The sequence below is a fragment of the Brachybacterium muris genome (assembly GCF_016907455.1).
In the GTDB taxonomy this organism is placed as follows: Bacteria; Actinomycetota; Actinomycetes; order Actinomycetales; family Dermabacteraceae; genus Brachybacterium; species Brachybacterium muris.
Window position 1 is genome coordinate 457,230 of record NZ_JAFBCB010000001.1, and the last position, 56,220, is coordinate 513,449.

52 protein-coding genes, 1 tRNA gene and 2 pseudogenes (1 of these 55 cut by a window edge) are annotated in these 56,220 nt (G+C 69.2%); 28 read left to right on the forward strand and 27 right to left on the reverse strand.

The annotated features are described in order from the left end of the window. The 9 genes from JOD52_RS02070 to idi form a co-directional block, all read left to right on the forward strand. Positions 1-1,652, forward strand: partial view of a serine/threonine-protein kinase gene (locus JOD52_RS02070; RefSeq protein WP_204408642.1) — the 3' portion only. Its footprint begins 475 nt before the window's first position; the window shows 1,652 of its 2,127 coding nt (coding positions 476-2,127); the start codon falls outside the window, past its left edge; the stop codon is at positions 1,650-1,652. 116 nt (positions 1,653-1,768) lie between these two features. Further along, complete coding sequence (locus JOD52_RS02075; protein WP_204408643.1) at positions 1,769-2,581, forward strand: DsbA family protein; 813 nt, start codon at positions 1,769-1,771, stop codon at positions 2,579-2,581. A 51-nt stretch (positions 2,582-2,632) separates the two neighbouring features. Beyond that, positions 2,633-2,704 (forward strand) — tRNA-Thr (locus tag JOD52_RS02080). Positions 2,705-2,744: 40 nt separating this feature from the next. Then, positions 2,745-2,978: a YlcI/YnfO family protein gene (locus JOD52_RS17405; RefSeq protein ID WP_017825003.1), complete on the forward strand. Its 234-nt coding sequence runs from the start codon at positions 2,745-2,747 to the stop codon at positions 2,976-2,978. A 6-nt stretch (positions 2,979-2,984) separates the two neighbouring features. After that, positions 2,985-3,302: a type II toxin-antitoxin system PemK/MazF family toxin gene (locus JOD52_RS02090; RefSeq protein WP_204408644.1), complete on the forward strand. Its 318-nt coding sequence runs from the start codon at positions 2,985-2,987 to the stop codon at positions 3,300-3,302. A 122-nt stretch (positions 3,303-3,424) separates the two neighbouring features. Next, a complete protein-coding gene (locus JOD52_RS02095) occupies positions 3,425-3,568 on the forward strand; it encodes a hypothetical protein (RefSeq protein ID WP_239551729.1) in 144 nt (47 codons plus the stop codon). Positions 3,569-3,701: 133 nt separating this feature from the next. Next, on the forward strand, positions 3,702-5,264 hold the full coding sequence (gene istA / locus JOD52_RS02100) for an IS21 family transposase (protein ID WP_204408388.1): 1,563 nt from the start codon (positions 3,702-3,704) through the stop codon (positions 5,262-5,264). Continuing rightward, positions 5,261-6,007 carry an ATP-binding protein gene (locus tag JOD52_RS02105; RefSeq protein ID WP_338124028.1) on the forward strand — a complete coding sequence of 249 codons (747 nt, stop codon included), beginning with the start codon at positions 5,261-5,263 and terminating at the stop codon, positions 6,005-6,007. Before istA (JOD52_RS02100) ends, JOD52_RS02105 begins: the two co-directional genes overlap by 4 nt. A 129-nt stretch (positions 6,008-6,136) precedes the next feature. Then, positions 6,137-6,637, forward strand: a complete 501-nt coding sequence (gene idi, locus JOD52_RS02110; protein ID WP_420887411.1) for an isopentenyl-diphosphate Delta-isomerase — start codon at positions 6,137-6,139, stop codon at positions 6,635-6,637. A gap of 50 nt (positions 6,638-6,687) precedes the next feature. Here idi and JOD52_RS02115 read toward each other — a convergent pair whose 3' ends face one another. The 7 genes from JOD52_RS02115 to treS all read right to left on the reverse strand — a co-directional run bounded on the left by JOD52_RS02115 (position 6,688) and on the right by treS (position 13,873). Further along, entirely contained in the window at positions 6,688-7,581 is an 894-nt protein-coding gene (locus JOD52_RS02115; protein WP_017825006.1) for a prenyltransferase, read from the reverse strand. Continuing rightward, complete coding sequence (locus JOD52_RS02120; protein WP_017825007.1) at positions 7,578-7,910, reverse strand: lycopene cyclase domain-containing protein; 333 nt, start codon at positions 7,908-7,910, stop codon at positions 7,578-7,580. The genes JOD52_RS02115 and JOD52_RS02120 overlap by 4 nt, the downstream gene beginning before the upstream one ends. Continuing rightward, a complete protein-coding gene (locus tag JOD52_RS02125; protein WP_376983475.1) occupies positions 7,907-8,245 on the reverse strand; it encodes a lycopene cyclase domain-containing protein in 339 nt (112 codons plus the stop codon). The genes JOD52_RS02120 and JOD52_RS02125 overlap by 4 nt, the downstream gene beginning before the upstream one ends. 8 nt (positions 8,246-8,253) lie before the next feature. Beyond that, entirely contained in the window at positions 8,254-9,891 is a 1,638-nt protein-coding gene (locus tag JOD52_RS02130; protein ID WP_204408646.1) for an oleate hydratase, read from the reverse strand. Next, positions 9,888-10,811, reverse strand: coding sequence for a phytoene/squalene synthase family protein (locus JOD52_RS02135; protein ID WP_204408647.1), 924 nt, complete (start codon positions 10,809-10,811; stop codon positions 9,888-9,890). Before JOD52_RS02135 ends, JOD52_RS02130 begins: the two co-directional genes overlap by 4 nt. Further along, positions 10,808-11,911, reverse strand: a complete 1,104-nt coding sequence (locus JOD52_RS02140; RefSeq protein WP_204408648.1) for a polyprenyl synthetase family protein — start codon at positions 11,909-11,911, stop codon at positions 10,808-10,810. Before JOD52_RS02140 ends, JOD52_RS02135 begins: the two co-directional genes overlap by 4 nt. A gap of 147 nt (positions 11,912-12,058) precedes the next feature. Beyond that, complete coding sequence (gene treS / locus JOD52_RS02145; protein WP_204408649.1) at positions 12,059-13,873, reverse strand: maltose alpha-D-glucosyltransferase; 1,815 nt, start codon at positions 13,871-13,873, stop codon at positions 12,059-12,061. 185 nt (positions 13,874-14,058) lie between these two features. Here treS and JOD52_RS02150 point away from each other — a divergent pair, with 185 nt between their 5' ends. Both JOD52_RS02150 and JOD52_RS02155 read left to right on the forward strand, forming a co-directional pair. Further along, entirely contained in the window at positions 14,059-15,303 is a 1,245-nt protein-coding gene (locus JOD52_RS02150) for a TrkH family potassium uptake protein (protein WP_239551731.1), read from the forward strand. A 64-nt stretch (positions 15,304-15,367) separates the two neighbouring features. Next, positions 15,368-16,015, forward strand: a complete 648-nt coding sequence (locus JOD52_RS02155) for a potassium channel family protein (RefSeq protein ID WP_017825014.1) — start codon at positions 15,368-15,370, stop codon at positions 16,013-16,015. Here JOD52_RS02155 and JOD52_RS02160 read toward each other — a convergent pair. After that, a complete protein-coding gene (locus JOD52_RS02160; protein ID WP_204408650.1) occupies positions 15,945-16,724 on the reverse strand; it encodes a uracil-DNA glycosylase in 780 nt (259 codons plus the stop codon). The genes JOD52_RS02155 and JOD52_RS02160 overlap by 71 nt on opposite strands. A 111-nt stretch (positions 16,725-16,835) precedes the next feature. On the opposite strand from JOD52_RS02160, the gene JOD52_RS02165 reads away from it, so the two are divergent. From JOD52_RS02165 to groL, 3 genes are all read left to right on the forward strand, one after another. Further along, entirely contained in the window at positions 16,836-17,141 is a 306-nt protein-coding gene (locus tag JOD52_RS02165; RefSeq protein ID WP_017825016.1) for a DUF3263 domain-containing protein, read from the forward strand. Between the two features lie 50 nt (positions 17,142-17,191). Beyond that, positions 17,192-17,806: a LytR C-terminal domain-containing protein gene (locus JOD52_RS02170; protein WP_204408651.1), complete on the forward strand. Its 615-nt coding sequence runs from the start codon at positions 17,192-17,194 to the stop codon at positions 17,804-17,806. A gap of 371 nt (positions 17,807-18,177) precedes the next feature. Further along, the gene (groL, locus tag JOD52_RS02175; RefSeq protein ID WP_017825018.1) at positions 18,178-19,815 is read left to right on the forward strand and encodes a chaperonin GroEL; all 1,638 of its coding nucleotides are present in this window, start codon (positions 18,178-18,180) and stop codon (positions 19,813-19,815) included. 307 nt (positions 19,816-20,122) lie between these two features. On the opposite strand, the gene JOD52_RS02180 is transcribed toward groL, so the two are convergent. Further along, the gene (locus tag JOD52_RS02180) at positions 20,123-20,857 is read right to left on the reverse strand and encodes an NYN domain-containing protein (RefSeq protein ID WP_017825019.1); all 735 of its coding nucleotides are present in this window, start codon (positions 20,855-20,857) and stop codon (positions 20,123-20,125) included. Then, entirely contained in the window at positions 20,854-22,266 is a 1,413-nt protein-coding gene (locus JOD52_RS02185; RefSeq protein WP_239551734.1) for a type I restriction enzyme subunit R domain-containing protein, read from the reverse strand. The genes JOD52_RS02180 and JOD52_RS02185 overlap by 4 nt, the downstream gene beginning before the upstream one ends. 79 nt (positions 22,267-22,345) lie before the next feature. On the opposite strand from JOD52_RS02185, the pseudogene JOD52_RS02190 reads away from it, so the two are divergent. Next, positions 22,346-22,939 (forward strand): annotated as a pseudogene (locus JOD52_RS02190) (transposase); the annotation flags it as partial. A gap of 115 nt (positions 22,940-23,054) precedes the next feature. Here the strand turns inward: JOD52_RS02190 and JOD52_RS02195 are convergent. Beyond that, the gene (locus tag JOD52_RS02195; protein ID WP_338124028.1) at positions 23,055-23,801 is read right to left on the reverse strand and encodes an ATP-binding protein; all 747 of its coding nucleotides are present in this window, start codon (positions 23,799-23,801) and stop codon (positions 23,055-23,057) included. Then, positions 23,798-25,360, reverse strand: a complete 1,563-nt coding sequence (gene istA / locus JOD52_RS02200; protein ID WP_204408388.1) for an IS21 family transposase — start codon at positions 25,358-25,360, stop codon at positions 23,798-23,800. Before istA (JOD52_RS02200) ends, JOD52_RS02195 begins: the two co-directional genes overlap by 4 nt. Positions 25,361-25,516: 156 nt before the next feature. Here istA (JOD52_RS02200) and JOD52_RS02205 point away from each other — a divergent pair. Together JOD52_RS02205 and JOD52_RS02210 are read left to right on the forward strand one after the other, a co-directional pair. Further along, a pseudogene (locus JOD52_RS02205) lies at positions 25,517-26,488 on the forward strand (Mu transposase domain-containing protein); the annotation flags it as partial. Continuing rightward, entirely contained in the window at positions 26,485-27,231 is a 747-nt protein-coding gene (locus tag JOD52_RS02210) for an ATP-binding protein (RefSeq protein ID WP_338124028.1), read from the forward strand. The pseudogene JOD52_RS02205 and the gene JOD52_RS02210, both read left to right, overlap by 4 nt. 39 nt (positions 27,232-27,270) lie before the next feature. On the opposite strand, the gene JOD52_RS02215 is transcribed toward JOD52_RS02210, so the two are convergent. The 12 genes from JOD52_RS02215 to JOD52_RS02270 all read right to left on the reverse strand — a co-directional run bounded on the left by JOD52_RS02215 (position 27,271) and on the right by JOD52_RS02270 (position 41,735). Beyond that, positions 27,271-29,139: a type I restriction endonuclease gene (locus JOD52_RS02215; protein ID WP_239551736.1), complete on the reverse strand. Its 1,869-nt coding sequence runs from the start codon at positions 29,137-29,139 to the stop codon at positions 27,271-27,273. Next, positions 29,136-30,338: a restriction endonuclease subunit S domain-containing protein gene (locus JOD52_RS02220; protein ID WP_204408652.1), complete on the reverse strand. Its 1,203-nt coding sequence runs from the start codon at positions 30,336-30,338 to the stop codon at positions 29,136-29,138. Before JOD52_RS02220 ends, JOD52_RS02215 begins: the two co-directional genes overlap by 4 nt. Further along, on the reverse strand, positions 30,335-32,317 hold the full coding sequence (locus JOD52_RS02225) for an N-6 DNA methylase (RefSeq protein WP_204408653.1): 1,983 nt from the start codon (positions 32,315-32,317) through the stop codon (positions 30,335-30,337). The genes JOD52_RS02220 and JOD52_RS02225 overlap by 4 nt, the downstream gene beginning before the upstream one ends. 201 nt (positions 32,318-32,518) lie before the next feature. Beyond that, positions 32,519-33,262, reverse strand: a complete 744-nt coding sequence (locus JOD52_RS02230; RefSeq protein WP_204408654.1) for a hypothetical protein — start codon at positions 33,260-33,262, stop codon at positions 32,519-32,521. A 120-nt stretch (positions 33,263-33,382) separates the two neighbouring features. Then, positions 33,383-34,213, reverse strand: coding sequence for an energy-coupling factor transporter transmembrane component T family protein (locus JOD52_RS02235; protein WP_204408655.1), 831 nt, complete (start codon positions 34,211-34,213; stop codon positions 33,383-33,385). Beyond that, a complete protein-coding gene (locus JOD52_RS17675; protein WP_204408656.1) occupies positions 34,210-35,955 on the reverse strand; it encodes an energy-coupling factor transporter ATPase in 1,746 nt (581 codons plus the stop codon). The genes JOD52_RS02235 and JOD52_RS17675 overlap by 4 nt, the downstream gene beginning before the upstream one ends. Beyond that, positions 35,952-36,506 (reverse strand): ECF-type riboflavin transporter substrate-binding protein, encoded by a 555-nt coding sequence (locus tag JOD52_RS02245; RefSeq protein WP_204408657.1) that lies wholly within the window; start codon positions 36,504-36,506, stop codon positions 35,952-35,954. Before JOD52_RS02245 ends, JOD52_RS17675 begins: the two co-directional genes overlap by 4 nt. Before the next feature lie 120 nt (positions 36,507-36,626). Further along, complete coding sequence (locus JOD52_RS02250; protein WP_204408658.1) at positions 36,627-37,466, reverse strand: SAM hydrolase/SAM-dependent halogenase family protein; 840 nt, start codon at positions 37,464-37,466, stop codon at positions 36,627-36,629. A 112-nt stretch (positions 37,467-37,578) separates the two neighbouring features. Continuing rightward, positions 37,579-38,628, reverse strand: coding sequence for an LLM class flavin-dependent oxidoreductase (locus JOD52_RS02255; RefSeq protein ID WP_204408659.1), 1,050 nt, complete (start codon positions 38,626-38,628; stop codon positions 37,579-37,581). Between the two features lie 42 nt (positions 38,629-38,670). After that, positions 38,671-39,696, reverse strand: coding sequence for a cation diffusion facilitator family transporter (locus tag JOD52_RS02260; RefSeq protein ID WP_446680596.1), 1,026 nt, complete (start codon positions 39,694-39,696; stop codon positions 38,671-38,673). A gap of 93 nt (positions 39,697-39,789) precedes the next feature. Continuing rightward, on the reverse strand, positions 39,790-40,200 hold the full coding sequence (locus JOD52_RS02265; RefSeq protein WP_204408660.1) for a rhodanese-like domain-containing protein: 411 nt from the start codon (positions 40,198-40,200) through the stop codon (positions 39,790-39,792). After that, complete coding sequence (locus JOD52_RS02270; RefSeq protein ID WP_204408661.1) at positions 40,197-41,735, reverse strand: DEAD/DEAH box helicase; 1,539 nt, start codon at positions 41,733-41,735, stop codon at positions 40,197-40,199. The genes JOD52_RS02265 and JOD52_RS02270 overlap by 4 nt, the downstream gene beginning before the upstream one ends. Before the next feature lie 679 nt (positions 41,736-42,414). On the opposite strand from JOD52_RS02270, the gene JOD52_RS02275 reads away from it, so the two are divergent. From JOD52_RS02275 to JOD52_RS02290, 4 genes are all read left to right on the forward strand, one after another. Continuing rightward, complete coding sequence (locus JOD52_RS02275; protein WP_204408662.1) at positions 42,415-44,418, forward strand: sugar-binding domain-containing protein; 2,004 nt, start codon at positions 42,415-42,417, stop codon at positions 44,416-44,418. 85 nt (positions 44,419-44,503) lie between these two features. After that, positions 44,504-45,253, forward strand: a complete 750-nt coding sequence (locus JOD52_RS02280) for a class I SAM-dependent methyltransferase (RefSeq protein ID WP_204408663.1) — start codon at positions 44,504-44,506, stop codon at positions 45,251-45,253. Positions 45,254-45,449: 196 nt separating this feature from the next. Continuing rightward, positions 45,450-46,940 (forward strand): SulP family inorganic anion transporter, encoded by a 1,491-nt coding sequence (locus tag JOD52_RS02285; RefSeq protein WP_204408664.1) that lies wholly within the window; start codon positions 45,450-45,452, stop codon positions 46,938-46,940. Positions 46,941-46,975: 35 nt separating this feature from the next. Beyond that, positions 46,976-48,010, forward strand: coding sequence for an alcohol dehydrogenase catalytic domain-containing protein (locus tag JOD52_RS02290; RefSeq protein WP_204408665.1), 1,035 nt, complete (start codon positions 46,976-46,978; stop codon positions 48,008-48,010). A 12-nt stretch (positions 48,011-48,022) separates the two neighbouring features. On the opposite strand, the gene JOD52_RS02295 is transcribed toward JOD52_RS02290, so the two are convergent. Next, positions 48,023-49,069, reverse strand: a complete 1,047-nt coding sequence (locus JOD52_RS02295) for a GNAT family N-acetyltransferase (RefSeq protein ID WP_204408666.1) — start codon at positions 49,067-49,069, stop codon at positions 48,023-48,025. Between the two features lie 58 nt (positions 49,070-49,127). Between JOD52_RS02295 and JOD52_RS02300 the strand changes: the two genes are divergently transcribed. The 7 genes from JOD52_RS02300 (at position 49,128) to JOD52_RS02330 (ending at position 53,951) form a co-directional block, all read left to right on the forward strand. Then, a complete protein-coding gene (locus JOD52_RS02300) occupies positions 49,128-50,156 on the forward strand; it encodes a ribonuclease HI family protein (RefSeq protein WP_204408667.1) in 1,029 nt (342 codons plus the stop codon). 130 nt (positions 50,157-50,286) lie between these two features. Next, positions 50,287-50,700, forward strand: coding sequence for a GntR family transcriptional regulator (locus JOD52_RS02305; RefSeq protein ID WP_204408668.1), 414 nt, complete (start codon positions 50,287-50,289; stop codon positions 50,698-50,700). Beyond that, positions 50,700-51,122 (forward strand): ATP-binding cassette domain-containing protein, encoded by a 423-nt coding sequence (locus tag JOD52_RS02310; RefSeq protein ID WP_204408669.1) that lies wholly within the window; start codon positions 50,700-50,702, stop codon positions 51,120-51,122. Before JOD52_RS02305 ends, JOD52_RS02310 begins: the two co-directional genes overlap by 1 nt. Positions 51,123-51,152: 30 nt before the next feature. Then, positions 51,153-51,611 (forward strand): ATP-binding cassette domain-containing protein, encoded by a 459-nt coding sequence (locus JOD52_RS02315; RefSeq protein ID WP_204408670.1) that lies wholly within the window; start codon positions 51,153-51,155, stop codon positions 51,609-51,611. Next, complete coding sequence (locus JOD52_RS02320; RefSeq protein WP_204408671.1) at positions 51,608-51,964, forward strand: hypothetical protein; 357 nt, start codon at positions 51,608-51,610, stop codon at positions 51,962-51,964. The genes JOD52_RS02315 and JOD52_RS02320 overlap by 4 nt, the downstream gene beginning before the upstream one ends. A gap of 35 nt (positions 51,965-51,999) precedes the next feature. Further along, complete coding sequence (locus JOD52_RS02325) at positions 52,000-53,382, forward strand: DUF418 domain-containing protein (RefSeq protein WP_239551739.1); 1,383 nt, start codon at positions 52,000-52,002, stop codon at positions 53,380-53,382. Continuing rightward, entirely contained in the window at positions 53,379-53,951 is a 573-nt protein-coding gene (locus JOD52_RS02330) for a DUF4031 domain-containing protein (RefSeq protein WP_204408672.1), read from the forward strand. The genes JOD52_RS02325 and JOD52_RS02330 overlap by 4 nt, the downstream gene beginning before the upstream one ends. On the opposite strand, the gene JOD52_RS02335 is transcribed toward JOD52_RS02330, so the two are convergent. Then, positions 53,920-55,485 carry an ATP-binding protein gene (locus JOD52_RS02335; protein WP_204408673.1) on the reverse strand — a complete coding sequence of 522 codons (1,566 nt, stop codon included), beginning with the start codon at positions 55,483-55,485 and terminating at the stop codon, positions 53,920-53,922. The two genes, JOD52_RS02330 and JOD52_RS02335, sit on opposite strands and share 32 nt — an antisense overlap. 4 nt (positions 55,486-55,489) lie before the next feature. Continuing rightward, a complete protein-coding gene (locus JOD52_RS02340; protein WP_204408674.1) occupies positions 55,490-56,200 on the reverse strand; it encodes a response regulator transcription factor in 711 nt (236 codons plus the stop codon). Positions 56,201-56,220 lie beyond the last annotated feature (20 nt).

Genomic DNA, 56,220 nt, shown 5'->3' on the forward strand with positions numbered 1-56,220 from the left:
GTGGGGCCACCGAGGGCGACCTGGCCGTGTTCGATCCGGACGGGGACCGCCTGGACCCGGTGATCATCGACTTCGGCATCGCCATCGCCGCCGAGGAATCCCGCCTGACCTCCACCGGCCTGGTGATGGGCACCGCCGCGTACTTGGACCCGGAGGTGGTGCGCACCAACCACACCGGCGAGGCCGGCGACTGGTGGGCATGGGCTGCGCTGCTGGCCTTCGCCGCCACCGGCCGGGAGCCCTACGGGGGTGGCCGGGCCGACCTGGTGTTCCTGCGGGCCGAGCGCGGGGAGATCGACGTGGACGGCACGCCGACGGAACTGGCCCAGTGGCTGCGCTCCGCTCTGCAGGCCGATCCCGAGCAGCGACCCCTACCCGAGGAGATGATCGAGGGACTCGCTGCCCTTGACCTCAGCTACTACGACGACCCCGGCCCCACCGAGGCGATATCGGCTGGGACCCGCACAGCGGCACTGCCCCTGGCCGACGGAGCCGGCGCGGTCACGCCCGCCGACGCCCGAGGACGCGAGGCGGAGCAGGGGCAGCAGGGCAGTCACGAGGCGGGGCAGGGGCAGCAGGGCAGTCACGAGGCGGGGCAGGACGATACCCAGGTGATCGAACCGGTCGAGGCGCCCACCGCGGCGCTTCCCGTGATCGACGAGGCCGGTGCGACCCAGCGCCTGCCCATCGTCCCGGAGTCACCCGGCGCGGACCAGCCGACGCAGCGCATCGACCTGCAGGGCCCCGCCACCGAAGCCCTGCCGGTGATGGGGACCCCCACCAGGCAGATGCCTGCCGTGCGCCCGGAGGGCGGACAGCCTTACCGCAGCAGTGGCGGGTACCCGGTCCAGCGGGCACCTCAGGGTGATCCCTACCGGCAGCAGCCCGTGCAGGCGCAGGCGCCGCCGGTGCAGATGCCGCCGCGGCAGGCAACGCCGATGCAAATGCCGCCGGGACACACGGCGCCAGGCCACACGGCACCGGGACACATGCCGCCGGGCCAGATGGCGCCGGGCCAGATGGCCCCGTACGGGCCCTGGCAGCCGCCGGTCCCGCCGCCCCCGCGCCGCCCGCTGCTGGTGTGGACCGGGCACCTGCTGCTGATCGGCCTGGCCGCGGTGGCGCCGTACGTGTCCCTGATGCTGCTGCTGGTGCTGGGCACCCTGGCCCGCACCTGGGAGCGCTCGCACCAGGCGCTGGCTCAACGGCGCCTCCGCGGCGCCACCGGATCCGGAGCGTCCTTCGCGGTCGGCGCCGCTGCTCCGCTGCGGCTACTGCTGTCCCTGGTGGAGATCGCGCTGCAGGTGCTGCTGCCCCTGCTGCTCGGCCTGCTGGTGGGTATCGCCGTGGACGCGGCCTGGACCGTGCTGCGCACCGCACCACCGCCGGACGGCATCGCGTTCGCCGTGGCCATGGCTGTGACCCTGCTCATCACCTGGGTGGGGATCGGCAGTCGCACCACCCGAGCCGGAGCCCACCGGATGGTGGATGCAGCCGCGCCGGACCGGGTGTGGACAGTGGTCGTGGCAGTTCTCCTGCTGCTGCTGGTGATCGCCGTGGCCACCACGATCGTGGCCCGCGGCGGGGTGGTGGACTACTTCCCCTTCGGGGCCGGGCCCCGGCTGGACGACATAGCGATCTGGCGGCGCTGACCCGAAGCCGCCCACGCCCTGCCGCTCCTTCACCCTCCCTGAACGTTGACTTATGGGCGTTACACTCGCCCCCGTCCCATCCATCCGCAGTGCCCCACAGGGGGTGAGGAGAGTCCATGGCCTCGTCGTCGAAGTCAGCGCAGAGCCGCCGTGAGGCGCAGCGTGAAGCCATCCGCCAACAGCGGCAGGCCGAGCTGCGTCGCCAACGTACCGTGCGCAACGTCGTGATCGCCGTGGTCACCGTGGCCGCACTCGTGCTCCTGGCAGGTGCCGGCTACCTCATCTACCGCTCCCTGCAGCCCGAAGGGCCCGTGGCCACCCCGGAGGGCGTGGCCGAGGACCAGGGCTACCTGACGCTGGGCGCCCCGGCCGATTCCGGCAAGCCTGTCCTGGAGATCCACCTCGACTTCATGTGCCCCCACTGCGGCACCTTCGAGGAGATCAACAGCGCCGACGTGCAGACCATCGTGGACAACGAGGAGGCCACTGTGCAGATCGTGCCGCGCAGGATCCTGGACAGGTCCTCCACCTCGGGCGACTTCTCCACCCGTGCCGCCAACGCCCTGGTGTGCGTGTACGAGGACGACCCGGCCAACACGATGGAGTTCCAGGCGGCCATGTTCGCCGATCAGCCCACCCAGGGCACCGCCGGCCTCAGCAACGAGGAGATCTGGGCCCACGCCCAGGCCGCCGGTGCCTCCGAGAGCGTGCAGAGCTGCATCGACAACCGCACCTACCAGGGCTGGGTGCGAGGACCCGTGGACGCGTACGCCCAGGAGAAGACCACCGTCACCCCGTACGTCGAGATCGCCGGCGAGGAGTTCCAGGACTGGGCCACCCCCGGGGCCTTGCGTGAGGCCGTGCTGGCTGCGGGCGGCGGCGCTGCTCCGTCCGACGGCGGCGGTGCCTCCGACGCCGGGCAGGGCTGATCCGGCTCCGATAGCATGTCGGGGCCGGTCGCTGATCGACCGGCCCCATCCGCTGGAGTGGCGCAACGGTAGCGCACCTGTCTTGTAAACAGGTGGTTGCGGGTTCGATTCCCGTCTCCAGCTCTGAATCCCACTATGGGATGCGTGGCGGTATTCTGGTCCCATGACCACACAGATCGCAGTGCGCCTTCCCGACGAGATGGTCGCCTTCCTCGACGATTCCGTCGCCGCCGGGAAGGCATCCAGCCGTGCAGCGCTGGTGGCCGCAGCGCTCGAGCGTGAGATGCGAACGCGTGCCGCCGAGGCCGATGTCCTGCTCCTTGACCGCATGGGCGCGGCTGATGACCTCGACGATCTTGTCGCCTGGTCGGTCGGTCGTTCCTCCCTCGAGGACTGAGCGCTCGTGCGGGAGATCTGCCTGGCCAGGTTGGACAAGACTCGTCCGGTTCTCGTGCTCACTCGTGAAGCGGCCCGCCCTGCGATGGCCAAGGTGACCGTCGCGCCCATCGCCTCCACCGCCAAGGGACTCAGCAGCGAAGTGCCAGTAGGGGTTGCCAACGGCCTCGATCACGAGGGAGCGATCTCGATCGACAACGTCGTCACCATTCCTGCTGAGCTCCTGGGCCGTACGGTCGGTTTCCTGAGGCCCGACCAGGAGCGGCAGTTGGCCCGCGCTGTGGTTCTCGCCTACGACCTGGACATCCCCCTGCTCGATCACTAGCGAGTCCCACCGGCCCCGAGGGTGGCTGCGAAGCCGTGGATGAACAAGGCCGTCGATGACGCGGCCTCCCAGGGACGTGGCATAGGGTTCTGCTAACTAAGTTAGCCAGATATGGAGGAGCCATGACGTCAATCAACGCCGAGGTCGCAGCCTCCGATATCTTCCGCGCCAGCGCCCGACCCGCCGACCAGGAGCGTGTGGTGCTCCTCGAGGACGACGGCACGCCTCGCGGCACGGTGAATATTCGCCTCGCTGGGGTCCGCTGATCGAGGGTTCGGGTGCCACGTCGCTGCCGTAGCGGTGGCGTCGTTCGGGACCACCAGTGGTGTCGTTGGGGCCGCTCTGTCTACGCTCCTTCCGCCGTGTGTATAGGGCACGCGGCGGAAGGAGCAATCTGGAATGGTACGGAAGATCAGGGCGAAGCTGGTGCTCCAGCTGCGCGCAGAAGGTCTGTCGGGGCGAGCGATTTCGTCCTCGCAGGGCATGTCCCGCAAGTCCGTGAGGGCGGTGTTCGAGGCCGCTGACGCTGCAGGGATCGGGTGGGGCGATATCGCGGACGTCGCCGATGAGCAGGTGTATGCCCGGTTGTTCCCGGGCCGGGGCGAGCACGAGAGCGTGTTCGCACAGCCGGACTGGGAACAGGTCCATCGAGAGATGGCCAGGGTCGGCGTGACGCTGAAGCTGTTGCACGGCGAGTACTTCGACGCGACCACGGCGGCTGGGGATCCGGCGATGGGGTATGACCGGTTTTGCCGCACCTACCAGCACCACGTCATGGTCACCGGTGCCGCTTCGAGAGTCGGTCACAAGGCCGGCCAGAGCGTGGAGGTCGACTGGTCCGGCCCCACGATGGAGCTGGCCGATCCGGTCACCGGCGAGGTCTCGAAGGTGTTCTTGTTCGTTGCCTGCCTGCCTTTTTCTCGTTACGCGTTCTGCTTCCCGGCGCTGGATATGCGCCAGGAGTCCTGGCTGCGAGCGCACGTAGCGATGTTCGAGGCGCTGGGCGGGACGGTCCCGAGGATCGTTCCGGACAACCTCAAGACCGGTGTGGTGAAGCACCCCCGCGAGGGCGAGATCGTCCTGAACGATGCGTATCGCGAGATGGCAGCGCATTACTCGGCGGCGGTGCTCCCGGGGAGGGTGCGGAAACCGAAAGACAAGGCGAGCGTGGAGAACACCGTCGCGCACGTCGCGACCTGGGTCATCGCCGGGCTGCGGGATCAGCGATTCACGTCCCTGCCCGAACTTGCAGCCGCCATCGGGCAGCGGATGGAGGCCTATAACGCGGAGCCGTTCCAGAAGCGGCCCGGATCCCGCGCCAGCGTGTTCGACGCGGAGGAGCGGCCGCTGCTGACGCCGCTGCCGGCGGTGCCCTACGAGATCTCGACATGGCACTACGGACGACGAGTGGGCAGGAACGGGCACGTCACGTTCGCGCGGAACTTCTACTCCGCGCCGTTCGCGCACATCGGCGCGAAGGTCGATCTGCGCATCACGGCCCGGACGCTGGAGATCTATCAGGGCAGCCAGCGACTGACCAGTCACCTGCTGCTCCCGGAGACCGCGAGCAATGAGTACCGCACCAACGACGCGGACCTACCTGCGGGCGAGCGTTTCCAGGCCTGGGACGCGCAGAGGGTGCGGGCGTGGGCAGATCGGGTCGGGCCGGCCACGGTGATCGTGATCCAGCGGATCTTCGAGTCCGTGCCGATCGTGGAACAGGGCCTGGATCCCGCGTTGGCGGTGCTACGGCTCTCTCGCCGCTTCTCCGTAGATCGGGTCGAGGCGGCCTGCGCACTCGCGCTGACGGGACGGGTCCGTTCACCGCGCTATGCGCATCTGCACCCGATCTTGGCCACCGGGCAGGACAAGGTCGCCGCCCTGCGTCCACCCCGCGAGGAACCCGCGGAAGACGGCGGATACGTCCGTGGCGCCGACTACTACGCCGGAGGTGTCCGGTGAGCGTGATCGATAACGACACGAAGCGGAAGCTGCGCGAGATGGGCGCGACCGCGCTGCTGGACGCGATCGATGCCCAGGATGAGGCTCACGTGCTGGGGATGTCGTTCCAGGAACGGCTCCAGCTGATCGTGGACGAGGCGCATTCCATCTTCAATCATGGAAAGGTCGAGGGTCTGATCCGCCGGGCGGGGCTGCGTTATCCCGGAGCGGACCTGCGGCGGCTGGATCTGGTCGAGGAACGGGGACTGAACCGGAACGTGATCGCGCAACTGGCAACCTGCTCCTTCATCCAGCGGCAACAGAACGTGGTCTTCCAGGGCTTCACCGGCTCAGGGAAGTCCTACCTCGGCTGCGCGCTGGCGAAGCAGGCCTGCCAGCACCGGCTCCGAGCCCACTACATCCGAATGCCCGACCTCGAAGAGGCCTGGGCCCTGGCAAAGGACAAGCCGCAGGGCCAGACGAAGTTCCTGCGGAAGTACTCCACGTTCTCGCTGCTGGTGATCGACGAGTGGCTGCTGGACCATCCTGACGAGGGAATGCGTTCGATGCTGCTGGAACTGCTCGAGCGCCGCTATGACACCGGCTCGACCGTGTTCTGCACCCAGTACCCGAAGAAGGACTGGCACGCCCGGCTCGGTGGAGCAGTCCACGCCGATGCGATCATGGACCGCATCGTGCACAACACAATCTGGATCGACACCGGCGACAGGAACATGCGAGAACACACCGCACTGCCCCAGTGACCCGATGCCGGCGGGAGCCAGTGGTCCCCACCGCGGCGGCTACTGGCCCCCGTCGGCACGATCGGCGGTCCCCAAGAGCAAGATTCGGTGGCTCCCACGACTACGAATACTCACACGGAGCTCAAGTCCGTGGTGCACACCGAGGACACCCCGCTGCACCTGGCGTTCTCCGTGCACCTGATGGCAGCCGACGGTCGAGTGCTGATGACCCGTCGGGCGTTGTCCAAGAAGACGTGGCCGGGTGTGTGGACCAACTCCCTGTGCGGTCACCCCGCCCCGGGGGAGGCCACCGCCGATGCCATCCGACGGCGCGCCCAGCAGGAGCTGAACCTAGACCCGGCGTGGCTCAGTGACCCGGAGCCCCTGCTGCCCCAGTTCCGCTACCGCGCCGTGGATGCCAGCGGCGTGGTGGAGAACGAGATCTGCCCGGTGTTCGTGGTGCAGCTGCTGGTGGACCCCGATCAGCTGCCGGAGCCCAACCCTGACGAGGTCGCCGAGCAGCGCTGGCTGCCCGGCACCGACCTGGTGGCCGCCGTGCAGGCGGCACCGTTCGTCGTCAGCCCGTGGCTGGCCCTGCACATCGAGGACGAGCGCGCCCGCACAGCACTCAGCGCAGGCGCGGACGGGTGATCTGATTCGGCGCGCACGCTCGCAGCGGGTGACTCAGGCCAGCAGGTGGATCAGCCGAACTGCACCTGGGCGATGATCAGCATCGTCACCAGGAAGCCGGTCACGTAGTTCAGCCACAGGAAGCGCCGCCAGCCGGCGTTCGCACGCTCCGCATCCTCATCGCGCAATGAGCGGAACGGCCAGATGTTCGCCAGGTACGGCAGCATCAGCAGCGCTCCCAGGGAGAACAGCTCCCACGGCACCAGCAGCAGGATCGCCGCCAGCGCGTACAGCCCCAGCGCCACCCGCACGGTGGCCTTCGCGCCCAGCACCGTGGAGATCGACCCCAGCCCGGCGGCCCTGTCGGCGATCACGTCCTGCACCGCGCCGAAGGCCTGGCTTGCCATCGACCAGGCGAAGAACGCCGCCAGCACCAGCACCGTCGAGGCACCGAGGCGGCCATCGGCCAGCAGCGCACCCACCACCGCCGGGCCCACGAAATGGGTGGCCGAGGTGGCGGAGTCCAGGAACGGGACCTCCTTGAACCGCAGGCCCTTCGCGCTGTACGCCACCACCGCGAACATCGTCACCGTGAGCGCGATCGCGGAGGCGACCGTTCCCACCGCGTACAGGTACACCAGGAACGGGATGCAGGTGACGGCGCAGGCCACCAGGATCGTGCGGTGGTGGCGGCGATCCACCACCGCCCCCTCCACGCCACCCTTGCGGGGGTTCAGCAGGTCCGACTCGTAGTCGAACACGTCGTTGATCCCGTACATCGCCAGGTTGTAGGGGATCAGGAAGAACAGGGTGCCGATCACCAGCGGCAGGTCGATGCGCCCGGTGGTGAGGAACAGGGCCACGGCGAAGGGGTAGGCGGTGTTCACCCAGGACAGCGGCCTCGAGGTGCTCACCAGGGACCGCAGCACGCCGCCGGTGCTCACGGATGTGGTGCTCGAACTCATCGTGGACCTCCGTCGTCCTTAGCCCCGTTTCGCCGCAGGAACGCCCATAGCGCCGGCAGCAGCAGGGCCACCACGAACACGTAGGAGAAGTCCTCGATGGGGGCCAGGCCGATGCGCCAGCCGATCAGGTGCTCCTCCGCGTAGGTGAACAGGCCCACCGCGATCATGATGGTGTCGAACACCGCGGTGAGCAGCGCGACCACGGCGAAGGCGATCAGCGAGACAAGCAGGGTGCGACGGCGGCGCCGGGGGTCGACGCGGGACAGGGCCAGGCCCGCCGCCGCGATGGCCACACCCATCACCGCCAGGTTCACGTACAGGTAGGTCATGCCACATCGCTCCGTCCGGATCGCGCATCCAGCAGGCGACCTGCGCCGGTGGCCACCACCATTGTCAGGTGGCACAGGAACCACAGGAAGAAGGGCTCCTCGATGGTCAGGTGCGGCACGATCTCGTAGCCGCTGAGATAGGGGCCCTCGCCGCGGGCGAACACGCCGAGGCTGATGCAGATCAGGTCCCACAGCAGCAGCAGCCCCACCCCGACTCCCTGCACGATCAGGGCGCGGCGGGTGTCCCGGAACAGGTACAGCCGGAACCGATGGTCCAGCAGCAGCATGCAGAAGCTGGAAGCCAGGATCGCCGCGAGGTACGCCCAGGAGGTCATGAACTCCATCATCCCCGGGAGGCACCGCCCCGGCGCGGAAGCTGAGCGGGCGACAGCGGGCCGTCGCTGCGGTCGCCCCGCAGGCGCTTCAGCACGTTCTCCGCGCTGATCAGGCACATCGGCAACCCCACGCCCGGCACCGTGGTGCCCCCGGCATACAGTAGGTTCGGCAGGTGCTTCGACCGGTTGGAGCCGCGCAGGAACGCGGACTGGCGCAGCGTGTGCGCCGGGCCCAGAGCGTTGCCGCGCCAGGAGTGCAGATCGGCGGTGAAGTCACCGGGGCCCACGCTGTGGCGCACCGTGATGCGTTCGGCGAGGTCCGGGATCCCGGCCCAGTCGCTGATCTGGGCGATGGCCTGGTCCACTGCGCGCTCGACGGCCTCGGAGCCGGTGCCGTCCGGCCCGCCGCGGCCCAGACCGCTGCCGTCGGGGGCATCGGGGGAGACGGGGATCAGCACGAACAGGTTCTCGCTGCCCTCCGGGGCGCTGGAGGGGTCGGTGGCGGAGTTGCGGCACACGTAGATGCTGGCCGGGTCCGGCACCGTCGGGACCTTCCCGCCGATCTGTGCGAAGTTCGCCTCCCAGTCCTTGGTGAACAGCAGCGTGTGGTGGGCCAGCTGCGGCAGTTCGCCCTCCACTCCGAGCAGGGCCAGCACCGCGCCGGGGCCGCTGGTGCGGGTGTCCCAGTACTGCTGCGGGTAGGTGCGCAGTTCCTCGGGCAGCAGACGGGTCTCGGTGTGGTGGAGGTCTGCGGCGGAGACCACCACATCGGCATCGATCCGTTCGGTGCCACCTGCAGTGCGGACGGTGACCCCGGTGGCCCGGGCCCTTCCGCGGCCAGGCAGCATCCCGGCCAGGTGCGAGAGCGTGCCGGTCCCGTCGGTGGTGCGGATCGCGGTGACCTCCGCGCCGGTGCGGATCTCGGCGCCCTCGGCGCGGGCTAGGTCGGCGATCACCTCGATGATCCGGTGGAAGCCGCCCTGGGGGTACTTCACGCCGTCCTCGAGATCCATCGCGCTCATCAGGTGGTACAGGCTCGGTGCCGTGCGCGGGGTGGCGGCCAGGAACACCGCCGGGTATCCCAGGATCTGCCGCAGGCGGGTGTCCCGCACGGTGCGGGCGGCGAGGGAGTGCAGCGACTCCAGCAGCAGCCGGGCCAGGCGCGGCAGCTGCGGCAGGGACCGCAGGGCTGTGCCCACCGGCACCCCGGAGAACGTGGTGTAGAGGAACGAGCGGGTGGCCAGCTCGTACGTGGAGCGGGCCGAGTCCAGGTAGCGCTCCAGGCGCTTCCCGGCCCCCGGCTCGACCTGCTCGAACAGGGCGACGGCGGCTGCCCGGTCCGAGCGCACATCCAGCGGCTCCGAGTGGCCCTCGCCGTACACCCGGTAGGCGGGGTCCAGGTCCACCAGTTCCAGGTGGTCCTCCACCTTCTCGCCCAGCAGGGAGAAGAAGTGCTCGAAGCACTCAGGCATCAGGTACCAGGACGGCCCGGTGTCGAACACGAAGCCGTCGTCCTCAAGCCGGCCTGCCCGCCCGCCGATCTCCTCGCGGGCCTCGAGCACCGTCACCTGGTGGCCGTCGCGGGCCAGCAGCGCCGCGGAAGCGAGCCCGGCGATGCCGGCCCCGATGATGATGACCCTGCTCATGCGCGGCTCCTCCGCCGTCGGGGCCGGCGCTCACGGAGCACGGCCCGGGTGATGATTGCTGTCTTCTGGGCATCGGGCACGCGCACTCGGCTCGTGCGCAGGGACGCGGCGTCGGTGCGCTCCAGCCGGTCAGCGAGAGCAGCGAAGAGGTCGTGGACGGTGCGCACTGCGGTGCGACTGGTGTCGGGGAGCTGCTCGATCGCGGCGCCGGCGGCAGCGAGGTCCCCGCGGATGTCGGCCAGCAGGGTGCGCTTCTCGTCCTCGGTGAGGGTGGCGGGGTCCACGCCGGGGAAGTAGCTGCGGCCGCGGCCTTCGGCATCGGCCCGCAGGTCACGCAGGAAGTTCACCTTCTGGAAGGCTGCACCGAGGCGCCGGGCCCCGTCCAGCAGCTGCGGGGAGGGTGCCACGGGCACGGGGGAACGGTCGGTGGCGAACACGTGCAGGCACATCAGGCCCACCACCTCCGCTGAGCCGTACACGTACTCCTCGAAGGAGTCGGGGTTGTGCTCGGTGACGGTGAGGTCTGCGCGCATGGAGGCGAAGAAGGGGCGGGTCAGTTCGGTGGTGATGCCGCAGCTGCGGGCGGTGAGCGCGAAGGCGTGCACCACCAGGTCGCTGCTGAACCCGCTGGCCAGGGCCTGCTCGGTGCGGGCCTCGTACTCGTCCAGTACCTCGGCGATCTGCTCGGGGGTCAGGCCGCTGCCCAGCGCGGCGCCGTCCACGATCTCATCGGCCACCCGCACCAGGGCATAGATCGATCGCACCCGGGCCCGCACGGGGGCGCCGAGCAGGCGGGTCGCGGCGCCGAAGCTGGTGGAGTAGGAGTCGATCACCCGGTCCGCGGAGCGGGTGGCAGCGCTCGCGTAGGTGCGTGCGTCGCGGGCGGCCTGAGGGTCAGGGGTCTGGGGCTGGACGATCATCGAGCGCTGCCGATCTCCTCGGCCAGGGCGGCCAGCGCATCCCCGAGTGGCCCGGGCAGGGCGGCCCCGGCGATCTCATCGCGGGCCTGGCGTGCGTGGTCCCGGATCTGATCGGCGGTAGCCTGCAGGGCGCCGCACCGGGTGAGCAGCTCGCGCATGGCGAGGTTGATCCGGGAGAGCTCGTCATCGTCGGCCGCACAGGCGCGGGACAGCAGGTCCTTCACCTCCGAGGCGGCCTCGGAGGCCAGCGCCGTGGCCATCAGGTAGGTGTGCTTGCCCTCGCGCAGGTCACCCCCGACGGGCTTCCCGATCGCGCCGGGATCGCCGAACACCCCCAGCAGATCGTCCTCGAGCTGGAAGGCCATGCCCAGATGGGTGCCGATCCGACCCACGGCCGCCACCTGGTCCGCTCCCAGTCCGGCCAGCAGGGCGCCGGACTGCAGGGGCGCGCAGAAGGTGTACACGGCGGTCTTCAGCTCGGCGGTGCGCAGCGCCTTCTCGCGGGGATCCCCGGCGTCGTCCCCGGTGGTCGCCTGGTCCGGGGAGAAGGACAGCTCCACGTCCAGCAGTTCGCCCAGGGTGGTGGTGACCACCGTGTCGTGCAGGATCCGCTGGAGTTCCTCCCGCGCAGGGGCCGGCACATCCGCGGTGCCGGCCAGCAGCAGTCGGTAGGCGGCGGCCAGGGCCAGGTCACCGGCCAGGATCGAGCGGGTGTAGCCACGGTGGGTGGCCAGGTCATCGCTCATGCCGCGCGAGGCTGCACCGGCGGCGTGGGCGGCATGGAGGGACGGGCGGCCGTAGCGCATGTCGTCACGGTCGATCACGTCGTCGTGCAGGATGAACGCGGCGTGGAGCAACCCGTACGCGGCGGCGACGGCTGCGGCGGCCTCGTGGTCGTGGGGGCCGTTGCTGCAGGCTGCCAGCATCACCAGGCGTGAGCGCAGACGCTTGCCGCTGCGGGTGTGCTCGAGCACCTCTTCCCACAGCGACCGACCGTGGACGCCCGCCCCGGAGGGGCATGACTGCTGCTCGCGGACGAACCGCTCCAGGGCGGAATCCACCGCCGACAGCTCGATCCCCTGGAGATCAAAGTAGTTCACTCGGTTAGTTAACCATATTCGGCCAGTCGCGCCCGGAGACTCCTCCCAGGGAGGGGAGGAGCCTCCAGCACAGGGTTCGAATCGGCCCGCGACCTGCTCGGACCGACCGCGTGGTCCTTCGAGGTGCACCCCGCGGAGCACCACCGCTCAGATCGCGTTGGTGGCGTCCTCGTCGTCCACCATGCTCTCGTCACGGATCACGGGGAACGCCGTGGTGGTGGTCATCGGCTCGCCCTCGGGGGAGAGGGGGCGCACCTTCAGCCAGTAGTAGCCGTGGGACCCCAGCATGATGGTGAGCTTGCCGTCGTCGTCCACGGCCGGGAACTCGTGGCCGCCGAACAGGTCGCGCACGGTGCGTCGAGCCAGGCCGCCCAGGTCGAGGGTGGCGGTGACCGGCTGCGGGGACAGGTTGAACACGCACAGCAGGGTCTCGGCGTGGGAGTCGGCGTGCTCACCGTGCTCGGAGCCGTCGTAGGTGCGGGTGAAGGCCAGCACCCGGTCGGAGTCGGCCGGGATGTTGCGGTAGGCGCCCATCCCGAAGGCCTCGTGCTCGCGGCGCACCGCCAGCATCCACCGCACGAAGTGCAGGAAGGAGCCGGAGTGGGCCATCTCCGCCTCCACGTTGGTGGTGGAGTAGTGGTACACCAGCGACTGGATCACCGGCAGGTACAGCTTGCCCGGATCGGTGATCTCGCTGAACCCGGCATTGCGGTCCGGGGTCCACTGCATCGGGGTGCGCACCGCGTCGCGGTCCTCCAGCCAGATGTTGTCGCCCATCCCGATCTCGTCGCCGTAGTACAGGAACGGCGAGCCCGGCAGCGACAGCAGCAGGGCGTGGATCAGCTCCAGCTCCGAGCGGGAGTTGTCCAGCAGCGGCGCCAGGCGCCGGCGGATGCCCACGTTCGCCCGCATGCGGGAGTCCGGGGCGTACCACCCCAGCATCGCCGAGCGGTCCTCGGGGGTCACCATCTCCAGGGTCAGCTCGTCGTGGTTGCGCAGGAACGTGCCCCACTGGGCGCCCGCAGGGATCTCCGGGGTGTCGTCCATGATGTCGATGATGTGGCGGGCCGAGCCCTCGCGCAGCGCGTAGAAGATGCGCGGCATCACCGGGAAGTGGAAGCACATGTGGCACTCGGGGTGGTCCTCGGAGCCGAAGTACTCCACCACGTCCTGGGGCCACTGGTTGGCCTCGGCGATGATCACCTTGCCGGGCCAGTGCTCATCCACGAACGCCCGGAGGTCCACCAGGAAGTCGTGGGTGGCGGGCAGGTTCTCGCCGTCGGTGCCCTCCTCCTCGAACAGGTAGGGGATGGCGTCGGCCCGGAAGCCGTCGATGCCCTTGTCCAGCCAGAACTTCACCACGTCGAAGATGGCCTCGCGCACCTTCGGGTTCTCGAAGTTCAGGTCGGGCTGGTGGGAGAAGAAGCGGTGCCAGAAGAACTGGCGGCGCACCGGGTCGAAGGTCCAGTTCGACTCCTCGGTGTCCACGAAGATGATCCGCGCTTCCTGGTACTTCTCGTCGGTGTCGGACCACACGTAGAAGTCGCCGAAGGGGCCCTCCGGGTCCGAGCGTGACTCCAGGAACCAGGGGTGCTTGTCAGAGGTGTGGTTCAGCGGCAGGTCGATGATCACGCGGATGCCGCGGCGGTGGGCCTCGGAGACCAGGCGCTCGAAGTCGGTGATGGACCCGAACTCCGGCAGCACCGCCTCGTAGTCGGAGATGTCGTAACCGCCGTCGCGCAGCGGCGAGGCGAAGAACGGCGGCAGCCACAGACAGTCGATGCCCAGCCACTGCAGGTAGTCGAGGCGATCGATCAGACCGCTGAAATCACCGGTGCCATCGCCGTTGCCGTCGGCGAAGGCGCGCACCAGCACCTCGTAGAACACGGCCTTTCGGTACCAGTGGGGGTCGTAGTCGACCCCCGGTCCCTGCGGCGAGAACTGGGTGGCGTTCAGGGCCATAACCTGCTCCTTCGATCGTCTGCGCGTCAGGCCCCAGCGTAGTGGAGGCGGTGGTGGGCGGCGGCCCCGTCCGGTGGTATGTTCAGGCCGTGCCACACGCGGTTCTCGCAAGGCCCGGCAGTTCCCCCGCCCGCATCGCGGTCGCCGGGGCCGGGGCCGTACTGATCTGCGGGACCGCTCTTCTGATGCTCCCGGTCTCTTCCGCTGATGGAACCTGGACCGGTCTGGTGGACAGCTTGTTCACGGCAGTCTCGGCGATGTCGGTGACGGGCCTGGTGGTGCTGGACCCCGCCCATTGGACGACCTTCGGGCAGGTGGTGATCCTGCTGCTGATCCAGATCGGGGGAACCGGGGTGATGACCCTGGCCACTCTCCTGGGACTGGTGACGATGCGTCGTTTGGGCCTGCGCGCACGGGTGACCGCGGGCAGGGAGATCCATGCCGAACTGGGCGACGCGGGCGCGGTGGTGCGAGGCATCGTGGTCACCTCCCTCCTCATCGAACTGGTGGTGGCCGCGATCCTGTTCACCGCCTTCGCCCTGCGTGACGGGCTTCCCGTGCTGTCAGCGGCGGGCAGTGCCGTCTTCCACGCGGTCTCCGCGTTCAACAACGCCGGGTTCTCCCCGCACAGTGACAGTCTGATCCGGTATACCGACGATCCCCTGGTGACGCTGACGCTCGCCGCGGCCGTGGTGGCCGGGGGGCTCGGCTTCCCCGTTATCGCCGAATTGCTGCGACGACGGCACGGCCCCCGGCACTGGACGCTGACCACGAAACTCGTCCTCACCGGCACCCCCATCCTGCTGCTGGCCGGGCTGGTGACCACGCTGCTGACCGAGCACTCCAACCCCGGCACCCTCGGGCCGATGGACTGGCCGCAGAAGGTGCTCAACGCCCTGCTGCACTCGGTGTTCAGCCGTACGGCCGGGTTCAACGCGGTGGACGTGGGCGCGATGCGGGAGGAGACCTGGCTGAGCACCGTCATCCTCATGCTCATCGGCGGTGGCCCCGCCGGGACCGCGGGCGGCCTGAAGATCACCACGGTGCTGATCCTGGTGCTCACCATCCGCAGCGAACTGCGCGGCGACAGCCACGTCATCGCCTTTGGCAAGAGGCTCCCGCAGGGGGTGAACCGGCAGGTGGTGACCGTCGTGGGGCTGATGTCGATCATGCTGCTGGGGGCCACCGCCGCGCTGATGGCCCTGGAGGACCACCCCCTCGACCGGGTGCTGTTCGAGGTGGCCTCTGCGATCTCCACGACCGGCCTGTCCACCGGGATCACTCCGCAGCTCAGCGATGCGTCCTGCCTGATCCTCGCCCTGCTCATGTTCGTGGGGCGAGTGGGCCCCATCTCCCTGGGCACCGCCCTGGCACTGCGGCCTCGGCCCCTGCTGTACGAACCACCGAAGGAGCGACCCCTCATTGGCTAATCGAACGCCATCGGCCCATCGAACCCTGCTGTCCCGCCGCGATCCGAAGGATGAGGAGCACCACGTGCGCAGCGTCGTGGTGCTGGGGCTCGGCCGGTTCGGCTCCGCTCTCGCGGTCGAACTGACGCGCCTGGGGGTCGAAGTCCTGGGGGTCGACCAGGATGAGACCGTGGTGCAGGACCACGACGGGCGTCTCACCCATGTGGTGCGGGCGGACATCACCCGCGAAGAGGTGCACTCCCAGCTCGGGGTGCGCGATGCCGACCGGGTCGTCGTCGCGGTCGGCGGCCGCCTGGAAGCCAGCGTGCTGGCGTGCTCCCACCTCCTGCGGGCCGGAGTCGAGGACCTCTGGGCGAAGGCCGAATCGGCCGACCACGCGCAGATCCTCGACCAGCTCGGGGTGGCCAACGTGATCAAACCCCAGCATGAGACCGGGCAACGGGTCGCGCACCGGATCGCGGATCGGGCCGAGGAATGGGTGACCTACGGGCGGGGGTTTGCCATGGGCCTGTTCCCCGTCCCCAACCGTCTGCTGCACCGCACCGCGGCCGATGCCCGCATCGCGGAACGCTTCGATGTGCGCCTGATCGCCCGCTGCCCGGCCGGGCGGGACTGGGAGTACGTCTCCCTGCAGACCACGTTCAACCCAGGTGATCAGTTGATCGTCGCCGGGCAGGAGGCGAACCTGGAGCGCTTCGGCCGCTTGGACTGAGGTCGCGATCCGTGCTTGCCGTGCCGCTGTCGGTCGACGGAATCTGCCAGACGATCTGCTGGCCGCCCTGCTGGGCCAGCAGTTCGTTGACCCGCGAGAACGGCCTGGAACCGAAGAACCCGCGGGAGGCCGACAGGGGGCTTGGGTGGGGGCTCGCGACGTAGGGGACCGCTCCCAGCATCGGCACCAGGGACTGGGCGTCCTTCCCCCACAGCAGCGCCACCAGGGGCCCGCCGCGGGCCACCAGTGCACGGATCGCGAGCTCGGTGATCTCCTCCCAGCCGCGCCGGCGGTGCGACCCGGGGGAGCCGGGCCTCACGGTGAGCACCCGGTTCAGCAGCAGCACCCCCTGCTCCTGCCAGGCGGTGAGGTCACCGTGTGCGGCGGGCGGGATGCCCAGGTCCGCCTGCAGCTCGGAGTAGATGTTCGCAAGGCTGCGGGGCAGGGGACGCACGTGCTCCTCGACGGCGAAGGAGAGCCCGATGGGATGCCCGGGAGTGGGGTACGGGTCCTGCCCCACGATCAGCACCTTCACCTCGGCGAGAGGACGGGTGAAGGCCCTCAGCACGTGCTCGCCGTGTGGCAGGTATCCGCGACCCGAAGCGGCCTCCTCGCGCAGGAAGTCACCCAGGGCATGGATCTGCTGCTCGGCGGGGGAGAGGGCCTCGGCCCAGTCGGGAGCGATGATCTGGGCGAGCGGCTTCGGCATGGCGACAGTGTTCCATGCTGGCCGAAGTGGCGATGCGTGTCCGACCACGGGGTTCGACGAGGTCCGGCGCGCCGCTGCGGGAGCGAGCCGCCGCCCGCGTACGCTCGGCCCATGCCCCCCGCCGATGCGCACTCCGATCAGCCGTCCCGCCCTGAGGGCGCAGGGGAGGAGCTGTCCGAGCGGGATCGGCGGATCCTCGAACTGGAGTCGCGCACCTTCCGTTTCGTGGGCACCAAGGAGCGCGTGATCCGCGAGCAGCTGGCCATGTCCCGCACCGCCTACTACGTGCGGCTGAACGCCCTGCTGGACGACCCGGCAGCACTGCGCGCCGCCCCTGCCCTGGTGAACCGCCTGCGGGACCGGCGCACCTCGGCCGACGACCTCTCCACCGCATCGCCGGACCACAGGGTGGCTTGAGCAGGCGTGTGCTCCCACCCCCTGCCGGCCCGAACGGGTTTAATAGGCCCGTGGCCGATACCCAGTACCCGTACCCGCCCGATCGATTCGACGACGAGGCAGATGCCGCGACGTTCCACGGTGCGCACCGCGCCGAGGAGCCGTTCTGGCGTCAGAACCTCATCTACCTCGTCATCATCGCGGCGGCCTTCGTGACGCTGCTGGTGCTGCTGTTCTTGATCGGCGGCATGGGCAGGGACGGCGACGACCGCGCCAGTGACCCCACCTCGCCCGCCGCATCGGAGACCACCGAGGAGGCTCCTGCGGAGGAGGAGAGCAGCGAAGGCCAGGAGGAGGAGGCCCCGGCCCCCGAACCTGATCGCTCCATCCCGGTGATGGTCATCAACGCCGGCGGCATCAACGGCATGGCCGGCGCCTGGCGCGACTCCCTCGAGGGCTCCGGCTGGGAGCAGGTGAGCATCGGCACCGCCGACAACGTGCAGCAGGAGCCGGTGGTGTTCTACCGCGACGAGGCCGATGCCGACACCGCCCAGGCCCTCGCGCAGGAGGTCGGCGCCGGTGAGGCCCGCCAGAGCGATGAGTACGAGTCCCGCATCACCTTCGTGGCGGTGACCGAGCCCGGCAGCGGTGATGAGGGCGGCGAGGGCGAGGGCGACGAGGGCTGATCAGCCCCGCCCTTGCAGTCTCTGTGCCCGTGGCCCCCGTGCCCGTCGTTCCCGTGCCTCTCGTTCCCCTGCGCGGAGACGGCGCGCAGCTCGTTCACCCAGGGCGCACCCGGAGCACCTCGGAGGGTTAGCACTCTCGGGTGGAGAGTGCTTATGATGATCTGGCACTCACCGGTCGGGAGTGACAACGCCTCTGGGTGTTCACGCTCGACCAGCGGATGCCTGATCGGAGGCGCTAGCCGCCTGCCGACCACGAACATTCCGACCCCGTGAGGGGTCCGGAGCCGTGGGACATGAACACGGCTGCGGGTCTCGTCCGTCGCGGGCACAGGGTCGGGTGGACACCACACCACACGGGAGAGATTCCACACATGGCCAAGCTCATCGCATACGACGAGGAGGCCCGGCGCGGTCTCGAGCGGGGTATGAACCAGCTCGCCGACGCCGTCAAGGTCACCCTCGGCCCCAAGGGTCGCAACGTCGTGCTCGAGAAGTCCTGGGGCGCACCCACGATCACCAACGACGGCGTCTCCATCGCCAAGGAGATCGAGCTCGACGATCCCTACGAGAAGATCGGTGCCGAGCTCGTCAAGGAGGTCGCCAAGAAGACCGACGACATCGCGGGCGACGGCACCACCACCGCCACCGTCCTGGCTCAGGCCCTGGTCAAGGAGGGCCTGCGCAACGTTGCCGCCGGCGCCAACCCGATCGCCCTGAAGCGCGGTATCGACAAGGCCGTCGCGGCCGTCTCCGAGACCCTGCTGGCGCAGGCCAAGGAGGTCGACACCAAGGAGCAGATCGCCAACACCGCCGCCATCTCCGCGGCCGACCCGGCCATCGGCGAGCTCATCGCCGAGGCCCTGGACAAGGTCGGCAAGGAGGGCGTGATCACGGTCGAGGAGTCCAACACCATGGGCCTCGAGCTGGAGCTCACCGAGGGCATGCGGTTCGACAAGGGCTTCATCTCGCCCTACTTCGTCACCGACGCCGAGCGTCAGGAGACGGTCCTCGAGGATCCGTACATCCTGCTGACCAGCTCCAAGATCTCCACCGTCAAGGACCTGCTGCCGCTGCTGGAGAAGGTCATCCAGTCCGGCAAGCCGCTGGCGATCATCGCCGAGGACGTCGAGGGCGAAGCCCTCGCCGTGCTGGTGGTCAACAAGCTGCGCGGCTCCTTCAAGTCCGTGGCCGTCAAGGCCCCCGGCTTCGGCGACCGCCGCAAGGCGATGCTGGAGGACATGGCGATCCTCACCGGCGGCCAGGTCATCGCCGAGGAGGTGGGCCTCAAGCTGGAGACCGCCGGCCTCGAGCTGCTGGGCCAGGCACGCAAGGTCGTCGTCACCAAGGACGAGACCACCATCGTCGAGGGCGCCGGCGACGCCGACCGCATCGCCGGTCGCGTCAAGCAGATCCGCGCCGAGATCGAGAACTCGGACTCGGACTACGACCGCGAGAAGCTCCAGGAGCGCCTCGCGAAGCTGGCCGGCGGCGTCGCCGTCATCAAGGCCGGCGCCGCGACCGAGGTGGAGCTGAAGGAGCGCAAGCACCGCATCGAGGATGCCGTGCGCAACGCCAAGGCCGCCGTGGAAGAGGGCGTCGTCGCCGGTGGTGGCGTCGCGCTGCTGCAGGCCGGTGCGGACACCTTCGGCAAGCTCGCCCTCGAGGGCGACGAGGCCACCGGTGGCAACATCGTCAAGGTCGCCATCGAGGCACCGCTCAAGCAGATCGCGGTCAACGCCGGTCTTGAGGGCGGCGTCGTGGCGGAGAAGGTCAAGAACCTTCCCGTCGGCCAGGGCCTGAACGCGGCCACCGGCGAGTACGAGGACCTGCTGAAGGCCGGCATCCTCGACCCGGTCAAGGTGACCCGCTCCGCTCTGCAGAACGCCGCGTCCATCGCCGGCCTGTTCCTCACCACCGAGGCCGTCGTGGCCGACAAGCCGGAGCCGGTCAAGGCTCCCGCCGGTGGCGACGACATGGGCGGCATGGGTGGCATGGGCGGCATGATGTGACCAGCCGCTGAGCACTCATCAGCGATCAGCGCCCCGTCCCGGGTAATCCGGGGCGGGGCGCTGTGCTACAGGCGGAGCTCCTTGCCGGAACCGGAGGGATGCGACGGACGCGGGTGTCTCGGGAGATGGCCCACGCGGGATCGTGGTGACGAGGCCGCTGATGGAGGTGCCTCAGCGCAAAGAAAAACCCGACCCCAGAGGGGTCGGGTGGTGTGCACCAAATATAGAGTGCAGTTGGCCGAGCGGACAACCTACGTGCAGGGAAGCGTGTCGATTCGTACAGCCAGATCCCAACCCGGATGGCCCTTCACCACGGCTGAGGCTTCCGGACCTTCCCTGCGACGGGATCGGGAAGCTGGCAGCTGGTGAGGTCGGAATGTGTCAGCTGGTACCACCAGTGGTTCCCCACTCCTTCGCTAGGCGTACCGCTGAGCTTGCCAGCCAGGTACCCAGGGGTTGGGTTGATGAGGCCGACGGGAACCCTGGTACGAGCCGCGCTGATCGGCATGGCCAGATCGCTGTCGTTGGAGATGACCACGGCTGCGTCGATGACGTTGGTGAGCGTGTCGATCAACAAGTGAGAGGCGACGTTCACGTCCGATCCCTTCTCTTCTCGGCGTGCCACCGAGACCATGAATGTCGCATCGGGAACGGCTGATCCTGTGGAGTCCTGCACCATCACCGGCCACGCTGATGTCGTGAGCACAGGCTTGCCCTTGGCCGAGTTCACGGCAAGGGGCGCCGTCGCGACCCGTGCGACGTAGTTCCCGTACTCGATGTGGTCCACCGATCCGGACCGAGTCAGTGCCCTGAGATAGACGTCCTGCTCTCTCTGACCAATGGGGTTGCTCGCTCCACTGATGCGCGCGGTGCAGTAGATAACGCGCTTCAGACTCCAGTTGCTCCATGTGGAGCTCGTGGAGATGATGCGCCGGGACAGTGCGCGCACGTCGAGCCAGCGCCAGCCGGGTGTCGACTTGCCGGCGAGGCGCCGGGCCCCGTAGTAGAGGTTGTACCCGTCGATGTATACCCCGATTCTCACGACGCCGCCTCCTGCAGCCGCTCGTACAGGCCCACGTCCATGAGCATCGCCCGCAGGTCCTCCCACGGCATGTCCCGCAGGTGCTTGATAACGGCGCCGCTGGATTCCTCCACGCTCCACACGGCGTTCTCGACCACGGTCTTCATTCCCGGGGCGGCAGCGAAGTCGATGCGGGAGTTGGAGTGGGCGATGGCCTGCATGGTGTGATCGGTGACGACCTCGGCGAGCAGGCTCTCCACGCCGCTGAGCTTGTAGTCGTCCGGTACATCGAGCCCGCCCAGATAGCGGTTGACCTTGTCGATGATCTCCGTCTTGCGCTCGCGCTTCCGCTCGCGGGCGGCGGCCATGCCCGCCTCGGTCATCCCCGTGAGGCCCTTGGGCTCGATCTCGCCGAGCTTGAGATCGTCCTCGCGGATCTTCTGGAGGCGGTAGTGGGTCAGGACGATGTCGGAGACGTCGACCTCGTCAGGGGTGGGGTCCTCGTCGGTGAAACCGCGCAGGCGCCGGGCCAGCAGGTCGGCAAAGGCGCTGAACTTCTCATACCGGGGGTTTCCGTAGTCGACCAGCTGGGAGAAGAAAGCGTAGGCCTTGATGTACTGCGTGAGGGTGGAGCGGTAGTCGATGAGGGCGTCCCGCTCGGCGCGATCACCGGTCAGTAGTGCGCGCCGCCAGCGGTCGCCGAAGCGGTCCTCGGCTGGCTTGATGTGTCGCTCGGGGTCAGTGTGCTTGGCGCCCTTGCGTGTCCACGCCTCCCAGAAGAGATCCACCTCTTGCGGGGTGTGGATCCCGGCCTGCTCGAGCTTGGCGTGCATGTCCATCACGAGGTCTGGGTCTGACTCCGTGGTGATCTCTGCGTCTTCGTAGTACTCGCGGAACGCAGCGAGGATCTGCTCGGGGTCGTTGACGAAGTCCAGCACGTAGGTGTCGGACTTCCCCGGTGCCATGCGGTTCAGGCGCGAGAGCGTCTGCACGGCGGCGATCCCCGACAACTGTTTGTCGACGTACATTCCCACCAGTAGTGGCTGGTCGAAGCCGGTCTGGTACTTGTTGGCGACGATCAGTACGTGCTCGTCCGGCCCGGCGAATACCTTGGCGAGGTCGCGGCCTTTGAGCTGAGGGTTCTCACTGGTCTCAGTAACAGTCGGGGGTCTCGTGCCGGGCAGGGCTGTGATCTCTGGATCGGGTACGTCGCCGGAGAAGGCGACGAGGGCATGGAGGTCCAGCTTTTCCTCGGTGCAGATGCGGCGGAACGACCGGGCGTACTTGACCGCAGCAGCGCGGGAATCGGTGACCACCATGGCTTTGGCGCGACCGCCGAGCTCCGGCTGAATATTCGCCTCGCTGGGGTCCGCTGATCGAGGGTTCGGGTGCCACGTCGCTGCCGTAGCGGTGGCGTCGTTCGGGACCACCAGTGGTGTCGTTGGGGCCGCTCTGTCTACGCTCCTTCCGCCGTGTGTATAGGGCACGCGGCGGAAGGAGCAATCTGGAATGGTACGGAAGATCAGGGCGAAGCTGGTGCTCCAGCTGCGCGCAGAAGGTCTGTCGGGGCGAGCGATTTCGTCCTCGCAGGGCATGTCCCGCAAGTCCGTGAGGGCGGTGTTCGAGGCCGCTGACGCTGCAGGGATCGGGTGGGGCGATATCGCGGACGTCGCCGATGAGCAGGTGTATGCCCGGTTGTTCCCGGGCCGGGGCGAGCACGAGAGCGTGTTCGCACAGCCGGACTGGGAACAGGTCCATCGAGAGATGGCCAGGGTCGGCGTGACGCTGAAGCTGTTGCACGGCGAGTACTTCGACGCGACCACGGCGGCTGGGGATCCGGCGATGGGGTATGACCGGTTTTGCCGCACCTACCAGCACCACGTCATGGTCACCGGTGCCGCTTCGAGAGTCGGTCACAAGGCCGGCCAGAGCGTGGAGGTCGACTGGTCCGGCCCCACGATGGAGCTGGCCGATCCGGTCACCGGCGAGGTCTCGAAGGTGTTCTTGTTCGTTGCCTGCCTGCCTTTTTCTCGTTACGCGTTCTGCTTCCCGGCGCTGGATATGCGCCAGGAGTCCTGGCTGCGAGCGCACGTAGCGATGTTCCTTGAGTATTCGTAGTCGTGGGAGCCACCGAATCTTGCTCTTGGGGACCGCCGATCGTGCCGACGGGGGCCAGTAGCCGCCGCGGTGGGGACCACTGGCTCCCGCCGGCATCGGGTCACTGGGGCAGTGCGGTGTGTTCTCGCATGTTCCTGTCGCCGGTGTCGATCCAGATTGTGTTGTGCACGATGCGGTCCATGATCGCATCGGCGTGGACTGCTCCACCGAGCCGGGCGTGCCAGTCCTTCTTCGGGTACTGGGTGCAGAACACGGTCGAGCCGGTGTCATAGCGGCGCTCGAGCAGTTCCAGCAGCATCGAACGCATTCCCTCGTCAGGATGGTCCAGCAGCCACTCGTCGATCACCAGCAGCGAGAACGTGGAGTACTTCCGCAGGAACTTCGTCTGGCCCTGCGGCTTGTCCTTTGCCAGGGCCCAGGCCTCTTCGAGGTCGGGCATTCGGATGTAGTGGGCTCGGAGCCGGTGCTGGCAGGCCTGCTTCGCCAGCGCGCAGCCGAGGTAGGACTTCCCTGAGCCGGTGAAGCCCTGGAAGACCACGTTCTGTTGCCGCTGGATGAAGGAGCAGGTTGCCAGTTGCGCGATCACGTTCCGGTTCAGTCCCCGTTCCTCGACCAGATCCAGCCGCCGCAGGTCCGCTCCGGGATAACGCAGCCCCGCCCGGCGGATCAGACCCTCGACCTTTCCATGATTGAAGATGGAATGCGCCTCGTCCACGATCAGCTGGAGCCGTTCCTGGAACGACATCCCCAGCACGTGAGCCTCATCCTGGGCATCGATCGCGTCCAGCAGCGCGGTCGCGCCCATCTCGCGCAGCTTCCGCTTCGTGTCGTTATCGATCACGCTCACCGGACACCTCCGGCGTAGTAGTCGGCGCCACGGACGTATCCGCCGTCTTCCGCGGGTTCCTCGCGGGGTGGACGCAGGGCGGCGACCTTGTCCTGCCCGGTGGCCAAGATCGGGTGCAGATGCGCATAGCGCGGTGAACGGACCCGTCCCGTCAGCGCGAGTGCGCAGGCCGCCTCGACCCGATCTACGGAGAAGCGGCGAGAGAGCCGTAGCACCGCCAACGCGGGATCCAGGCCCTGTTCCACGATCGGCACGGACTCGAAGATCCGCTGGATCACGATCACCGTGGCCGGCCCGACCCGATCTGCCCACGCCCGCACCCTCTGCGCGTCCCAGGCCTGGAAACGCTCGCCCGCAGGTAGGTCCGCGTCGTTGGTGCGGTACTCATTGCTCGCGGTCTCCGGGAGCAGCAGGTGACTGGTCAGTCGCTGGCTGCCCTGATAGATCTCCAGCGTCCGGGCCGTGATGCGCAGATCGACCTTCGCGCCGATGTGCGCGAACGGCGCGGAGTAGAAGTTCCGCGCGAACGTGACGTGCCCGTTCCTGCCCACTCGTCGTCCGTAGTGCCATGTCGAGATCTCGTAGGGCACCGCCGGCAGCGGCGTCAGCAGCGGCCGCTCCTCCGCGTCGAACACGCTGGCGCGGGATCCGGGCCGCTTCTGGAACGGCTCCGCGTTATAGGCCTCCATCCGCTGCCCGATGGCGGCTGCAAGTTCGGGCAGGGACGTGAATCGCTGATCCCGCAGCCCGGCGATGACCCAGGTCGCGACGTGCGCGACGGTGTTCTCCACGCTCGCCTTGTCTTTCGGTTTCCGCACCCTCCCCGGGAGCACCGCCGCCGAGTAATGCGCTGCCATCTCGCGATACGCATCGTTCAGGACGATCTCGCCCTCGCGGGGGTGCTTCACCACACCGGTCTTGAGGTTGTCCGGAACGATCCTCGGGACCGTCCCGCCCAGCGCCTCGAACATCGCTACGTGCGCTCGCAGCCAGGACTCCTGGCGCATATCCAGCGCCGGGAAGCAGAACGCGTAACGAGAAAAAGGCAGGCAGGCAACGAACAAGAACACCTTCGAGACCTCGCCGGTGACCGGATCGGCCAGCTCCATCGTGGGGCCGGACCAGTCGACCTCCACGCTCTGGCCGGCCTTGTGACCGACTCTCGAAGCGGCACCGGTGACCATGACGTGGTGCTGGTAGGTGCGGCAAAACCGGTCATACCCCATCGCCGGATCCCCAGCCGCCGTGGTCGCGTCGAAGTACTCGCCGTGCAACAGCTTCAGCGTCACGCCGACCCTGGCCATCTCTCGATGGACCTGTTCCCAGTCCGGCTGTGCGAACACGCTCTCGTGCTCGCCCCGGCCCGGGAACAACCGGGCATACACCTGCTCATCGGCGACGTCCGCGATATCGCCCCACCCGATCCCTGCAGCGTCAGCGGCCTCGAACACCGCCCTCACGGACTTGCGGGACATGCCCTGCGAGGACGAAATCGCTCGCCCCGACAGACCTTCTGCGCGCAGCTGGAGCACCAGCTTCGCCCTGATCTTCCGTACCATTCCAGATTGCTCCTTCCGCCGCGTGCCCTATACACACGGCGGAAGGAGCGTAGACAGAGCGGCCCCAACGACACCACTGGTGGTCCCGAACGACGCCACCGCTACGGCAGCGACGTGGCACCCGAACCCTCGATCAGCGGACCCCAGCGAGGCGAATATTCAGCGCTGGGCGGGACGGTCCCGAGGATCGTTCCGGACAACCTCAAGACCGGTGTGGTGAAGCACCCCCGCGAGGGCGAGATCGTCCTGAACGATGCGTATCGCGAGATGGCAGCGCATTACTCGGCGGCGGTGCTCCCGGGGAGGGTGCGGAAACCGAAAGACAAGGCGAGCGTGGAGAACACCGTCGCGCACGTCGCGACCTGGGTCATCGCCGGGCTGCGGGATCAGCGATTCACGTCCCTGCCCGAACTTGCAGCCGCCATCGGGCAGCGGATGGAGGCCTATAACGCGGAGCCGTTCCAGAAGCGGCCCGGATCCCGCGCCAGCGTGTTCGACGCGGAGGAGCGGCCGCTGCTGACGCCGCTGCCGGCGGTGCCCTACGAGATCTCGACATGGCACTACGGACGACGAGTGGGCAGGAACGGGCACGTCACGTTCGCGCGGAACTTCTACTCCGCGCCGTTCGCGCACATCGGCGCGAAGGTCGATCTGCGCATCACGGCCCGGACGCTGGAGATCTATCAGGGCAGCCAGCGACTGACCAGTCACCTGCTGCTCCCGGAGACCGCGAGCAATGAGTACCGCACCAACGACGCGGACCTACCTGCGGGCGAGCGTTTCCAGGCCTGGGACGCGCAGAGGGTGCGGGCGTGGGCAGATCGGGTCGGGCCGGCCACGGTGATCGTGATCCAGCGGATCTTCGAGTCCGTGCCGATCGTGGAACAGGGCCTGGATCCCGCGTTGGCGGTGCTACGGCTCTCTCGCCGCTTCTCCGTAGATCGGGTCGAGGCGGCCTGCGCACTCGCGCTGACGGGACGGGTCCGTTCACCGCGCTATGCGCATCTGCACCCGATCTTGGCCACCGGGCAGGACAAGGTCGCCGCCCTGCGTCCACCCCGCGAGGAACCCGCGGAAGACGGCGGATACGTCCGTGGCGCCGACTACTACGCCGGAGGTGTCCGGTGAGCGTGATCGATAACGACACGAAGCGGAAGCTGCGCGAGATGGGCGCGACCGCGCTGCTGGACGCGATCGATGCCCAGGATGAGGCTCACGTGCTGGGGATGTCGTTCCAGGAACGGCTCCAGCTGATCGTGGACGAGGCGCATTCCATCTTCAATCATGGAAAGGTCGAGGGTCTGATCCGCCGGGCGGGGCTGCGTTATCCCGGAGCGGACCTGCGGCGGCTGGATCTGGTCGAGGAACGGGGACTGAACCGGAACGTGATCGCGCAACTGGCAACCTGCTCCTTCATCCAGCGGCAACAGAACGTGGTCTTCCAGGGCTTCACCGGCTCAGGGAAGTCCTACCTCGGCTGCGCGCTGGCGAAGCAGGCCTGCCAGCACCGGCTCCGAGCCCACTACATCCGAATGCCCGACCTCGAAGAGGCCTGGGCCCTGGCAAAGGACAAGCCGCAGGGCCAGACGAAGTTCCTGCGGAAGTACTCCACGTTCTCGCTGCTGGTGATCGACGAGTGGCTGCTGGACCATCCTGACGAGGGAATGCGTTCGATGCTGCTGGAACTGCTCGAGCGCCGCTATGACACCGGCTCGACCGTGTTCTGCACCCAGTACCCGAAGAAGGACTGGCACGCCCGGCTCGGTGGAGCAGTCCACGCCGATGCGATCATGGACCGCATCGTGCACAACACAATCTGGATCGACACCGGCGACAGGAACATGCGAGAACACACCGCACTGCCCCAGTGACCCGATGCCGGCGGGAGCCAGTGGTCCCCACCGCGGCGGCTACTGGCCCCCGTCGGCACGATCGGCGGTCCCCAAGAGCAAGATTCGGTGGCTCCCACGACTACGAATACTCACCGGCTGCACGGCCGCGAGGTAGTGCCGGATGATCTCGCGCACCTTCTGGTCGATGTTCGTGGGGTGCAGGTTCACCGCCGTCAGGTACGCCTGGGTGCCGGTGCGGGCATCGACCTCGATGTCCTCGCCACCGGCCTTCAGGGAGATCCGGGCTGCCCTCTCGTACGTCGTGTAGTTCTTCAGCACGTCGAGGATGAATCCCTCCTCGATCGCCTGTTTCATCGAGTACAGGTCGAAGGGGGCGGGCTTGCCGTCGGGCCCGGGGCGCCCGAACTGTTCGAGCGTCTTGGCCTTGGGGGTGGCGGTGAAGGCGAAGAACGAGATGCGCTGATCGGCATCGACCTTGGCGGCCATGGCGACCAGCGCATCCTGATCGGCGCCTGGCTCGGCGTCCTCGTCGAGACCGGAGGCGGGGTCGTTGAGGTAGACGACCTTGCGGACGGCGGCGGAGGCCTCGCCCGACTGGGAAGAGTGGGCCTCATCGGCGATGACGGCGAACCGCTTGCCAGCGATGGAGCTGTCCTCGCCCTTCTCGGCAGCTTCTTTGAGGGCCGTGAGCACGTACGGAAAGGTCTGAATGGTGACGCCGATGATCGGCACGCCCGCGGTCAGCGCCTCGCGCAGCAGCTTCGTCTTGGAGCTGCCCGAGCCACGGGTGATCGCTTGGAACGTACCGGTGGTGGTGACGAGCTGATCGACGGCGTCCTGAAGCTGACGGTCCAGCACCTGGCGGTCGGCGATGACGATGACCGTGTCGAACACCTTGGTGCCCTCTGGCGTGTGGAGGGTGGACAGGCGGTGGGCGGTCCAGGCGATGGAGTCGGTCTTGCCGGAGCCTGCGGAGTGCTGGATCAGGTAGTGGTGGCCGGGGCCTTCATTGCGGGCGGCAGCGGCCAGGCGCGTGACGGCCCGCCACTGGTGGAACCGGGGGAAGCGAATGCGCCGCTTGTCTGTGACCTCGCCGGTCAGCGGGTCCTCTCGGGTATCATGGTTGATGTAGATGAACTTGGCGAGGATCGCGAGCCAGGCGTCGCGATCGAGGACGTCCTTCCAGAAGAACGAAGTGCCGGTCTCCGGCGGGTTCCCGGCACCGTTGTCGTGCCCCATGTCGAACGGCAGGAACGTGGTGCCTGGGCCCTCGAGCTTGGTGGTCATCACGATGCGGGTGTCGGTGACGACGAAGTGCACCAGGGCGCCGCGGAACTCGGTGAGCAGCGGCTCGTTCACCGGGGACCGGTCATCGCGGTACTGGGCGATACCCTGGGCCAGGGTCTGGGTGTAGTCGGTCTTGAGCTCGATGGTCGCCACTGGCAGGCCGTTGCAGAACAGCACCAGGTCGATGCGGTCGGTCTTGTCCTTCGAGTAGATGGCCTCCTGCATCACACGCAGACGGTTCTTCGCGTACCGGACGGTGAGGTCCGGGTTCCGGTCATCTGCCGGCGGCATCTGCATCGCTTTGAAGCCGTGGCGCAGGCCCACCATGTCGAAGCCCTTGCGGAGCACACCCAGGGTGCCTCCGCCATGGGCCTCGTCCGCAGCGAGCACCTTGACGACGCGGTCAAGGATGCGGGCCTCGGCCTTCTCGCGTGCCTCGCCGGTGAGGCCGGGGGCGACGATCTTCTCGTATTCCTTGGGCTGGGTGTCCTGGAGCCAGCCCAGCAGGTCCTCCGGGAAGAGAGCGCGTTCCTTGTCATAGCCTGCACTGTTGCGGGAGCGCAGCCAGCCGTGGGCCTCGAGGTGTGAGGCGATCTCGTCCTGGAAGGGGAGTTCCTGGTGCAGGCCGGACGCGCTCATGTCAGCTCCTTGATGTCGTCCTCGAGCTGCTCTGCTGCGGGACGGCGTGTTGCAGTGACGTCGATCTGGCCCGTGACTGCGGCCGTGATGAGCGCTGCCCGCCGCTCCTTGGCGAGGGCGATGGCGCGGGTGATCTCTGCCGATGATGAGCGGCGGCCAGCGGCAATGGCGCTCGCTCGCTCTGCGATCTGGAGTTGCGTGCCCGAGTCGGGAATGGGCACCACCAGCTGCATGAACCGCTCCTTGGCGATCTTCTGCATCGATGAACTGGCACCTGTTCGGATGAGGGTGATCTGCTCCCTGTAGTCATACGTCTGCATCCATTGGGAGAGGAATTCGTGCGATGCCCGTCCCGTAGTGACTTCCCAAAGGAGATCCGACAGAAAGAGGCGGGGGTGATCATCGGAAACGTACGCGGCGCTGCCGACGAGATCTGGCGTGTTGGCGCGATTCACGACGATCGTGTCACCGCGAACGGGGCACGTGAGCCGCCGTTCCTCAATCGGGTCCTCAACAGCCTTGTTCTCATACGGGTCGAAGAAGCCACGGGAGACGGCGCCGGTCTTGAGCACCCCGGGGGTGCCCGAGAGAGCCGGGTAGGAGCTCGCGTTGACGCTGACGCCGGTGCGGATGGTCAACTCGAGTCTGCGCAGCGCAAGACGGTTGTCTCGGTGCACCGCGAAGAGTTGCTCTCGCTCGTTGTCGCAGCGCTCGGCAGTCAGCGTGTCGAGCTCGCCGAGGTCCGCGATGAGCGCGTCGATCTCGGCAGTCTCGTGGTCGAGGTAGTCGGCGATGCTGTGCTGTGTGACGAGCGGGGGAACGGAGATCGGCTCACACCCGATGTCGCTTCGAGTCATGCTCGGCAGCGCGGTATCGGTGGCGTAGTACCTGAACGGGAAACGGAGCGACCAGTAGGAGAGGAACCGTGCATCCAGGACGCCGCTCTTCGGCTCGACAAAGTAGCCGGTATCCGTGACCCAGAATTTTCCGTTGACGGGGGTCGGTCGGTTGATCGTCCCTTTGCGCCCGAAGATCACGCCTTGGCCGCAGTACAGGTATTCGGACGCACGCGCGAATTCTCCGCCGGATCCGAAGACGGGGAACTCGCCATCAGGGTCAGCAACTTCCGCGAAGTCGCGTCCGCTACGGATACTCACAGCTCGAGATAGCCGAGTAGTGCGCCAGTTCGCTGCGCTCACCCCTTCACCTCCGCCAGCCGGACGCGGATCCGCCCCAGCACCTCGTCGAGGTCCTGGTCGATCTCCTGGAGGGGGCGCGGCGGGACGTACTCGTAGAAATGGCGCGTGAAGGGGATCTCTGCGCCTTCCTTGGTCTTGGTGTGATCGATCCATGCATCGGGCACGAAAGGGATCACCTCGCGCTGAAGGTATTCCTCCACGTCCTCGTCCCACGGAACGTTCTCGGTGTCCCGCAGGGATGCGTCGGCCACGCTCTTGCCGCCCGGTCCGGTCACCAGTTCGCCATCCTCGTCGTGCTCAGAAAGCTCACCGATCAGAACTTTCAGCACAGCGGGCGTGAGCTTCAGCCCGTGCTCGTCCAGTGCTGCTTTCAGATCCTTCGTGAACACCGCACGGCTGGTGGAGACTATGCCACCTGCTGCGTCGGCCGCTGCACCGAGGGCATCCCGCAGTGCCTCGCGCTCGGCGTCCTGCAGCTTGGTGACCTGCCGTGCTGCCATTGTCCGCTCGATCCGCTCGGGGGTGAGCGCATAGTTGCGGCGCATGGGTCGCTCCACCGTGATGCTCCGGTAGAAGAAGTCCTCGATGGCGAAGATCTTCGAGTGCTCCGCGTCCTCGAAGGCGTTGTACAGCCGCGTGATCTCCTCGATGTTCCTCTCCGACAGGTACCGGCGCTTGGAGCCCACGGACTTGCGCATCTTCTCGAACATGCCTGTCGCGTCGATCAGCTGCACCTTGCCGCGTCGTTCCGGGGCCTTGTCCTTGGACAGGATCCACACGTAGGTAGCGATGCCGGTGTTGTAGAACATGTCCGTGGGCAGGCCGATGATCGCCTCGAGATAGTCGTTCTCCAGCACCCAGCGCCGAATGTTCGACTCGCCCGAGCCCGCCCCGCCCGTGAACAGCGGTGAACCGTTCAGGACGATCGCCCCCCGCCCGGCCGTGTGGTTCGACTGAGCGGGTTTCGGTGCGCGCAGCGTGGAGATCAAGTGCATGAGGAACAGCAGCGATCCGTCTGATACCCGCGGAAGTCCGGGCCCGAAGCGACCCGCGAATCCGCGGAGCTTGTGCTCGTCCTCCACTGACTTCTTGAACTGCTTCCAGTCCACGCCGAACGGTGGGTTCGACAGCCCGTAGTGGAACGACTGCCCGCGAAAGGCCGGCTGCGTGAGGGTGTTGCCCAGCACGATGTTGTCGATGGGCTGTCCCTTGACCACCATGTCGGCCTTGCAGATCGCGTACGAGGCCGGGTTGATCTCCTGCCCCAGAAGGCTCACCTGCGCCGTCTTGTTGTAGGACCTGATCTTGTCATCGGCCACCGAGAGCATGCCGCCCGTGCCTGCCGTCGGGTCGTACACGCTGCGCACCACGTGGTCCTTGCCCAGATCCGGATCCCCATCCAGCAGGATCGTCACCATCAACTCGATGACCTCGCGCGGCGTGAAGTGCTCACCGGCGGTCTCGTTGGATGCCTCGGCGAACTTGCGGATCAGCTCCTCGAAGATGTGGCCCATCTGCTCGTTGCTGACCGCCTGCGGATGCAGATCGACCTTTGCGAAGTGCTGCAGCACCTGCAGCAGCAGGTCGTTGCGGGCCAGGTCGATGATCGCGTCCTCGAACTTGTACTTCTCGAAGATGTCCCGCACGTTCTCCGAGAACGCGCCCACGTAGTCGCGCAGGTTCTCCTCGAGGTTGTCCGGATCGCCTTGCAGTGACTTCAGATCGTGCCGAGAGGCATTGAAGAACGAGTACTCGTGACCCGCCTTGTTGCGCAGCATCGCCGCCGAAGGCATCCGATCCCGGTCGAAGCCCGCGAGCTCGCGGACCACCGCCTCCTTCGTCGGGGCGAGCACCGCATCCAAGCGCGCCAGCACAGTAAACGGCAGGATCACATCCCCGTACTGGTGCTGCTTATACGTGCTGCGCAGGATGTCCGCAGCGGACCAGATGAACTGGGCGTGATTGAAGGTAGTGGACACGATGCTCAGGCTAGCTTCCTCCGGGGCCTGCAGGCTGTCAGGGGTGCCACTCCGCCTCGCACCGCTTGCGCTCTGGCTACAGAAATCCCAGCTCAGGTACCAAAAGGGCGGGCCGGCGGACTGGTTTCTTGACTTGGCGGGTGAACGGACGAGGGCCCCGCACCGACAGGCGCGGGGCCCTCGCGTCGGACGCGCAGGGGGTCAGCGCAGCGCTTCGCCGCGGTGGTCGCCGTCCATTAGACCGTCGTCACGACGCGGATCCTTCCGGAGGAGGTCGCCATCGCGGCCCAGACCATCGTCCCGGCGAGCGTCCCCGTCGCGGTCCAGCAGTCCCTCAGCGGGGCCGGGGTTGCCGCGGCGGGCCGGGCCCTCGTCCCCGTAGCCGTCCCGATCGCGGTCCAGCAGGCCGTCCTCGCGGTCGAGGTCGCCCTCACGAGCGGGGCCATCGGCTCGGTGCGCGCCACCACGGGCATCGCCGTCCCGCAGACCGTCGTCGCGGCGATCGCGGTCGCGGTCCAGCAGGCCGTCGTCATCCCGACGGTCGCGGTCACGATCCAGGTCGCGGTCGCCGTCGTGGTCGCGGTCAGCGTCATAGCCCTCGGCCAGGCGCTCCTCGGCCTGGCGCTGACGACTCGCGGACGTGCCGTCCTTGCCCTCGCCGTCCTGCTCGGCCAGGGAGATCACATTGGGATCCTCCTCGACGTCGTAGTTCGGATCGATGGTCGCCTCACGGTCCACCCCGCGCTCGGGGTCGCCGTGATCGGCGCGGGGCGAGGTGTCGCGGTCCTGGCCGTAGCGCTCGGCCTCGTCGCGTTCGGCGGAGGTGCGGCTGTCCAGTCGGTCGTCCTCGCGGCCCAGCAGGTCGCGGTCACCGTCGGCGTCGGCGTGCTGCAATCCGGCCGGGGGGAGCGGTCCGGTGCGGCCGTCATTGGTGGGCTGAGTCATCGTGTGCCTCCTGGTCAGGATGAACGCCCCCGCAGTGAGCGGGGTCACAGTGCCCCTCAGGGTAGCTGTGCGGGCCCGTTCTGTCAGGGTGCCCGCTGGGAACCCGCGCTCACCGGTCGGTCAGGCGAAGGGGTTCCACCAGCGGCCACCGCCCAGCACCACGAGCGCGACCGAGGTCGCCAGCAGCAGCACGGCCGCCACCATCACCACCACGTCCCGGGTGCGCAGGGGCCGCTGATCGAACCAGGTGCGGCCCTTCCCGCGCCCGAAGCCGCGCAGCTCCATCGCCGCAGCCACCGACTCGATCCGGTCGAAGGCCCCCAGCAGCAGGGGCATGAGTGTCGAGGTCAGGTTGCGGATCCGGGTGCCGAGCCCCACCTTGCGGGACACGTCCAGGCCGCGGGCCTGCTGCGCCTGGGAGATGGTGCGGAAGTCCCGCTGGACGTCCGGGATGTACCGCAGCGCCAGGGACACCGCGTAGGCGGCGCGGTACGGCACCCCGATCCGGTTCAGGGAGGATGCGAACTCCGGGGGCCGCGTGGTGGTGATGAACAGCAGCACCCCCGGCAGCACCGCGAAGTACTTCAGGGTCACGACCAGCTGGTAGAACAGCTGCTGCGCGGTGAGGTCCCACCGCCAGGGGCCGTCCACCAGCAGCGTGCGGGAGCCGAACAGCTGCTCGCCGTAACCGGGGGCGAACACGAAGATCAGCAGGTTGTTCAGCACCATGAAGATCGCGATCAGCCACAGCACCACCGCGAGGTCCCGCAGCCGCACCCGCGACACCGCCCACAGCACCACGGACAGCAGGGACAGCCCCAGCAGGTAGCGCGCATCGAAGCTGATCATCGCGCCCACCACCAGGGCGAGCACCAGCACCAGCTTGGACACCCCGGTGAGGGTGTGCAGCCATCCCTGGCGGGGCACATACCCCAGCAGTGGTGAACTCATCGAGACCCACCCCGTTCGGCTCTGTCGGCCTGCACGAAGCGGTGCACCAGGCGCACCGGATCCGCGATCCCGCAGCGCTGCGAGAGGGTGAACAGTCCCGTGGTCACCAGGTCGGCGCGAGAGGTGAGATCCTCGTCGGTGAGGGCCGCGGCCGGATCGGTGTCGGCCAGCAGGCGCCCCCCGCTCATCACCAGCACCCGGTCGGTGTACTCCAGCGCCAGGTGCATGTCGTGGGTGATCAGCAGCACCGTGGTGCCGAGCTTGTTGATGCGGGTCAGGAAGTCCATGAACTCGCTGTAATGGGCGTAGTCCTGCCCGGCGGTGGGCTCGTCCAGGATCAGCACCTCGGGCTCCAGCGCCAGGATCGAGGCGATGGTGACCCGCTTCTTCTGGCCGTGGCTCAGCGCCGAGACGGGCCAGCTGCGGAACGGCCGCAGGCCGCACACCTCCAGCACCCGGGCGGTGCGCTCGGCGATCACCTGCTCGTCCAGGCCGCGCGCACGCAGCCCCAGCTCGATCTCCTCGGTGATCAGGGGGCGGGAGATCATCTGCCCCGGCTCCTGCAGCACGAAGCCCACGTGCTCGCCCCGCTCGGCGAGGGTCCACCCCGAGGCATCGACCGAGCCGAGGCGCACCACTCCCTCGGTGGCCTTCTCGAAACCGCACACCACGCGCGCCAGGGTGGACTTCCCGGCACCGTTGGAGCCCAGCACGCCGATCATCTCCCCGGCATGGACGCGGGCGCTGACGTCCTGCACGGCCCGGGTGCCGGGGGCATCGCCCGCGCGCGGCAGCACACAGCCCACCCGGTCCAGTTCGAGCGCGACGGCCCGGCCGGGCGCGACATCGGGACGGGCGGCATCGGTGCCGGCCACCCACTCCCGCACCGCCGCGACCTGATCCTCGTCCAGTTCCATCGCCGTCAGGTCCGCCGGGTGCTGCTCGGCGCGGGCAGGTGCACCGGCCATCCGCAGGGCCGCCAGGTGCAGGGGCGGTCGGATGCCGTGCTGCTCCAGCAGGCCCGAGACCAGCACCTCGTCCGGCGGGGCATCGGCCACGATCCGACCCCCGGCCATCAGCACGATCCGGTCCACTGGGCGGTGCAGCACGTCCTCCAGGCGGTGCTCCACGATCACCACGGTGCGGCCGTGCTCGCGGTGCAGGTCATCGATCAACTCGACCGCGGCGCGCCCCGCAGCCGGGTCCAGGTTCGCCAAGGGTTCGTCGAACAGCAGCACCTCCACGTCGTCCACCAGCACCCCGGCCATCGCCACCCGCTGCTTCTGCCCACCGGAGAGCTCGTGCGGGGAGGACGCCAGCCGGTCCTGGATCCCCACGATGGAAGCGGCATGCTGCACCCGCTGCGGCATCTGCGCGTGGGGGACCTGCTGGTTCTCCAGGCTGAAGGCGATGTCCTCACCCACGGTGAGGCCCACGAACTGCCCGGAGGTGTCCTGCAGCACCGTGCCCACGCGCCGGGAGGTCTCCACCAGCGGCACCGCGGCCGGGTCGTTGCCGCACACCCGCACCGTGCCCGTGGCCGTGCCCCGGTGGTGGTGGGGGATCAGCCCGTTCAGCACCGAGAGCAGGGTGGACTTACCAGAGCCGGACGCACCGATCACCGCCACCTTCTCGCCACGCCTGATCACCAGGTCGATGTCGTGAAGGGTGGGCTCGGACTGCGCGCGGTACTGGAAGCAGTACCCGCGCAGCTCGATGAGCGGCTCGGCGGCGTGGGTCACGACTGGACCGTGAGCGACCCGGTCTTGGTGCGGGTGCGGGCGTAGACCGCGAGGATCAGGGTGCCCAGCACGGCGGTGGTGATGGTGTTGGCGACGAACGCGAGGCCGCCCTGGGCCCACACCTTCCCGGCGGGCTCGTTGTAGATCAGCACGTCACCCAACGGCGCGATCAGCAACCAGGCCGCGGCGTGCGCGATCGCCACCGCGAGGACGAAGCGGAACGCGGTGGCGCCGGAGAACTCGCCGTCGTGGATCCGGTGGCGCAGCAGCATCAGGCCGACGACCAGGCCGAACACACCGGAGGCCGCTTCCCAGCTGATCCAGATGCCGTAGCCGGTGACGTCGATCAGCAGGTGGCCGATGAGGCCGGCGAGCAGGCCCACCCAGGGGCCGTAGAGCACGGCGAGTACAGCGAGGATCGCGTACTGGATGGAGATGGTGGTGTTGGGGATCGGGGTGGGGATCGCCACGAAGCGACCCAGCACGAAGAACAGGGCGGCGCCGATGCCGATGGCGACCACCTGGACGACGGGGGACGGGGTGCGGGACATGAGGTTTCCTTCGGGGGAGGGGTTCCGGTGAGGTGTCGGAGGGGGAGGGGAGGACGGACGAGGGGGATGGTGATGTTCAACGACGGGGCTGTTCGAGGGCGGAACAGCGATGGCGGGCTCTCAGGTGGCCGGTTCGAGTCGCACCCGCCAGGAGGTGCCGGTGCCCAGGGAGAAGGCGCGGGCGTAGTGGCCGCGGTTGATGGCCACGGCCATGCGGTCCAGGGAGTTCACGTACAGCAGCGACTCACCCACCTCGACGTCGGCGAAGCTGCGGGCGTAGGTCATCTGGGCGGCGTGCACCACGGCGTCGTGGTGGCTGACCCGCACCGTGACCCTGCCGCCGTGGCCCACGCCCAGCTCACGGAACAGCTCCCGGGGGATGGAGGTCCACAGGGAGCCGTAGCGAACGTCCAGGGTGTCGATCGTGCCGTGCACCGCGCCGCCGGTGGCCTCGGGTTCCACCAGCGGCAGCGACACCAGCTCCTGCAGCGGCACCTCGGGGCCCACCTGCTCGTAGGTGATCGCGCCGGAGGCGAGCCGCGCACCGGTGTACGCGTAGATGTCGCGCCCGTGGAAGGTGTAGGACTCCTCGGAGCCTTCACGGCGGTTCATGGTCTCGTCGATCTGCCGCAGCTGCTCGATGCCGAAGATGCTGTGCAGGTGGGTGAGGGTGCCGTTGTCCGGGGTCACCACCAGGTGCCCGGTGCGGGTGCGGGCCACCACGCTCAGCCGGTCCGAGCCCACACCGGGATCCACCACCGAGACGAACACGGTGCCGGCAGGCCAGTACGAGATCACCTGGGCCAGCCTGTAAGAGCCCTCCCAGATGTCGTAGGGCGGGATGTTGTGGGTGAGGTCGTGGATGCGCAGGCCGGGGTCGACGGCTACGGCCACGCCAACCATGGCGCTGACCGCACCGTCGTCCAGGCCGAAGTCGGACTGCAGTACGAGGGGATGCATCCTGGCATTATCCAACACAACACGCAGGTGAGCCGCTCGTGTGTCGCCAGATGAACGCGGGGAGGATTATCCGCTGGCGGCCCACCGGGGGTGAGCCGGGCGGGGCGCCGGCTCAGGCGCCCGGCAGCCCCCAGGCCTCGGCCAGCAACTCGAGGCTGCGCAGGCGGTCGGCTGGGTCGAAGTGGTACGCGGTGAGGATGAGCTCGTCGGCGCCGGTGGATGCCACGATCGCCTCCAACTGGGCGACCACGGTGGCGGGGGAGCCCACGGCGCGGATCGAGAGGGTCTGGTCCACCTGGGAGATCAGGTGCTCCGGAGCCACCTCCTCCAGCGGGCGCGGCGGCTGGATCTTCTGGCGCTGGCCGGTCACCACCCCCAGGAACATCTGCTGCAGGGTGGTGAACTGACGCTGGGCCTCCTCGTCGGTCTCGGCCACCACCAGGTTCACGCCCACCATGGTGCGCGGTTCGGCGATCTGTGCCGAGGGGGCGTTCGCATCGAAGTTCGCGCGGTACACGTCCAGGGCCTGCAGGTACTGGAAGGGCGCGAAGTGCGAGGCCACCGAGAACGGCATCCCCAGCTGGGCGGCGAGGCGGGCACCGTTGGCGGTGGAGCCCAGGATCCACATCGGCACCTCGGTGCCCTTGGCCACTCCCGCGCTGATGGGCAGCCCGCCGGTGGACTCCTCGCGGGACCAGTCGCGCATCTGCTCCACCGCGGCGATGAAGGCATGCGGCTCGGCAGAGGTGCGGGCCAGCAGCTGCGCGGTGAGCTGGTCGGTGCCCGGGGCCCGGCCCAGACCCAGGTCGATGCGGTCGCCGTGGAACTGCACCAGGGTGCCGAACTGCTCGATCACCGCCAGCGGCGAATGGTTGGGCAGCATGATCCCGCCCGAACCCACCCGGATCCGCTCGGTCAGCGACGCGGCACGGTCGATCAGCAGGCTGGTGGCGCTGGAGGCCAGCGCATCGGTGTTGTGATGCTCGGCGAACCAATAGCGCTCATAGCCCAGCCGGTCCGCGGTCTTCGCACCCTCCATCGAGGCGGCGATCGCATCGCGGGTGGACTGCCCCTCCGAGATGGACACCAGGTCCAGGATCGAGAGGGGGACGTGGGGGACGGAGCTGGAAGTCGTGTCGGTGCTGGCATCGGAGGCGGTCATGCCGTCGAGCCTATCCATGCCGGCTAGACGTGGGGCACGCGCTTACGCCTGCGGCGGCCGGGTGGGGTCGTGGTCGTCGTCGTGGATCCGCACGTGCGCCTCGGGGATGTCCTCGTAGCTGGCCGGGTCCGAGATCGGCTCCAGGTGCGTGAGCACGGTGAGCTCCGGGAGGGCCGCGGTGAGCTCGCGTTCGAGCTCCTCGATGTAGTCGTGGCCGTGCTTGACGGTCCACTCGTCCGGCACCAGCACGTGCACGTTCATGAACTTCTGCTGCCCGGCCTCGCGGGTCTGCAGGCCGTGGAAGGTGACGCTGCCGTCGGTGCGGCGCTGGAGGATCGCCCGGATCACCTCGTGGTCCTCCTCGGACAGCGACTTGTCCAGCAGTCCGGAGACGGACTCGCTGACCAGGGACACGCCCGTGATGATGATGTTGACGCCGACGGCGAAGGCGACCACGGCGTCCAGCCGCTCCCAGCCGGTCAGGCCCACCAGTCCCACGCCCACGATCACACCCACCGAGGTCCACACGTCGGTGAGCAGGTGGCGGCCGTCGGCCCGCAGGGTGATGGAGCGGTAGCGGCGCCCAGCCCTGATCAGCACGAACGCCACGGCCCCGTTGATCAGGGAGGCCACCACCGAGATCACCAGGCCCCAGCCCACGTTCTCCAGCGGCTGGGGGTTCACGAACCGCTCCACGGCGGTGACCAGGATGACCGCGGCGGCCACGAAGATCATCGCCCCCTCCACCGCGGCGGAGAAGTACTCCGCCTTCGCGCGGCCGTAGAGGAACCGCTCGGTGGCGGGCTGCGCAGCGACCTTCAGCGCGATCAGCGCCACAACCGCTGCCACCAGGTTCACGGTGGACTCGGCGGCGTCCGAGAGCAGGCCCACCGAGCCGGTCATCGCCCAGGCCCCCGTCTTCAGGGCGATGGTGGCGATGGCCGCGGCGATCGACAGCCAGGCGAAACGGGTGAGGTCCACGGCCCGCGACGGTGCACGGTCGCCGTGAGGAGCGGGTCCCTGCGAGGAGGGGTCGCCGGGAGTGCTGGCGCTGGGTTCTTCGGTCACGGTCTCTCCGCTTCGGGCTGATCCATGCGCCACGGGGGAGCGGGCGCTCTCAGACGGTACCGCTCTGAGGGGCGCTCAGCAGCCGTCTGGGGCTCAGTCGACGTACCGCGTGGGCCGGTCCTCGACGGGGAAACCGTCGGCCTTCCACGCACGGAACCCGCCGACCAGGTCGGTGGCGCGGCTGAAGCCGAGCCGGCGCAGGTCGCGGGCGGCGAGCGAGGAGTGGTATCCCTCGTTGCACACGACGACCACGAGGTCCGTGTGCTTAGGGCCGCCCTCCATCCGATGGGGGCTTGCCGGGTCCAGGCGCCACTCGAGCACCAGGCGCTCCACCACCACCGCACCGGGGATATGGCCCTCGACGTCCCGGGTGATGGCGGAGCGCACGTCGATCACGTGCGCCCCGTCGCCCTCGAGCAGGGAGTGCAGCTGGGCAGGTTCGACCCGGTCCACGCCATCCCGAGAGTCCGCGAGCACCTCATCGATGCTGCGTGGGGTGGTCATCGGCCGCGTCGGCTCGCGGAGAAGGAGGCCAGGCCGCCACCGGAGGAACCGGTGGAGGAGGTCGAGTAGCTGGTGCCACCGGAACGACCGCCGCCGGAGCGCGAACGCCCGGAGGAGCCCTGCCCGGAGCCGGAGCGACCGGAGCCGCTGCCGCGACCGGAACGGGAGCCACCGCCGGAGCGGCCGGAGCCGCCCACGGTCACGTCGGACTCGGAACGACCGCCACCGGAGCGACGGCGCCCCTGACCGCCACCGGCACCGGAGCGACCGCCGGAGCCGCCACGACCGCCACCGGAGCGGCGACCGCCACCGCTGCCGCGGCCACCGGTCTCCTGGACCGGGGCGCGGTCGGGGACCTCGCCGAACACGCGCTCGCCGGGGGCCAGGCGCTTCAGCACCTCGCTGCCGGTGCGCACGGCGGAGTGGATCTGGGGGCGGATCTTCGCGGCGCGCATCAGGGAGGACACGTCGCTGCGCTGCTCCGGGGTCTGCACCGTGATCACGGTGCCGGCCTCGCCGGCGCGGGCGGTGCGGCCCGAGCGGTGCAGGTACGCCTTGTGCTCCACGGGCGGATCGGCGTGGACCACCAGGGCCACCTCGTCCACGTGGATGCCGCGGGCGGCGATGTCGGTGGAGACCAGGGTGGTGGCCCCGCCCTTGCCGAAGGCCTCGAGGTTGCGGGTGCGGGCGCCCTGGGACAGGTTGCCGTGCAGCTCCACCGCGTCCACGCCGCTGGAGACCAGTTTCTTGGCCAGCTTCTTGGCGCCGTACTTGGTGCGGGTGAACAGGATGGTGCGGCCCGGCGCGGAGGCCAGGTCCAGCAGCACGTCGAAGCGGTCACCCTCGGTGACCTCCAGGACGTGGTGCTCCATCTTGGTCACCGTCGCCGTGGCCGGATCGGCCTCATGGGTGACGGGGGAGTGCAGGTACTGCTTGACCAGGGTGCCCACTCCGGCGTCCAGGGTGGCGGAGAACAGCATCCGCTGGCCCTTGGAGGGGGTTTTGTCCAGGATGCGGCGCACCATCGGAAGGAAGCCCATGTCGGCCATGTGATCGGCCTCGTCGAGGATCGTCACCTCGATGGCGGAGAGGTCGGCGTGGCCCTGGCCCATCAGGTCCAGCAGGCGGCCGGGGCAGGCCACCAGCACGTCCAGGCCGCGCTCGAGCGCGTCCACCTGGGGCTTCTGGCCGACGCCGCCGAACACGGTGGCGGTGCGCAGCCCGGTGGCCTTGGCCAGCGGCGCCAGCGAGTCGCTGATCTGGGCGGCCAGCTCACGGGTGGGGGCCAGGATCAGCGAGCGGGGCTTGCGGGGGCTGCGCTTGCGGTCGGACTCCTGCAGGCGCACCACCAGGGGCAGCAGGAAGGCGTAGGTCTTGCCCGAGCCGGTACGGCCGCGGCCCAGCACGTCCCGACCCGCGAGGGAGTCGGGCAGGGTGGCGGCCTGGATCGGGGTGGGGGTGGTGATGCCGAGGGGCGCAAGGGCGTCGGTCAGCACGGAGGGCACGCCGAGGCGTGCGAAATCAGGGGAGGTCACAAGGGATCCGTTCATGAAGGTGGGTTCGCCGGGGCGCGTGCGTCGCAATCACCAGAGGCCCCGGTGTGCGGGATGCTGCGCGGCCGGCGGAGACAGGGCCCGTCCTTCGGGCACAGGACCGATCAGAGGATCGGGATGGTCTCCGCGGCAGGTCGTCGCGGCGAGATTCGACGGCGACCGTCCCTGCCACCGTACGTGGTCCGGGGCCGTTACGCGCAATCCGGCCCGCCGAATGTGACCGAGCCGGAGCGGGGCGGGGTCTGGGCGTGGCTCCTGTTGCTCGCTGTCCGGGTGGATGCTGGTCGACGAGCAGCGAGTGCGACGTTATGAACAGTTGGGCTGCGTCTATCTGTTCATAACGTCGCACTCGATGCGTGCGGGGGGGGGATTGAGGTCGCGGTGGGCGGGATGGGGGGATTGACATCGCGGTGGGGGGATTGAGGCCGCGGTGGAACGACAGAAACGCCGGTCTGCTGCGGACTACTGCCCGCCGCCCAGGCCCGCGGAGGCGAAGCCCTTGACGATCTGGCGCTGGAACAGCACGAACACGATCAGCAGCGGCAGCCCGCCCACCACGGCACTGGCCATGTTCTGTGCGATCTGCAGTCTGTGGGCAGGGAGTGCGGTTCACTGGACTCACCCTGATCAGTGCAGATCCGAGAACCCCGAGGAGCCCTCTGTGAGCACCACCCGCCCCACCCCCGATCCGGCTGCCCTGCCCGAGAACCTCACTGCCCTCTTCGCCCGCGCCGAGGAGCTCGCCGGGCACCTCGACGGCCCCCCGTCGACCGCCCCCGTTGCCGGTGAAGCCGCCGACGCGGCAGGCACGGTGCCGCGCCCCGAGCACCCTCGCCCCCAGTTCCACCGCCCCACCTGGATGAGCCTCAACGGCACCTGGCAGTTTAAGATCGACCAGGGCGACTCCGGGCGCGAGCGGGGCCTGGTGGACAGCGAGCTGGACTCACAGATCATGGTGCCCTTCGCCCCGGAGACCGCCGCCTCCGGCATCGGCAACCGCGACTTCCTCGAGGCCGTCTGGTATCGCCGCACCGTCACCGTCCCCACCGACTGGGAGGGGCTGCGCCCCATCCTGCGCTTCGAGGCCGTGGACCACGAGGCCACCGTGTGGGTCAACGGCACCGAGGTGGCCCGCCACCGCGGCGGCTTCACCCCCTTCAGCGCCGACCTGTCCACCCTGGAGGGCGTGGGCCCCGGCTCCGAGCTCACCATCGTGGTGCGCGCCCGGGACCCGCACGACGTGCCCCAGGCACGCGGCAAGCAGTCCAACTGGTTCCACTCCACCCATGCCAGCTACCACCGCACCACCGGCATCTGGCAGACGGTATGGCTCGAGGGCGTCCCGGCCGACGAGATCCGCTCGCTGCGCATCATCCCCTCGCTGGCCTCCGGCTCCTTCGCGATCGACGCGCCGCTGTCCCGCTCCACCCCGGGCACCCGCCTCGAGGTGATCGCGCACGTGCCCGGCGGCGAGGAGGTGGCCCGCGCCGAGGTGCGGGCGGACCTGGACCTCGCCCCCCACCTGGAACTGGTGATCCCCGCCGAGCACGTGCGGGTGTGGGGCCCGGGCAGCCCCGAGCTGTACGCACTGCAGGTGCGGCTGCTGGATGTCGACGGTCAGGTGCTCGATGAGGCCGCCTCCTATGCGGGCCTGCGCTCCACCTCCCTGAACGGCCACGAGTTCCGCATCAACGGCGAGAAGGTGTTCCAGCGCCTGGTGCTGGACCAGGGCTACTGGGAGGACACCTTCATGACCTCCCCCTCGGACGAGGCGATGACCACCGACATCCGTCTGGCGCTGGAGGCCGGCTTCAACGGGGCCCGCCTGCACCAGAAGGTGTTCGAGCAGCGCATGCTGTTCTGGGCCGACCTGTACGGCTACCTCACCTGGGGCGAGTTCGGCGACTGGGGCGCCTCCGGCAGCGGGGCCATGGGCCACAACCAGCAGCCCGCCGCCTCCTTCGTGGACGAATGGGTGCAGGCCGTGGCCCGCGACATCAACCACCCGTCGATCGTCGGCTGGTGCCCGCTGAACGAGACCCACCAGGTGCTCCACGACCGCCTCACCCAGCTCGACGACGTCACGCAGGCGATGTACGACGCCACCAAGCTGGCCGACCCCACCCGTCCGGTGCTGGATGCCTCCGGCTACTCCCACCGGGTGCGCGGGGCCGACGTGTACGACTCCCACTCCTACGAGCAGGATGTCGAGGCCTTCCGCACCGAGCAGTCGGGGCTGGCCGAGGGGACCCCCTTCGTGAACCGCCGCGAGCTGGGCCCTGACGACATGCCCTTCGCCGACGGCGCCTTCTCCCTGGCCTACGCCGGACAGCCCTACTTCGTCTCGGAGTACGGCGGCATCTGGTGGAACGAGGAGGAGGCCCGCCGGGCGGCGGAGGCCGCCGCCGGGGACCGCACCGGCAATGACCAGGCGGCTTCCTGGGGGTACGGCGAGCGGGTGCGCTCGGAGGAGCAGCTGTACGAACGCTTCGAGGGACTCACCCGGGTGCTGCTGGAGGACCCGCTGATGTTCGGCTACTGCTACACGCAGATGACCGACGTGTTCCAGGAGAAGAACGGCATCGTCGACTTCGACCGCGGCCGCAAGCTGGACCTGGCCCGGCTGCGCGCCGTCCAGGAGCAGCGCGCCGCATACGAGGGCTGAAACGGCAGGGCCGACACCCTGCCTGCAGGGTGCCGGCCCCGAATATTGGGTGGCACGGCGGTATGCGGCAGGGGAGCATGGCCGCATGGTCGATCAGTCACGCCTCTGGGACGAGCACGCCGCCGCCACCTACGACACCCCCGGGCAGGGCCCGTTCGCTCCCGAGGTGCTGGGGCCCACGGTGGAGCTGCTCGCGGACCTCGCCGCCGGAGGGCGCGCCGTCGAGTTCGCCATCGGCACCGGCCGGGTGGCGATCCCGTTGCGGGAGGCCGATGTCGAGGTGGCGGGCATCGAGCTGTCCGCGCCGATGATCGCGCGGCTGCGGGAGAAGGCCGACGAGGACGCGATCCCCGTCGTCCACGGCGACATGACCACGGCGAGTGCGGGGGAGGGGTTCACCCTCGCCTACCTGGTGTTCAACACCATCTCCAACCTGCTCACCCAGGAGCAGCAGGTGCAGTGCTTCCGCAACGCAGCCCGCCATCTCGCCCCGGGCGGACGCTTCGTGATCGAGCTGTGGGTGCCGCAGCTGCGCTCCCTCGCCCCCGGCCACGGTGGCACCGTGGAGGTGTCCGAGCCCGGCTACCTGCTGGTGGACACCTACGACACCCTCGCCCAGCACGTCATCTCGCACCACGTGCGATTCGACCCCGTGGTGGATGGCAGCCGTGAGGCGCAGATCGACCGCACCCCGCACCGCTACGTGTGGCCGTCCGAACTGGACCTGATGGCGCAGCTGGCCGGTTTCGAGCGGGAGAACCGCTGGGCAGGCTTCGACCGTTCCGAGTTCACCGCGGAGTCCCGCAGCCACGTCACGGTGTACCGCCTCACCTGAAGCGGCCGGTGCGCGCATAGCGCAGGCTCTTTCGGCCCGGTGGGCCGTACAGTGCTGGAGGCCCACTCCTGCACACGTCCGAGGTTCCCCTGTGCCTGATCCCGTTCCCGCCGGTTCCGCACCCACCGGTTCCGCACCCACCGGCTCTGCTCCTTCCGCCCCGCACGAGGGTGTCCCCCACTCACAGGGGACGCCGATGCGCGTCAGGGACGCGCTGCGGGACCCGCGCCGGTTGAAGACTGAGGTCCTGGCCGGCCTGGTGGTCGCCCTCGCCCTGATCCCCGAGGCGATCTCCTTCTCGATCCTGGCGGGCGTGGACCCGCGCCTGGGCCTGTTCGCCTCGTTCACGATGGCGGTCACCATCTCTGTGGTGGGCGGTCGCCCCGCGATGATCTCCGCCGCCACCGGAGCCGTCGCGCTGGTTGTCGCGCCCGTGGTGGCCTCCCACGGTGTGGACTACCTGATCGCCACCGTGATCCTCGCGGGTCTGCTGCAGATCCTGCTGGCCGTGCTGGGAGTGGCGAAGCTGATGCGGTTCATCCCGCGCTCGGTGATGGTGGGCTTCGTCAACTCCCTGGCGATCCTGATCTTCATCGCCCAGCTGCCGCACCTGATCGGCCCGGACCTGCCCTGGCTGGTGTACCCGCTGACCATCGCGGGACTGGCGATGCTGGTAGGCCTGCCGAAGCTCACCCAGGTGGTGCCCGCCCCGCTGATTGCGATCGTGGTGCTCACGGTGCTGGTGGTCGTCGCCGGCTGGCGGGTGCCGAACGTCGGCAGCCAGGGCGAGCTGCCCGATTCCCTGCCGCAGCTGCTGATCCCCGACGTGCCGTTCACCCTGGAGACCCTGCGCATCATCGCCCCCTACGCGCTGGCGATGGCACTGGTGGGGCTGATGGAGTCGCTGCTGACCGCCAAACTGGTGGACGACATCACCGACACCCACTCCAACAAGACCCGCGAGAGCTGGGGCCAGGGCGTGGCGAACGTGGTCACCGGCTTCTTCGGCGGCATGGGCGGCTGCGCCATGATCGGGCAGACCATGATCAACGTGAAGGAGTCCGGAGCACGCACCCGGATCTCCACCTTCCTGGCCGGCGTGTTCCTGCTGATCCTGGTCGTGGCACTCGGTGACATCGTGGGCCTGATCCCGATGGCCGCACTGGTCGCCGTGATGATCATGGTCTCCGTCGGAACCTTCGACTGGCACAGCGTGCGCCCCTCCACCCTGCGCCGCATGCCGCTGTCGGAGACGGCCGTCATGGCCACCACCGTGATCGCCACCGTGGTCACCGACAACCTCGCCATCGGTGTGGTGCTCGGCGTGGTGTGCGCGATGGTCATGTTCGCCCGTCGCGTCGCCCACCTGACCCGCATCGAGAAGGTGTGGGAGACGGACGTGGACGGCGACGGCACGGTGGACATCCGCCGGTACCGCGTCAAGGGTCAGCTGTTCTTCGCCTCCAGCAACGACCTCGTCTACCAGTTCGACTACGCCGGTGACCCCGCCACCGTGATCATCGACCTCACCGATGCGGAGGTGTGGGACGCCTCCACCGTGGCCTCCCTGGACGCGGTGATCGCCAAGTACCGCGACCGCGGCAAGGAGGCCCGCATCGTGGGCCTGGACGGTGCCGGCGCCGAGCGCCTGGAACTGCTCTCCGGCAACCTCGGCGAAGGGCACTGAGCCGGGCGCTGAGCGAGGTCCGGCAGGATGGCCCCATGAGAGCCTGCATCATCGACACCTTCGGTCAGCCGCCGCGCCTGGGCGAGGCGCCCGATCCCGTCTGCCCGGCGCACGGCGCGGTGGTCGAGGTCCACGCCACCGGGGTGTGCCGCAGCGACTGGCACGCCTGGCAGGGCCACGACGACTCGGTGCGCCTCCCGCACGTGCCCGGCCACGAGTTCGCCGGGGTCATCGCGCAGGTGGGCCAGGAGGTGACCGGGTTCCGGGCCGGGGACCGTGTCACGGCTCCGTTCATCTTCGCCTGCGGCCGCTGCGAGCAGTGCTTGGCCGGCGCCTCACAGGTGTGCCCCCACCAGCGCCAGCCCGGGTTCGACCTGCCCGGTTCCTGGGCCGAGCAGGTGGTGGTCCACCAGGCCGACCACAACCTGGTGGCCCTTCCCGACGCGCTCGACATGACGCTCGCCGCGGGCCTCGGCTGCCGGGTGGGCACTGCCTTCCACGCCGTGAGGGTGCAGGGTGAGGTGCAGGTGGCCGAGCAGGTCGCGGTGATCGGCTGCGGCGGGCTGGGCCTTGCCTGCGTGATGGTGGCCCTCGCGGCGGGCGCCGAGGTGATCGCCGTGGACGTCTCCGATGCCAGCCTCGAAGCGGCCGCAGCGCTGGGTGCCCGTGCTCTTCGCAGCGGGCCGGACGTGGCTGCGCAGATCCGCGAGATGACCGGCGGTGGTGCCCACGTCGCGCTGGATGCGCTGGGCTCCGCTGCCACCGCCCGAGCGGGGATCCAGGCACTGCGACCGCGGGGCCGTCACGTGCAGGTGGGGCTGCTGCTGGGCAAGGACGCCGACCCGCCCCTCCCGATGGGCCAGGTGATCGCCCAGGAGCTGCAGATCAGGGGCAGCCACGGCCTGGCCGCCACCGAGTACGCCGCCATGCTGACCGAGATCGCCGACGGCCGGCTGGACCTGGGCCGCACGGTGGGCCGGGTGATCAGCGTCGAGGATCTCCCCGCGGCGATGGTCGCGATGGGGGAGCCGCCTGTGGTCGCCGGGATGACGGTGGCCCGCCTGCGGTGATGCAGGGAAAGGTCAGGCCCGGGGAGTGGGGATGATCGGCTTCTGGTAGGTCGCCGAGACCCGGTGCACCGTGAAGCCGAGCGACTCGTAGAGGCGGCCCGCACCGTTCAGCGACTCCGTGTCCACCTCCAGCTCGGCCGTCTCGAAGCCGGCCTCAGCAGCGGCCCGCAGTGACCGCGCGATCACCGCGCGGGCGATGCCCCGCCCGCGGGCCTCGGGCCGGGTTCCCACCAGCGCCAGGTGCAGCACCGAGGGCTTGTCCTCCGAGGCCACCACGTACCCCAGCACGGTGCCGCCCGGGTCCACCGCGACCGAGGACTGCTGCGGGCGAGCAGTGTGGGAGTTCCACCAGACGGCCCACCGCTCCGGCGGTGGGGTGGTGGAGCCCCAATGGTCGGCGAATGCTGCCGCATGGGCGAGGCGCGTGGGTTCCTGGTGGTCCGGCCCCGGTGCGATCACCTCGACGTCATCGCCCCCGGCGATCTCCGGCACGGGCAGATCGGCGTCCTGCAGCGCGATGGTCATCTCGGACCAGGAGCGGGCCCGCGCGTAGCCGCGCAGCTCCAGCAGGGCGCGGGCATCCCGCTTGCCGCCCGGGCTCGTCGGGTCCTGCCCGGCGGGGGCATCGACGCCGCCGGAGGCCCGGAGGTGGGCGGGCCGATCAGGATGGCGTTCGGCTGCGAGCGCAGCGGCCCTGGCCTCGGTGAGGTCCAGGATGCGGGTGCCGATGCCGCACCGGCGGTGCTCCGGGGCGACGACACCGGCGATGCCCGCACGCACGCGGCCTTCGCGGTCCGGGCTGGTCGCGACATCGGCGATGCCGAAGGCGATCATCTCCCCGTCCCGGCGCACGGCCACGGAGTCCGCAGCAAGATCCAGCCCCGGCATGGTGAGCCACTCACGCATGCTCGCAGCCTCGGTGACCTCCTCGAACCCGTCGTGGGCATCGGCCCGGGTGATGAGCGCAGCGAGCGCCTCGGCATCGCCCAGGGTGAGGGAGGTCCAGGTCAGGCGACTATCAGTCGAGGGATCACGGGTCAGGGAATCTGCGGAGGTCACCGGAGGATCGTAACCAGTGCGGTCAGGGATGTCGGGCCGCTGTGGAACCATGAACGCCATGACGATCACCGCTGCGGCCGACGGCTCCGCCCTCGGCAACCCCGGCCCGGCCGGCTGGGCCTGGTACATCGACGAGAACACCTGGCGGGCCGGCGGCTGGCCCCACGGCACCAACAACATGGGGGAGCTGAAGGCCGTGCTGGACCTGCTGGAGGCCACCGCGGAGGACGCCGATCAGCACCTGGTCATCCTGTGCGACAGCCAGTACGTCATCAACTCGGTCACGAAGTGGATGCCGGGCTGGAAGCGCAAGGGGTGGCGCAAGAAGGACGGCAAGCCAGTGATGAACGTCGAGCTGCTGCAGGCGATCGACCGTGCGCTCGCCGGCCGCAGCGTCGAGTTCGAGTGGGTCAAGGGCCATTCCGGCCACGCCATGAACGAGGCCGCCGACAAGCGCGCCAACGCCGCCGCCACCGCCTTCTCCAAGAAACAGGACCCCCAGGTGGGCCCCGGGTACCGTGCATCAGGCGGGGGAGCGGGCGCTGCAGCCGCGCCCGCCATGGAGATGCCCCCGGCCCCGGCGCAATCCGCTGCTCCGGCCCGCTCCGCTGCTCCGGCTCTCCCCCCGCGCGGCGGGGCCGGCACCGACTCCCCGGTCACTCCGGAGCTGGCCGACGACCTCTTCAGCCTGTTCGACGAAGCCCCCGCCGCTCCCGACGTCGATGCTGCCGACCCGGACGCCACCCCGTTCGAGCAGGTCACAGCCCGGGAGCAGGTGCTGCTGAGCGACATGGTGCGCAGCGACCCCCCGAGCGCCGCCGCACTGCTGCACTCCGCCTTCACCGAAGTGGGGGCCAGCGGCCGCACCTACGACCGCGAGGAGATCCTCGATGCGCTCGCACCACTGCCGGGCGTGGAGGCCAGCGACTTCGTGGCCGATGAGATCGCTGCCGGTGTGATCCTGCTGCGGTACGTCACCACCGGGCCGGACGGCGCCGTGGAGCGCAGCTCGATCTGGTTGCGCGAAGGCGACCGCTGGCTGCTGCGCCACCACCAGGGCACCCCGGCTGGGGATCCGTCGCACTGACAGGAACGGCCGCGAGGCCGGGACCCTGTCGGTCTCAGCGATACCGGAAGACTCCTTGACACCCCCTTCTCGCAACTGTCTATGCTGTGTATAGACAGTAGGATCACTGAGGATCGGGAGGGGGAACGCCATGCACATCCCCATCGATCCCGCCGCCTCGGAGCCGATCTACGAGCAGATCCGCACCGGCATCGCCGAGGCCATCGTCTCCGGTCGTCTCGCCCCCGGTGAGGCCCTTCCCTCCATCCGGTCCCTGGCACGGGACCTGCGGGTCAGCGTCATCACCACCACCCGCGCCTACAACGAGCTGGTCAGCGACGGCCTCGTGGTCCCCCAGCAGGGCCGCGGAGTGTTCGTGCGTGACCAGCCCACCGGCGCCCTGCAGGAGCGGGCCCGCACGCGTATCAGTGAGGCCCTCGACGAGGCGACCCGTACCGCCCGCATCGCCGGCATCGACGCCGACGAACTGCACCGGATGCTCGATACGAGCCTCCACACCGACGCTGACGTGCGGCCCCTCCGCGCCACGGACCAGGAGACCTGATGATCACCGCACTCGCCCCCGCCGTCGACGTCCGCGACCTCACCGTGCACCTGCCCTCCCAGCGCCGCTTCGGCGGGGCCCCGCACCGGGCACTCCACGACGTCTCCCTCACGATCCCCACCGGGCAGGTCACCGCACTGGTGGGCAGCAACGGCGCCGGCAAGACCACCTTGCTGCGCACCCTCGCCGGCGCCATCGGCCCCACGGCCGGCACCGTCACCGTGCTGGGCAGCCCCATGGGTGGCCCGGAGGACTCTCTCCCGGCAGGGGTGTCCGTGGTGCCGGATGCGTCGTACTACCCCGACCGCTGGTCGGCCGACGACATGGTGCTCATGCTGCGACGGATGGAGAGGACGGTGGATGCCCGGGGCATCGGGCGTCGCCTGCGCCGTGCAGGGATCGACCCCGGCGCCCCCATCTAGAGCCTCTCCGCCGGCCAGCGCACCCGGTTGATGCTCGCGGTGGGCCTCGGCACAGCTCCCTCGCTGCTGATGCTCGATGAGCCCTTCGCGCGTCTGGACCCCCTGGCCAGGGAGGACGTGCTGGAAGAACTGCGCCGTCACCAGGCCGCGGGGGAGGACCGCACCATCCTCCTGTCCACGCACGAGCTGGGCAGCCTGGAGCGGTTCGTGGACCATGTGGTGCTGCTGCACGACGGGAGCGTGCTGCTGGACGAGGACCTTGCGGACGCAGCTGAGCGTCACCTCGTCGCCACTGTTCCCCGGGAGCCTGCGTCACGGCACGAACCCACTGCGCCGATGGGCCTGCTCACCGGTGCCCGACGAGCAGGGGACGTGATGGAGGGACTCGTGGACACCGAGGATGCCCTGTTCCTGCCGAAGGACTCAGACCTGCGACGGGCCACCATCCAGGACGTCCTCACCTTCACCCTGCGGGAGGCCGCGCGATGAACCACGCACTCAGCACCGTCGTCATCACGACGCACCGGGAGCGGCCCACCACGCCGCTGCGCCGCGCCTTCGCTCTGGAGCGTGAGCATCACCAGGCCCTGGTGGGCTTCTACGGGCTGCTGGCCGTCGCGGTCAGCCAACTGAGCGTGTTCGGTGGGATCCACCTGGGGTTCGTCCTGGCCGGGGCCTGGTGGGTGCTCAGGGTCCTCGAGGAGGGTGGCCCGAGCGCCGGCGATCCCTCCACGATGATCGCTACCTCCGCCACCGCGCAGTGGATCACCATGGCGCTCGCGCTCGGAAGCGCGATCCTGGTGCTGCTGTGGCGCAGGCGGCGCTGGATCCGGACGGCCTGACAGCACCGGTGCCCGGCCGTGGGACGATGACCGCCATGACCACTCCCGCCGTCGGCCCCGCCGCCAGGCGCCCGGCCCCGCGGGGCACATCAGGTCCGTCGGCCCCATCGACTCGGCGCGTCAAGCGCTCACCCGCCACCTCCGTCGCCCTGGCCGAGCGCGCCGGCGGGCCGGACCTTGCCCGGGGCCTTGCCCTGCTGGGCATCGCCATGGCCAACACCATCGGCTGGCTCCACGGCACCGAGTGGACGGTGCTGCTCAAGCAGGCCGACGCCACCGTCGCCGACCGCGTCGTGGACGTGATCGCCTCGTTCACCATCGACAACCGCGGCTTCCCCCTGTTCGCGATGCTGTTCGGCTACGGCATCGGGATCCTGCACCGCCGCTCCCGGGCCCGCGGGGAGCGCGCCCGCACCTTCCTGGCCCGCACCGCACGCCGCCACCTGGTGCTCCTGCTGCTGGGCCTGGCCCACGGGATCCTGCTGTTCAGCGGCGACATCCTGGCCTCCTACGCCATCATCGGGATGCTGTGCGCGGTACTGGTGACCGTGCGCAAGCGGTGGCTGCTGCCGGTCGCCGCGATCCTCACCACGCCCCTGCTTGCCTTCTGGGGCTGGGCCGACGGCACCATCGGCCTGTGGGGCATGGACGGCTACCCCGAGGCGAGCGCCGCCACCTACCTCGAGGGCCTGGAGATCCGTGCCTGGGACATGCTGTACGTGGTCGGCTCCTCCCTCGCGACCGACCTGGGGCTGCTGGGGCCGATGGTGATCGGAGCCCTCGCCGCACGCATCCACCTGTTCGAGCAGGTCCAGCCCAACCGGGACCTGCTGGTCCCCACCGCCCAATGGGGGATCGCGGTGGGCCTGGCCGGAGCCCTTCCTCTCACCGCCGTGCTGGTGTTCGACCCTCACCACGACGTGCTCGACAACGAGATCGCCCTGGGGATCCTGGGGGTGGTCCACCAGTTCAGCGGGGTGGTGGGTGCCCTCGGTGCAGCCGCTGCCGCAGCCTTGATCGCCGATCACGTGCGCCGCAGCAACGGGGCTCCCGGCACTCCGGGCCTCGGCGTCCCTGCGCGGGCGGTGTACGCGGTGGAAGCGCTCGGGGCGATGGCGCTGACCGCCTACGTGGCGCAGTCGGCCGTGTTCATGGCCCTGTTCCCGCCCTACACCCTGGACCTCGGGGCCCGGGTGGGCTCCGCCGGTGCCGCGGTGATCGTGCTGGTGAGCTGGCTGGTGATGGTGGTTGTCGCAGTGCTGCTGCGCCGGGCCGGCAGGCGCGGCCCCCTCGAGGTAGTGCTGCGGAAGCTGGGTGGATCCACCTCCCCGCGCCGAGGCGGCCCGGCGAGGACAGGCACGGCGCCTACGGATCCGACCCCCGGTCCTCGACGCCCGGGACGGGGGAGCACCCCATGACCGTGTACGCCGACACCCCGCTCTGGGGCAGGCACGGCACCGTGTGGGGCCACCTGATCTCCGACATCTCGCTGGGGGAGCTGCACGAACGCGCAGCCCTCGCCGGCCTGCCCCCGCGTGCCTTCGACCTGGACCACTACGACTGGCCCACCGCGCAGCGCCCGGCGCTGGAGCGCGCCGGCGTGGTGTTCGTCGACGGCCGCGAGCTCACCCGCATCCTCATCGCCTCGGGCCTGCGGGTGCCGCTGGTGGACCGGCCCGCCGCGCGAGCCCGGCGCACTGCCCGCGATGCTGCCCTGCTGGGGCTGGAGCGGGTGCCGCGAGACCTGATCGTCGGTCTGCTCGGCCACGTGGACCCACTGCCCGATGAGCCCGGCGCCTACCGCCTCACCAGGGACGACGCCTCTCAGCCGGCGCGGATCGAAGCCCGCGACCAGGCAGGGCGCAGGGCCGCCGATGACTTCCTTGCGCTGGCGGACGCTGCCGCCCGGGCACGCGGCGAGGCGGGTTTCGTCGGCCAGGTGATGGACGTGGCCCTCAGGCCGGATCAGGGCTCGTGGGCAGGGTGAGTGCCCGCACCTGATCGGGCCGTGCCAGGTGCTCGGAATCCACCGTCGCACCGGGCAGCTCCACCCAGAACGTGGCGCCTCCGCCCGGGGTCTCCCGTGCACCGATGCTGCCCTCGTGCTGCTCCACGATGGAGGCGGCGATCGACAGGCCCAGGCCCGCGCCGCCCCCCTGGGTGGCCGAACGCGAACGGGACTCATCGGTGCGGTAGAACCGCTCGAAGACCTTGTCCCGCTGGTCCTCGGAGATCCCGGCCCCGTGGTCGCGCACCTCGATCAGCACCGTGCCGCGATCCGTGGCACCCACGGCGATCTCCACCGGGGAGCCCTTGGGGGTGTGGCGGTTGGCGTTGCCCACCAGGTTCAGGATCACCTGGCGCAGCGAGGGCTCGTGCCCCATCACGCCAACCGGGACGTGGGGGTGCACGGAGATCGGGGTGCCGGACAGGGAGGTCACCATCACCTGGCGGCTGGGGTCCAGGGCGCGCAGGTCCTGGGCCGCGTCGAACAGGGCATCGGACAGGTCCAGCGGGGCCACATCCAGATCGGGCTTCTCGTCCAGGCGGGCCAGGCGCAGCAGGTTCTCCACCAGGGAGCCCATGCGACGGGCCTCGTCCTCGATGCGGCGCATCGCCTGGGCCACGTCCTCGTCGGTGCGCAGGGCACCCATCCGGTACAGCTCGCCGAAGCCGCGGATCGCGGCCAGCGGGGTGCGCAGCTCATGGGAGGCATCGCCCACGAAGCGGCGCATCTTCGCCTCCGAGCGGGTGGCCCGCTCCTCGGACTCCGAGCGGGCCGCGAAGGACTGCTCGATGTGCACCAGCATCTCGTTGACCGACAGCGCCAGGGCGTGCACCTCCAGGCTGGTGTCGCTGACCGGCACACGGCGGGAGAGGTTGCCGGCGGCGATCTGCGAGGCCGTGGCCTCCACGTCCTGCAGCGGTTCCAGGGAACGGTGGGTCATGTACCCGCCCAGGCCCATCCCCACCAGCACCACCAGGGTGCCCACCAGCACGATGATCAGCGCCATCTCGTGCATCGTGCGGTCCACGCCCGTCAACGGCAGCGCCACGTACATGCTGCCCAGGTCCGGGCCGGTGCTGAGCACCGCCGCCACCCGCCACCGGTTCTCGTTGGAGTCGATCACCGTGAACGGCCTGCCGCCGCGGTGCACGATCTCCTCGTCGGTGAGGTCCGGGAAGTCGATCTCCAGGTCGCCGTCACCGTGGTGGACGATCACGTTCTCGATGGGGTTGCCGTCGTGGTCGCGGATCTCCACCGCGTACTCCACCGGGGTGTAGCCGGCGCTCTGCACCGCGTCGTCGTCACCGGCCAGCTCCAGCTGGGCGAGCGTGAGCATCTCGCTCATCCCGGCCCGTAGGTCGTTGTCGACCGACTGGATCAGGGTGCGGTTCAACAGGAACAGCGAGAGGCTGCCGGTGATGGCGGTGCCGGTCACCAGCAGCAGGGAGATCAGCGCGACGATCCGCGTCCACAGGGAGACGGGACGTTCGGGGCGCAGGGCGGGCAGCGCCACACCCTCAGCCCTCGGCGGCGCGCAGGACGTAGCCGATGCCGCGCTTGGTGTGGATCATCGGCTCGCCCACCACGTCGATCTTGCGGCGCAGGTAGGAGATGTAGGACTCCACGATGCCCACCTCGCCGGACCAGTCGTAGTCCCACACATGGTCCAGGATCTGGGTCTTGGAGACCACGCGACCGGCGTTGAGCATCAGGTAGCGCAGCAGCTTGAACTCGGTGGGGGACAGGTCGATCACCACGTCGCCCCGGTACACCTCGTGGGAGTCCTCGTCCAGGCGCAGATCGCCCACCACCAGGGCGCTGTCCACGGTGGGGTCCACCCCGCCGTGGGTGCGGCGCAGCACCGCACGGATGCGGGCCACGACCTCCTCGAGGCTGAAGGGCTTGGTGACGTAGTCGTCGCCGCCCACGGTGAGGCCGGCCACCTTGTCCTTGGTCTCGTCACGGGCGGTGAGGAACAGGATCGGGTACTGCTCGCCGCGGTCGCGCAGACGACGGGTCACGGTGAAGCCGTCCATGTCCGGCAGCATCACGTCCAGCACCACCAGATCGGGCTGGTGCTCGGTGGCGGTCTGGATCGCCTCGTTGCCGGTCGCGGCGGTGAACACCTCGAAGCCGGCGAACCGCAGCGACGTGGCCAACAGGTCGCGGATGTTGGGCTCGTCATCCACGACGAGAAGGCGGGCCTCGAACTCCTGGTGTTCAGTCATGGGTCCACCGTCCTCCGTTC

What these genes read in the sequence shown, in the direction of transcription:
- JOD52_RS02075 (WP_204408643.1), top strand. Translation starts at nt 1,769, where the DNA reads ATGGCCTCGTCGTCGAAGTCAGCGCAGAGCCGCCGTGAGGCGCAGCGT.
- JOD52_RS17405 (WP_017825003.1), top strand. Translation starts at nt 2,745, where the DNA reads ATGACCACACAGATCGCAGTGCGCCTTCCCGACGAGATGGTCGCCTTC.
- JOD52_RS02095 (WP_239551729.1), top strand. Translation starts at nt 3,425, where the DNA reads ATGACGTCAATCAACGCCGAGGTCGCAGCCTCCGATATCTTCCGCGCC.
- istA (WP_204408388.1), top strand. Translation starts at nt 3,702, where the DNA reads ATGGTACGGAAGATCAGGGCGAAGCTGGTGCTCCAGCTGCGCGCAGAA.
- JOD52_RS02115 (WP_017825006.1), bottom strand. Translation starts at nt 7,581, where the DNA reads ATGAGTTCGAGCACCACATCCGTGAGCACCGGCGGCGTGCTGCGGTCC.
- JOD52_RS02120 (WP_017825007.1), bottom strand. Translation starts at nt 7,910, where the DNA reads ATGACCTACCTGTACGTGAACCTGGCGGTGATGGGTGTGGCCATCGCG.
- JOD52_RS02125 (WP_376983475.1), bottom strand. Translation starts at nt 8,245, where the DNA reads ATGACCTCCTGGGCGTACCTCGCGGCGATCCTGGCTTCCAGCTTCTGC.
- JOD52_RS02130 (WP_204408646.1), bottom strand. Translation starts at nt 9,891, where the DNA reads ATGAGCAGGGTCATCATCATCGGGGCCGGCATCGCCGGGCTCGCTTCC.
- JOD52_RS02135 (WP_204408647.1), bottom strand. Translation starts at nt 10,811, where the DNA reads ATGATCGTCCAGCCCCAGACCCCTGACCCTCAGGCCGCCCGCGACGCA.
- treS (WP_204408649.1), bottom strand. Translation starts at nt 13,873, where the DNA reads ATGGCCCTGAACGCCACCCAGTTCTCGCCGCAGGGACCGGGGGTCGAC.
- JOD52_RS02150 (WP_239551731.1), top strand. Translation starts at nt 14,059, where the DNA reads ATGCTCCCGGTCTCTTCCGCTGATGGAACCTGGACCGGTCTGGTGGAC.
- JOD52_RS02160 (WP_204408650.1), bottom strand. Translation starts at nt 16,724, where the DNA reads ATGCCGAAGCCGCTCGCCCAGATCATCGCTCCCGACTGGGCCGAGGCC.
- JOD52_RS02165 (WP_017825016.1), top strand. Translation starts at nt 16,836, where the DNA reads ATGCCCCCCGCCGATGCGCACTCCGATCAGCCGTCCCGCCCTGAGGGC.
- groL (WP_017825018.1), top strand. Translation starts at nt 18,178, where the DNA reads ATGGCCAAGCTCATCGCATACGACGAGGAGGCCCGGCGCGGTCTCGAG.
- istA (WP_204408388.1), bottom strand. Translation starts at nt 25,360, where the DNA reads ATGGTACGGAAGATCAGGGCGAAGCTGGTGCTCCAGCTGCGCGCAGAA.
- JOD52_RS02215 (WP_239551736.1), bottom strand. Translation starts at nt 29,139, where the DNA reads ATGAGCGCGTCCGGCCTGCACCAGGAACTCCCCTTCCAGGACGAGATC.
- JOD52_RS02230 (WP_204408654.1), bottom strand. Translation starts at nt 33,262, where the DNA reads ATGACTCAGCCCACCAATGACGGCCGCACCGGACCGCTCCCCCCGGCC.
- JOD52_RS02235 (WP_204408655.1), bottom strand. Translation starts at nt 34,213, where the DNA reads ATGAGTTCACCACTGCTGGGGTATGTGCCCCGCCAGGGATGGCTGCAC.
- JOD52_RS02245 (WP_204408657.1), bottom strand. Translation starts at nt 36,506, where the DNA reads ATGTCCCGCACCCCGTCCCCCGTCGTCCAGGTGGTCGCCATCGGCATC.
- JOD52_RS02250 (WP_204408658.1), bottom strand. Translation starts at nt 37,466, where the DNA reads ATGCATCCCCTCGTACTGCAGTCCGACTTCGGCCTGGACGACGGTGCG.
- JOD52_RS02255 (WP_204408659.1), bottom strand. Translation starts at nt 38,628, where the DNA reads ATGACCGCCTCCGATGCCAGCACCGACACGACTTCCAGCTCCGTCCCC.
- JOD52_RS02265 (WP_204408660.1), bottom strand. Translation starts at nt 40,200, where the DNA reads ATGACCACCCCACGCAGCATCGATGAGGTGCTCGCGGACTCTCGGGAT.
- JOD52_RS02280 (WP_204408663.1), top strand. Translation starts at nt 44,504, where the DNA reads ATGGTCGATCAGTCACGCCTCTGGGACGAGCACGCCGCCGCCACCTAC.
- JOD52_RS02285 (WP_204408664.1), top strand. Translation starts at nt 45,450, where the DNA reads ATGCGCGTCAGGGACGCGCTGCGGGACCCGCGCCGGTTGAAGACTGAG.
- JOD52_RS02290 (WP_204408665.1), top strand. Translation starts at nt 46,976, where the DNA reads ATGAGAGCCTGCATCATCGACACCTTCGGTCAGCCGCCGCGCCTGGGC.
- JOD52_RS02300 (WP_204408667.1), top strand. Translation starts at nt 49,128, where the DNA reads ATGACGATCACCGCTGCGGCCGACGGCTCCGCCCTCGGCAACCCCGGC.
- JOD52_RS02305 (WP_204408668.1), top strand. Translation starts at nt 50,287, where the DNA reads ATGCACATCCCCATCGATCCCGCCGCCTCGGAGCCGATCTACGAGCAG.
- JOD52_RS02310 (WP_204408669.1), top strand. Translation starts at nt 50,700, where the DNA reads ATGATCACCGCACTCGCCCCCGCCGTCGACGTCCGCGACCTCACCGTG.
- JOD52_RS02315 (WP_204408670.1), top strand. Translation starts at nt 51,153, where the DNA reads ATGCTCGCGGTGGGCCTCGGCACAGCTCCCTCGCTGCTGATGCTCGAT.
- JOD52_RS02320 (WP_204408671.1), top strand. Translation starts at nt 51,608, where the DNA reads ATGAACCACGCACTCAGCACCGTCGTCATCACGACGCACCGGGAGCGG.
- JOD52_RS02325 (WP_239551739.1), top strand. Translation starts at nt 52,000, where the DNA reads ATGACCACTCCCGCCGTCGGCCCCGCCGCCAGGCGCCCGGCCCCGCGG.
- JOD52_RS02330 (WP_204408672.1), top strand. Translation starts at nt 53,379, where the DNA reads ATGACCGTGTACGCCGACACCCCGCTCTGGGGCAGGCACGGCACCGTG.
- JOD52_RS02340 (WP_204408674.1), bottom strand. Translation starts at nt 56,200, where the DNA reads ATGACTGAACACCAGGAGTTCGAGGCCCGCCTTCTCGTCGTGGATGAC.